The sequence below is a fragment of the Streptomyces sp. NPDC002868 genome (genome assembly GCF_055563295.1).
The window spans coordinates 275,747-332,370 of record NZ_JBVHDR010000009.1 but is presented as its reverse complement, the minus strand read 5'-3'; the positions used below and the strand labels follow the sequence as shown (position 1 = coordinate 332,370).

Annotated in this window: 49 protein-coding genes (2 of these 49 running past the window's edge); 18 read left to right on the top strand and 31 right to left on the bottom strand. The window is 69.8% G+C overall.

From position 1 onward, the window contains the following. The 6 genes from ACZ3H8_RS26800 to ACZ3H8_RS26775 all read right to left on the bottom strand — a co-directional run. Positions 1-409 carry the 5' portion of an ADP-ribosylglycohydrolase family protein gene (locus tag ACZ3H8_RS26800; RefSeq protein WP_467406029.1) on the bottom strand. It extends 707 nt beyond the left edge of the window, so 409 of the gene's 1,116 nt are visible here — the first part of the coding sequence; its start codon is at positions 407-409; the stop codon falls past the left edge of the window. A 317-nt stretch (positions 410-726) separates the two neighbouring features. Next, on the bottom strand, positions 727-4,287 hold the full coding sequence (locus tag ACZ3H8_RS26795) for a tetratricopeptide repeat protein (protein WP_467406027.1): 3,561 nt from the start codon (positions 4,285-4,287) through the stop codon (positions 727-729). A 4-nt stretch (positions 4,288-4,291) separates the two neighbouring features. Further along, complete coding sequence (locus ACZ3H8_RS26790) at positions 4,292-6,898, bottom strand: bifunctional FO biosynthesis protein CofGH (protein WP_467406026.1); 2,607 nt, start codon at positions 6,896-6,898, stop codon at positions 4,292-4,294. Between the two features lie 33 nt (positions 6,899-6,931). Next, positions 6,932-7,279 (bottom strand): hypothetical protein, encoded by a 348-nt coding sequence (locus ACZ3H8_RS26785; RefSeq protein ID WP_467406024.1) that lies wholly within the window; start codon positions 7,277-7,279, stop codon positions 6,932-6,934. A 78-nt stretch (positions 7,280-7,357) separates the two neighbouring features. After that, entirely contained in the window at positions 7,358-7,906 is a 549-nt protein-coding gene (locus tag ACZ3H8_RS26780; protein WP_467406022.1) for a Uma2 family endonuclease, read from the bottom strand. After that, complete coding sequence (locus ACZ3H8_RS26775) at positions 7,903-8,802, bottom strand: hypothetical protein (protein ID WP_467406020.1); 900 nt, start codon at positions 8,800-8,802, stop codon at positions 7,903-7,905. The genes ACZ3H8_RS26780 and ACZ3H8_RS26775 overlap by 4 nt, the downstream gene beginning before the upstream one ends. A gap of 572 nt (positions 8,803-9,374) precedes the next feature. On the opposite strand from ACZ3H8_RS26775, the gene ACZ3H8_RS26770 reads away from it, so the two are divergent. From ACZ3H8_RS26770 to ACZ3H8_RS26755, 4 genes are read left to right on the top strand one after another with little or no spacing between them, the layout of a single operon-like run. Continuing rightward, the gene (locus ACZ3H8_RS26770) at positions 9,375-9,890 is read left to right on the top strand and encodes an SseB family protein (RefSeq protein WP_467406017.1); all 516 of its coding nucleotides are present in this window, start codon (positions 9,375-9,377) and stop codon (positions 9,888-9,890) included. Next, positions 9,887-10,531: a hypothetical protein gene (locus tag ACZ3H8_RS26765; protein WP_467406014.1), complete on the top strand. Its 645-nt coding sequence runs from the start codon at positions 9,887-9,889 to the stop codon at positions 10,529-10,531. Before ACZ3H8_RS26770 ends, ACZ3H8_RS26765 begins: the two co-directional genes overlap by 4 nt. Then, the gene (locus tag ACZ3H8_RS26760) at positions 10,531-15,168 is read left to right on the top strand and encodes a putative T7SS-secreted protein (protein ID WP_467406012.1); all 4,638 of its coding nucleotides are present in this window, start codon (positions 10,531-10,533) and stop codon (positions 15,166-15,168) included. The genes ACZ3H8_RS26765 and ACZ3H8_RS26760 overlap by 1 nt, the downstream gene beginning before the upstream one ends. Then, complete coding sequence (locus ACZ3H8_RS26755) at positions 15,165-15,647, top strand: hypothetical protein (RefSeq protein WP_467406011.1); 483 nt, start codon at positions 15,165-15,167, stop codon at positions 15,645-15,647. Before ACZ3H8_RS26760 ends, ACZ3H8_RS26755 begins: the two co-directional genes overlap by 4 nt. A 980-nt stretch (positions 15,648-16,627) precedes the next feature. On the opposite strand, the gene ACZ3H8_RS26750 is transcribed toward ACZ3H8_RS26755, so the two are convergent. Further along, entirely contained in the window at positions 16,628-17,047 is a 420-nt protein-coding gene (locus ACZ3H8_RS26750) for an ATP-binding protein (protein ID WP_467406008.1), read from the bottom strand. Positions 17,048-17,170: 123 nt separating this feature from the next. Between ACZ3H8_RS26750 and ACZ3H8_RS26745 the strand changes: the two genes are divergently transcribed. Continuing rightward, the gene (locus ACZ3H8_RS26745; RefSeq protein ID WP_467406007.1) at positions 17,171-18,025 is read left to right on the top strand and encodes a helix-turn-helix domain-containing protein; all 855 of its coding nucleotides are present in this window, start codon (positions 17,171-17,173) and stop codon (positions 18,023-18,025) included. Beyond that, entirely contained in the window at positions 18,022-18,276 is a 255-nt protein-coding gene (locus ACZ3H8_RS26740) for a DUF397 domain-containing protein (RefSeq protein ID WP_467406004.1), read from the top strand. Before ACZ3H8_RS26745 ends, ACZ3H8_RS26740 begins: the two co-directional genes overlap by 4 nt. 184 nt (positions 18,277-18,460) lie before the next feature. On the opposite strand, the gene ACZ3H8_RS26735 is transcribed toward ACZ3H8_RS26740, so the two are convergent. Beyond that, complete coding sequence (locus tag ACZ3H8_RS26735; RefSeq protein WP_467406002.1) at positions 18,461-19,288, bottom strand: LLM class F420-dependent oxidoreductase; 828 nt, start codon at positions 19,286-19,288, stop codon at positions 18,461-18,463. Between the two features lie 247 nt (positions 19,289-19,535). Here ACZ3H8_RS26735 and ACZ3H8_RS26730 point away from each other — a divergent pair, with 247 nt between their 5' ends. Then, positions 19,536-21,068: a CehA/McbA family metallohydrolase gene (locus ACZ3H8_RS26730; protein WP_467405999.1), complete on the top strand. Its 1,533-nt coding sequence runs from the start codon at positions 19,536-19,538 to the stop codon at positions 21,066-21,068. Between the two features lie 55 nt (positions 21,069-21,123). Here ACZ3H8_RS26730 and ACZ3H8_RS26725 read toward each other — a convergent pair whose 3' ends face one another. Beyond that, positions 21,124-21,627 carry a DUF1203 domain-containing protein gene (locus ACZ3H8_RS26725; protein ID WP_467405998.1) on the bottom strand — a complete coding sequence of 168 codons (504 nt, stop codon included), beginning with the start codon at positions 21,625-21,627 and terminating at the stop codon, positions 21,124-21,126. Positions 21,628-21,888: 261 nt separating this feature from the next. On the opposite strand from ACZ3H8_RS26725, the gene ACZ3H8_RS26720 reads away from it, so the two are divergent. Further along, positions 21,889-23,178, top strand: coding sequence for a hypothetical protein (locus ACZ3H8_RS26720; RefSeq protein ID WP_467405995.1), 1,290 nt, complete (start codon positions 21,889-21,891; stop codon positions 23,176-23,178). A 158-nt stretch (positions 23,179-23,336) separates the two neighbouring features. Here the strand turns inward: ACZ3H8_RS26720 and ACZ3H8_RS26715 are convergent, their stop codons facing one another. From ACZ3H8_RS26715 to ACZ3H8_RS26670, 10 genes are all read right to left on the bottom strand, one after another. Next, positions 23,337-24,890: an APC family permease gene (locus tag ACZ3H8_RS26715; protein WP_467405994.1), complete on the bottom strand. Its 1,554-nt coding sequence runs from the start codon at positions 24,888-24,890 to the stop codon at positions 23,337-23,339. A gap of 226 nt (positions 24,891-25,116) precedes the next feature. Next, positions 25,117-26,577, bottom strand: a complete 1,461-nt coding sequence (locus ACZ3H8_RS26710; RefSeq protein ID WP_467405992.1) for an aldehyde dehydrogenase family protein — start codon at positions 26,575-26,577, stop codon at positions 25,117-25,119. Further along, positions 26,574-28,313 (bottom strand): N-acyl-D-amino-acid deacylase family protein, encoded by a 1,740-nt coding sequence (locus tag ACZ3H8_RS26705; protein ID WP_467405991.1) that lies wholly within the window; start codon positions 28,311-28,313, stop codon positions 26,574-26,576. Before ACZ3H8_RS26705 ends, ACZ3H8_RS26710 begins: the two co-directional genes overlap by 4 nt. Positions 28,314-28,836: 523 nt before the next feature. Beyond that, positions 28,837-29,958, bottom strand: a complete 1,122-nt coding sequence (locus ACZ3H8_RS26700; protein WP_467405988.1) for an LLM class flavin-dependent oxidoreductase — start codon at positions 29,956-29,958, stop codon at positions 28,837-28,839. A gap of 103 nt (positions 29,959-30,061) precedes the next feature. Further along, positions 30,062-30,823: an SDR family NAD(P)-dependent oxidoreductase gene (locus ACZ3H8_RS26695; RefSeq protein ID WP_467405986.1), complete on the bottom strand. Its 762-nt coding sequence runs from the start codon at positions 30,821-30,823 to the stop codon at positions 30,062-30,064. 10 nt (positions 30,824-30,833) lie between these two features. Beyond that, on the bottom strand, positions 30,834-31,739 hold the full coding sequence (locus tag ACZ3H8_RS26690; protein ID WP_467406150.1) for an LLM class F420-dependent oxidoreductase: 906 nt from the start codon (positions 31,737-31,739) through the stop codon (positions 30,834-30,836). A gap of 164 nt (positions 31,740-31,903) precedes the next feature. Then, positions 31,904-32,545: a pentapeptide repeat-containing protein gene (locus tag ACZ3H8_RS26685; protein ID WP_467405985.1), complete on the bottom strand. Its 642-nt coding sequence runs from the start codon at positions 32,543-32,545 to the stop codon at positions 31,904-31,906. Between the two features lie 150 nt (positions 32,546-32,695). After that, positions 32,696-33,109: a PaaI family thioesterase gene (locus ACZ3H8_RS26680; protein ID WP_467405983.1), complete on the bottom strand. Its 414-nt coding sequence runs from the start codon at positions 33,107-33,109 to the stop codon at positions 32,696-32,698. Positions 33,110-33,173: 64 nt separating this feature from the next. After that, positions 33,174-34,400: an amidohydrolase family protein gene (locus ACZ3H8_RS26675; RefSeq protein ID WP_467405981.1), complete on the bottom strand. Its 1,227-nt coding sequence runs from the start codon at positions 34,398-34,400 to the stop codon at positions 33,174-33,176. 14 nt (positions 34,401-34,414) lie between these two features. Then, a complete protein-coding gene (locus ACZ3H8_RS26670; RefSeq protein ID WP_467395851.1) occupies positions 34,415-34,600 on the bottom strand; it encodes a hypothetical protein in 186 nt (61 codons plus the stop codon). Between the two features lie 181 nt (positions 34,601-34,781). On the opposite strand from ACZ3H8_RS26670, the gene ACZ3H8_RS26665 reads away from it, so the two are divergent. The 3 genes from ACZ3H8_RS26665 to ACZ3H8_RS26655 all read left to right on the top strand — a co-directional run bounded on the left by ACZ3H8_RS26665 (position 34,782) and on the right by ACZ3H8_RS26655 (position 39,134). Then, positions 34,782-35,558, top strand: a complete 777-nt coding sequence (locus tag ACZ3H8_RS26665) for a polysaccharide deacetylase family protein (protein WP_467405979.1) — start codon at positions 34,782-34,784, stop codon at positions 35,556-35,558. Between the two features lie 165 nt (positions 35,559-35,723). Next, positions 35,724-38,675 (top strand): SARP-family global regulator AfsR, encoded by a 2,952-nt coding sequence (gene afsR, locus ACZ3H8_RS26660; RefSeq protein WP_467405977.1) that lies wholly within the window; start codon positions 35,724-35,726, stop codon positions 38,673-38,675. 210 nt (positions 38,676-38,885) lie between these two features. After that, positions 38,886-39,134, top strand: a complete 249-nt coding sequence (locus ACZ3H8_RS26655; protein ID WP_467405974.1) for a sigma-like protein — start codon at positions 38,886-38,888, stop codon at positions 39,132-39,134. Positions 39,135-39,266: 132 nt separating this feature from the next. Here the strand turns inward: ACZ3H8_RS26655 and ACZ3H8_RS26650 are convergent, their stop codons facing one another. After that, positions 39,267-40,829 carry a FadD3 family acyl-CoA ligase gene (locus ACZ3H8_RS26650; protein WP_467405973.1) on the bottom strand — a complete coding sequence of 521 codons (1,563 nt, stop codon included), beginning with the start codon at positions 40,827-40,829 and terminating at the stop codon, positions 39,267-39,269. A 59-nt stretch (positions 40,830-40,888) separates the two neighbouring features. Between ACZ3H8_RS26650 and ACZ3H8_RS26645 the strand changes: the two genes are divergently transcribed. The 3 genes from ACZ3H8_RS26645 to ACZ3H8_RS26635 are packed head-to-tail and all read left to right on the top strand — an operon-like array spanning position 40,889 to position 43,237. Then, a complete protein-coding gene (locus ACZ3H8_RS26645; protein ID WP_467405970.1) occupies positions 40,889-42,037 on the top strand; it encodes a lipid-transfer protein in 1,149 nt (382 codons plus the stop codon). Between the two features lies 1 nt (position 42,038). Then, positions 42,039-42,464 (top strand): Zn-ribbon domain-containing OB-fold protein, encoded by a 426-nt coding sequence (locus ACZ3H8_RS26640; protein ID WP_467405968.1) that lies wholly within the window; start codon positions 42,039-42,041, stop codon positions 42,462-42,464. Continuing rightward, positions 42,461-43,237, top strand: a complete 777-nt coding sequence (locus ACZ3H8_RS26635) for an enoyl-CoA hydratase/isomerase family protein (protein ID WP_467405965.1) — start codon at positions 42,461-42,463, stop codon at positions 43,235-43,237. The genes ACZ3H8_RS26640 and ACZ3H8_RS26635 overlap by 4 nt, the downstream gene beginning before the upstream one ends. Before the next feature lie 215 nt (positions 43,238-43,452). Here ACZ3H8_RS26635 and ACZ3H8_RS26630 read toward each other — a convergent pair whose 3' ends face one another. The 6 genes from ACZ3H8_RS26630 to kbpA all read right to left on the bottom strand — a co-directional run bounded on the left by ACZ3H8_RS26630 (position 43,453) and on the right by kbpA (position 49,098). Then, positions 43,453-43,953: a hypothetical protein gene (locus ACZ3H8_RS26630; protein ID WP_467405964.1), complete on the bottom strand. Its 501-nt coding sequence runs from the start codon at positions 43,951-43,953 to the stop codon at positions 43,453-43,455. An 89-nt stretch (positions 43,954-44,042) separates the two neighbouring features. Further along, positions 44,043-44,294 carry a hypothetical protein gene (locus ACZ3H8_RS26625; RefSeq protein WP_467405961.1) on the bottom strand — a complete coding sequence of 84 codons (252 nt, stop codon included), beginning with the start codon at positions 44,292-44,294 and terminating at the stop codon, positions 44,043-44,045. A 359-nt stretch (positions 44,295-44,653) separates the two neighbouring features. After that, on the bottom strand, positions 44,654-45,160 hold the full coding sequence (locus tag ACZ3H8_RS26620) for a hypothetical protein (protein ID WP_467405960.1): 507 nt from the start codon (positions 45,158-45,160) through the stop codon (positions 44,654-44,656). A gap of 93 nt (positions 45,161-45,253) precedes the next feature. Continuing rightward, on the bottom strand, positions 45,254-47,695 hold the full coding sequence (afsK, locus tag ACZ3H8_RS26615; protein ID WP_467405957.1) for a protein serine/threonine kinase AfsK: 2,442 nt from the start codon (positions 47,693-47,695) through the stop codon (positions 45,254-45,256). A 192-nt stretch (positions 47,696-47,887) separates the two neighbouring features. Next, positions 47,888-48,016 carry a hypothetical protein gene (locus ACZ3H8_RS26610; protein WP_467405956.1) on the bottom strand — a complete coding sequence of 43 codons (129 nt, stop codon included), beginning with the start codon at positions 48,014-48,016 and terminating at the stop codon, positions 47,888-47,890. Between the two features lie 308 nt (positions 48,017-48,324). Further along, positions 48,325-49,098, bottom strand: a complete 774-nt coding sequence (gene kbpA, locus ACZ3H8_RS26605; RefSeq protein ID WP_467405954.1) for an AfsK-binding protein KbpA — start codon at positions 49,096-49,098, stop codon at positions 48,325-48,327. A 299-nt stretch (positions 49,099-49,397) separates the two neighbouring features. On the opposite strand from kbpA, the gene ACZ3H8_RS26600 reads away from it, so the two are divergent. Beyond that, positions 49,398-50,045: a TetR family transcriptional regulator gene (locus ACZ3H8_RS26600; protein WP_467405951.1), complete on the top strand. Its 648-nt coding sequence runs from the start codon at positions 49,398-49,400 to the stop codon at positions 50,043-50,045. A gap of 234 nt (positions 50,046-50,279) precedes the next feature. Here the strand turns inward: ACZ3H8_RS26600 and ACZ3H8_RS26595 are convergent, their stop codons facing one another. Then, a complete protein-coding gene (locus tag ACZ3H8_RS26595; RefSeq protein ID WP_467405949.1) occupies positions 50,280-50,750 on the bottom strand; it encodes a nitroreductase family deazaflavin-dependent oxidoreductase in 471 nt (156 codons plus the stop codon). Continuing rightward, on the bottom strand, positions 50,750-51,934 hold the full coding sequence (locus ACZ3H8_RS26590; protein ID WP_467405947.1) for an acyl-CoA dehydrogenase family protein: 1,185 nt from the start codon (positions 51,932-51,934) through the stop codon (positions 50,750-50,752). The genes ACZ3H8_RS26595 and ACZ3H8_RS26590 overlap by 1 nt, the downstream gene beginning before the upstream one ends. A 142-nt stretch (positions 51,935-52,076) precedes the next feature. Between ACZ3H8_RS26590 and ACZ3H8_RS26585 the strand changes: the two genes are divergently transcribed. Together ACZ3H8_RS26585 and ACZ3H8_RS26580 are read left to right on the top strand one after the other, a co-directional pair. Beyond that, complete coding sequence (locus tag ACZ3H8_RS26585; RefSeq protein ID WP_467405945.1) at positions 52,077-53,246, top strand: thiolase C-terminal domain-containing protein; 1,170 nt, start codon at positions 52,077-52,079, stop codon at positions 53,244-53,246. Between the two features lie 147 nt (positions 53,247-53,393). Continuing rightward, positions 53,394-54,653, top strand: coding sequence for an FAD-dependent monooxygenase (locus ACZ3H8_RS26580; protein ID WP_467405942.1), 1,260 nt, complete (start codon positions 53,394-53,396; stop codon positions 54,651-54,653). Between the two features lie 97 nt (positions 54,654-54,750). Here the strand turns inward: ACZ3H8_RS26580 and ACZ3H8_RS26575 are convergent, their stop codons facing one another. Next, positions 54,751-55,323, bottom strand: a complete 573-nt coding sequence (locus ACZ3H8_RS26575; protein ID WP_467405941.1) for a TetR/AcrR family transcriptional regulator — start codon at positions 55,321-55,323, stop codon at positions 54,751-54,753. A gap of 52 nt (positions 55,324-55,375) precedes the next feature. On the opposite strand from ACZ3H8_RS26575, the gene ACZ3H8_RS26570 reads away from it, so the two are divergent. Beyond that, positions 55,376-56,044 carry a pyridoxine/pyridoxamine 5'-phosphate oxidase gene (locus ACZ3H8_RS26570; protein WP_467405939.1) on the top strand — a complete coding sequence of 223 codons (669 nt, stop codon included), beginning with the start codon at positions 55,376-55,378 and terminating at the stop codon, positions 56,042-56,044. Here the strand turns inward: ACZ3H8_RS26570 and ACZ3H8_RS26565 are convergent, their stop codons facing one another. Together ACZ3H8_RS26565 and ACZ3H8_RS26560 are read right to left on the bottom strand one after the other, a co-directional pair. Then, on the bottom strand, positions 56,045-56,455 hold the full coding sequence (locus ACZ3H8_RS26565) for a Zn-ribbon domain-containing OB-fold protein (RefSeq protein ID WP_467405936.1): 411 nt from the start codon (positions 56,453-56,455) through the stop codon (positions 56,045-56,047). After that, positions 56,455-56,624 carry the final stretch of a DoxX family protein gene (locus ACZ3H8_RS26560; RefSeq protein ID WP_467405934.1) on the bottom strand. The gene runs 280 nt beyond the window's last position, so only the last 170 of its 450 coding nucleotides appear in the window; the start codon falls outside the window, past its right edge; it ends in the stop codon at positions 56,455-56,457. Before ACZ3H8_RS26560 ends, ACZ3H8_RS26565 begins: the two co-directional genes overlap by 1 nt.

Sequence of the window (56,624 nt, the reverse complement as noted above, 5' to 3'; positions counted from 1 at the left end):
CGCGGCGAGTGTAGAGCCATTCCTCGCGGGCGAGCCAGCCATTGTCCTTGCGGCGCTCGTCGGGGCCCCAGTCGCGCTGGGTGGCGGCCCATCTCAGATAGGCGCGGTGCACATCGGTGGGCGGGTGCCAGGCGCCGGTGTCCCGGCGGACCTGCGCGCGGATCAGCCCGTCGACGGTGAAGAGGGTCAGCTGGGTGGCGGCGGTGACGGCCCCGCGGCGGCCATGGGCGGGCACGAGGTCGCCGAGGCCGTCCGGGCCGTGGACGGCGCGGATCTCCTCCACGGTGAGGGCGGCGACCCCGGCGCCGAGCGCGTCGCCGATGGCGCCGCCGAGCAGGGCGCCGCGCACCCGGGCGCGGAAGTCCTGCTGCTCGGCCCGGCCCCAGACGGCTGTGGCTGCTGCGCTCACCGCGCGTCCCTCCCTGGACGTCGAACGTATGCCTGGCGCAGCACTGTAATCGAACGGGAATGGGGGGTTCGGGGGCGCGAGGGGTGACCGGGGCCGCCGGTGGCCCGGTTTGTCCTCAAACGCCGGACGGGCTGGAATTCGCGTCCCGGGCCGCGGTCGGGCGGCGCGCACCCCGGCACGAAAGGTGACCCGGGACCGCCCGACGCCGGTTTGTCCTCAAACGCCGGACGGGCTGGAAAGGGCGTCCCGGGCCGCGGTCGGGCGGCGCGCACCCCGGCACGAAGGGTGACCCGGGACCGCCCGACGCCGGTTTGTCCTCAAACGCCGGACGGGCTGGAAAGGGCGTCCCGGGCCCTGGTCAGGCGGTGCAGCCTCGGCTCCAGTTCTGTCGGGTCCGCGCCCGGGCATGCGAGCAGCTCGGTCAGGTCGTCCGCCGCGTCCGCCACCGTCGTCCAGGTGGGCGTCTCGGCGAGGAGGGCGGCCAGCAGAGCGTCGGCGCGAGGCCAGTCCCCCTGCGCACAGGCGACGACCAGCAGCTCAGCATCGGCGGCACGCCACAGCTCAGCAGCCTCCGCCAGCCCCTCCGTACGACTCACAGTGAGCGCCGGCTGGAGCGAGGCGGGGTCGACAGTCCGCAGCCTCTCGGCCGCCTCCCTCGCCGGGGCGAAGCGGCCGGCCCTGCGGTGAGCGCGGGTGAGCAGGGCGAGGTGGTTCACTTCGTCCTGGTCGTCCCCGGCGGCCTCCGCCAGGGCTGTCAGCGCCTCCTCCGGGCGGTCGAGGTACAGGTAGACCCTCGCCCGTGCGCGGTGCACCGCCGGGTCGTCGTCGCCGAGCTCCAGCCAGCGCTCGAGGTCCGTGAGCGCAGGCAGCAGACGGCCGGTCACCATGCGCCCCGCCGCCCGGCGTGCGTGCGCCCAGAGGTAATTCGGGTCGAGCGCGATCGCCCGGTCCAGCTCGGCCAGCGCCTCCTCGTACCGCTCCAGGTCCTGGAGGGCCGCACCACGCTCGGCGGCGATCCAGGCCTTGTCCGGCTGGAGCTCCGCCGCGCGCGCCAAGGCCGCCAGCGCCTCGTCGAGCCGGCCGAGGCTGCGCAGCGCCTGGCCGCGGCTGCCGATGGTCCAGCCGTCGTCGGGACGGAGCCCGTCCGCCCGGTCGTAGTCCGCGAGCGCCTGCTCGTGCCGCCCGGCTCGGCGGTGGGCCTCGCCCCGCAGGGTGAGCTGGTCCGCGTTGTCCGGGTCGAGGGCCACCGCCTCGTCGAGGTCGGCGAGTGCGCCGTCGGAGTCCCCGAGCGCCCGCCGCACCGCGGCCCGTACCACCAGCGCCGCGGGCGCGCGCGGGTCCAGATCCAGGGCGCGGTCCAGATCCGCCAGCGCCTCCTCGTACCGGTGCAGCTGCTCGTACACCCGGCCGCGGGCGACATACGCGTAGACATACTCCGGGTCGTGCGCGAGCGCCCGGCCGTAGTCGGCGACGGCGTCCTCGTGCCGTCCGGCCTGCTGGTGCGCGTACCCCCGTTCCGCCAGCGCCCACGCCTTCGTATCCGCCACCTCCACGATCCGGTCGAGATCGGCGAACTCCCTTACCGAATCACCCCGTTGGCGATGGATCTCGGCCCGCCGCAGCAGCGCCCACAGATAGTCCGGCTTCAGTTCCAGTGCTTCGTCCAGGTCCGCCAGCGCCTCCTCGCCGCGCCCCAGCGCGTGCTTCGCCATGGCCCTGCTGCCCAGTGCCCACGTGTACGCCGGGTCGAGCGCGAACGCCCGGTCGAACTCGGCGATCGCCTCCTCGTACCGCCCTTCGTGCCGCAGGACCTCCCCGTGTTCGCCAACGATCCACGGGTTGACCGGGTCGAGCTCCCGGGCCCGGCCGACATCCGCCAGGGCGCCGTCACTGTCACCGAGCGCGCGCCGGATCTGGGACCTGCGCACCAGCGACCAGACATGGCCGGGCCTGGCATCCAGCACCCGGCCCAGATCCGCCAGCGCCTCTTCGCTGCGTCCCAGCAGGTGCTTGGTCTGGGCTCGGCCGGAGAGCGACCAGGTGTCGACGGGGTCGAGTTCGAGGGCCCGCTCGAACTCGGCGAGGGATTCCTCGTACCGTCCCGTCAGGCGGTACGTCTCCCCCAGCCCGTAGTACGCCCGTTGGCAGCCCGCGTCCCGGCTGATCGCCTGCCGGTAGTCGAGCAGCGCCTGTGGGTACCGACCGGCATTACGGTGGTCCCTGCCGCGGACCACCAGCGCCGCCACCCGCGTCTCGTCGTCCGGCTCCGGCCGGGCGAGGATCAGGTCCAGCACCCCGGCGCCCCGGCGCTGTTCGTCCTCCAGGGCCGCCAGGCAGTCCCTGCCCAGCGCGCGCAGCAGCCCGCTGTCGCCGTCGGCGCCCGCGTCCGCGACGGTCCGCGCCCAGCGCCTGGCCACCACCGCGCCCGCGTCGCAGGCGTCGATCCCGTCCCGCAGCACCGCGGGCAGCGCCGTCCGCGGCCGCGCGCACAGCAGGTGGTAGGTCTCCTCAAGACGTAACTCACGCCAGGCGTCCTGCCCCCACAGCTCGTTCGCGCCCAGGCCGTCGCCGGCCTCCGCCCGCCAGCGGGCGAACGCCTCCGCCAGCCCGGTGTGCCCGGCCCGCCAGCGCTCCGGCGAGGTGTTGCGCCGCAGCCGCAGCATCGGCTCCCGTACGACATCGTGGTACTGGGCCCGGCCGCCCCGGTCGCTGACGAACGGCAGCCCGCGCAGCCACCCGAACAGCCCGGCCGCGTCGTCCCCTTCGACGGCCGCCCGGAAGACGTCCTCGTTCAGCCGGCGCGGCAGTGCGCCGTCGAGGGCGGCGGCGCGGCGGACCGGGTCCTGCTCCCACTTCAGGAAGCGCTCGACGGCGGTGGCGCTGGGGTCGTCCACAGCGCCCGGGTTCTCGGCGAGGGTGGAGACGAGTACGGGCAGCCGGCCGGAGAGCCTGAGCACGTCCCGTACCACCTCCTCGTCCACCACGCCCTTGGCGGCGAGGAGCTGGCGGGCCTCCGGCTCGGTGAAGGGTGCGAGCGGGAGGTCGGTGACGAAGTCGACGTAGTCGGCCCAGCAGTTGGGGTCGAGCGGCCGCTGTCCGGAGAGGGTGACGACGACATGGGCGGGCAGTGAGCCGTACTGCCTGGTGGTAATCAGATCGCGCAGCCAGGGGTCGAGGAAGGGCCCGGTGCGTTCGTACGTGTCGAAGAAGAGCGTGATCCAGGGGACGCTCGCCCCGACCCGGTTCAGCTCGGCGACCAGGACCGGAGTGAGGGCCCGGACGGGGTTGAGGACCAGCTGTACGTCCTCCTGCTTGCCGAAACGGGTGGTGAGGACGGCCCTTACGTGATCGGCGCCGCGGGCGACCTGCGCCGGGTCCACCGCTCCGGCGAGCGCGCCGACGCCCGGCACCATGCCAAGTCCGATCAGAGAAGCCTGGGCCGCGGCCATGCTGCCCGCGGAGGGCTGCTGCGGCTGCGGCTGTCCGTCCGCCGCCGCGTTCGTCAGGACCTCCGCCTCGTACCGGCGCTGGCGGTAGGTCGCCAGCTGCCGGTCGAGGGCCTTGAGCGCCTGCCCCTGCTCGGCGAACTGGGCGCTGATCGCCTCCATCGCCTCCGGCACGCTGTTCACGGACTCGTCGAGGACTGCGGTGAGCGCCTGGCGCCGGCGCGCGGTCTGCACCAGCTCACGCACGAGGGAGGTCTTGCCGACACCCGCGTTGCCGTGGATATGGAAGATGAAACGGTGCCGCGGGTCCTCGGGGGGCACGTCGAAGTTCTCGCGGAAGGCGGCGAGTTCATTGCGCCGTCCCACGAATCCCGCGCGCCTGCGGATGTTGATCAGTTCCTGCATCGACAGTCTCGCGGCACCGGCACTCATGGGGTCAGTCTGGCAGCAGCGGCAGCAGCTCGGGCAGATGTCCGTCGGACGCGGCGGCGGCGCGCACGCGCTCCTGGGGGACCTCGCCGTACAGAGTCGTACGCGGTCTGGCCGGCCGGCCTGCCGCCTCCGCGATGGCGATCAGGTCCTGTACGGAGCGGTACGAGCCGTAACTGGACCCCGCCATCCGGGAGATGGTCTCCTCCATCAGCGTGCCACCGAGATCGTTGGCCCCGGAGCGGAGCATCTCGGCCGCGCCCTCCGCCCCCAGCTTCACCCAGCTGGTCTGGATGTTGGTGATGTGGGGGTGGAGGAGGACGCGGGCCATGGCGGTGACGGCGCGGTTGTCCCGCTTGGTCGGCCCCGGCCGCGCGATCCCGGCCAGATACACAGGCGCGTTCGTATGAATGAAGGGCAGCGTCACGAACTCCGTGAAGCCTTGCCGCCCAGAATCCAGTGCAGCCTGCTGGATCCCGGCGAGCGTGCGGAGGTGGCCGAGCCAGTGCCGGGGCTGGTCCACATGCCCGTACATCATCGTCGAGGACGACCGGAGGCCCAGCTCGTGCGCGGTCTTGACGACCTCGATCCAGGTGGCGGTGGGCAGCTTGCCCTTGGTGAGGATCCAGCGGACCTCGTCGTCGAGGATCTCGGCGGCGGTCCCGGGGATGGAATCGAGTCCGGCCTCCTTTGCGGCAGTCAGCCACTCACGGATCGAAAGGCCGGTCCGCGACGCGCCGTTGACGACCTCCATCGGCGAGAACGCGTGCACATGCATGCCCGGCACGCGCTCCTTCACTGCGCGGGCGATGTCGAAGTACGCCGTGCCCGGCAGGTCGGGATGGATGCCGCCCTGCATGCACACCTCGACCGCGCCGACGTCCCACGCCTGCGCGGCCCGGTCGGCGACCTGGTCGAGGGAGAGGGTGTAGGCGTCGGCGTCCGTACGCCGCTGCGCGAAGGCGCAGAAACGGCAGCCGGTGTAGCAGACGTTGGTGAAGTTGATGTTGCGCGTGACGATGTACGTGACGTCGTCGCCGACCGTGTCGCGGCGCAGCTCGTCCGCGATCCGCGTGAGCGCGTCGAGAGCGGGGCCGTCCGCGTGCAGCAGGGCCAGGGCCTCGTCGTCCGTCAGCTTGGTCGGATCGTCGGCGGCCTGCTTGAGCGCCGCTTTCACATCGGTGTCGATACGGGAGGGCACCATGCCGGGCACGGCGGCCTCGCGCAGCGCGTCCCAGTCGCCGTACACGTCGTCGAAGTCGTCGCGGCGGTCGGAGGTACGGCCTTCGGTGTCGATGGTCCGGTGAAGGTCCGTCCTGCCCGAGGCGGTGAAACCTTCGTCCGGCTCCTGCCAGGGATGACCCTCGACGACGGCGTCCTCGCGGGCCAGCCCGGTCTCTTCGTCGACGAGTGCGCGGACGTGGGGAAGCAGCCGGGGATCGAGCCAGGGCTCGCCGCGCTGCACGAACTCCGGGTACACGCAAAGCCGTTCGCTGAGCTCAAAGCCGGCCTTTGCCGACTCCTCGGCGAGCTGCTCGATCTGCGGCCAGGGCCGCTCGGGATTGACATGGTCGATGGTGACGGGCGAAACCCCGCCCCAGTCGTCGATGCCGGCGCCGATGAGCCGCGCGTACTCGCCCGCCACCAGGTTCGGCGGCGCCTGCAGACAGGCGGACGGCCCCATGATGTGCCGCGCGACGGCGACGGTGGCGACCAGCTCGTCCAGCTCGGCGTCCGGCATACCGCGCATCGCCGTGTCCGGCTTGGCGCGGAAGTTCTGCATGATGAGTTCCTGGATGCCGTGGTAGGCACGGGAGATGCGGCGCAGCGCGAACAGCGAATCCGCCCGCTCCTCGTACGTCTCGCCGATCCCGATCAGCAGCCCGCTGGTGAACGGCACGGAACTGCGCCCGGCGTCCTCCAGCACGCGCAGCCGCACGGCCGGCTCCTTGTCCACAGACCCGTAGTGCGGCCCGCCGGGCTCGCTCCACAGCCGGGTCGCCGTGGTCTCCAGCATCATGCCCATGGACGGCGCGACCGGCTTGAGCCGCTGGAAGTCGGTCCAGGTCATGACGCCCGGGTTGAGGTGCGGGAGCAGCCCGGTCTCCTCCAGGATGCGGATCGCCATGGCCCGTACGTACGCGATGGTGTCGTCGTAGCCCTCGGCCTCGAGCCACTCACGCGCCTCGGGCCAGCGGTCCTCAGGCTTGTCGCCGAGGGTGATCAGCGCTTCCTTGCAGCCCAGTGCGGCGCCGCGCCGGGCGATGTCGAGGACCTCGTCCGGCGACATGAACATCCCGTGCCCGGCCCGGCGCAGCTTGCCGGGCACGGTGGCGAAGGTGCAGTAGTGGCACTTGTCCCGGCACAGCCGGGTGAGCGGAATGAACACGCTCTTCGAGTACGTGATGACGCCGGGGCGGCCTGCGGCCTCCAGCCCCGCATCCCGCACGCGCGCGGCGGACGCGGCGAGATCCTTGAGATCCTCCCCGCGCGCCTGCAGCAGCACGGCCGCCTCGGCGGTGTCGAGGGCGACGCCGTCCCTGGCCCGCTTGAGGGCGCGGCGCATGGCGTTCTCGGTGGGCCGTCCAGGTCGTCCGGGCTGGTGATCCGTCATGGATCGAGCATACGAGCGGAGGCTCCGGGCACATCACGCCTGGGCGACGATTGCAGTCGCAGCGGTGATCTGCAGCATGAGCTGGCTGAGGACGAGCGATTTCCGCAAGCGCCTCGCCCAGTCGGCCGTGGAGGTCACGACCATCGCCGCGACTCCGGCTGCGGCACTCCCCCAGAACGCGTACCACGCCACACTGGCCAGGATGTTGTAGCCGACGACGCACTCGTCGCGGTAGCTGATACAGCGCGCGAACCGTTCGGACATCAGGACGGGCAGCCACGCGACAACCGCGGTCGGGAAGAGCGTCAGCAGCCCGATTCGGGCCCGACGGCGCCATCGCCGATCAGTGTCCTGGTTGGGGAGGGGCGGAGCATCATTCATGCCCTCCAGTTCGCCACGGGCAGCCCTGCCTGAGATCCGTCGATCAACTCATTCACGTACTCAACTCGCTTCACAGCATCAGTCGGCGAAGTCCTTGAGCTTCTCGGTCTCCAGCGTGATCCCGACCGGGTCGGGGAGCTCGACGACGGCACCGAAGGGGCGGGTGGTGATGCTGCGGTACGAACCGCCCTCGGGCTCGGCATGGACGGTGACCGAGCAGGTGTCGCGGGGGATACCTGCCTCCGCGTAGCCGCCGGGCTTCTCCACGCGGTCGCGTTTGTCGGTGTCCGGGTCGTGCGAGGTGACCTCGACGGTCATCAGGACGCCGTCGGGCGCCGCCCACTCGCCCTGTGGCACGAAGTGGTCGATGGGCGCGAGAGCCCCGTCCGGACGGGCGCGCCCCCCGCGAGACTCCTCGACCTTCAGACCCTGCTCGGGGTAGAGGCGATGATCGGGGCGGTGCTTCATGCACCGTTCGAGGAGCCACATCATGATGGCTCCGTGGACACCGTCCGGCACCGACTTGACCTGGACCTTTCCCTGGACGAACTCCAGCCGCACCAACTCGGGCGAACGGCGGGCGAGTTCCTCGTACTCGTCGATGGACATCTGAGGCCGCACGCTCATGCGCGACTCCTCGGAGGCAGCCCGGCGGCGATGCGGGCGGCGTCGGCGTGCGCGGCAACCTGCGCCGGGCGGGGGCCGGGGAGGAAGGTGGCCGGGATGTCCTCCTCGTCCTCGCTGCGGCAGGCCTCGCACATGCCGTTGATCAACGGCTCGTCCTCCTCGGTCGTGTCGCAGAACATGCAGACCATGACACTGCGCAGTACGGTCTCGGGCTCGCGGGCGGGCTTGGGCGGCATCTTGTCCTCCAGTCGTCGTTTCGCGATCCCCGCCGGGTTGTGGACCAGGACGGGCAGTCCGTCGGTGAGCGCGTGGATCAGGTGCTTCACGCTCGCGCCGTACTCCAGCCAGGACGCGGCGAGGGGTTCCAGCCGCTCGCAGTCGGCGGCGGAGAGGGTCATCCGGGAGTCGGTACGGCCGAGGGCGGCGAGGGTTCGGTAAGCCGTGGTGCGCGCCGGTGCGGGCTCGGCGGTGGCCGGCTCGTCGTCCGGGGCGTCGAGCATCACGCCTCTTACGCTCTGGCAGAACTCCTGCCACCAGGCGGCACTGCGCGCAGTACGCGACCAGTACGTACGCGTCACCCAGCGCACCCCGTCGTCGCGGACCACCTGCTCCTTGATCCGGCGCAGATGGCCCGCGTTCGTAAGTGCCTTGAGCGCGCTGCGGATCGCAGCCTGCCCGTAGTCGGCGATGTGTTTGGCAAGGGTCTTGTGGTCCATCGCCGCGCCCTCGGCGAGGCGGTCGATGAAGGCGGCGACGGCCGCTTCCCGCTTGGGCAGATGTGCGAAGTCGCCGCTGTGGCGCGGGGACTGATCGGGCGCGGGGCGCTTGCCGTAGCCCGGGCTGGCCATGGGGTGTGCGGGCGTCGGCAGGGCACAGTTAGAGTTGCGGTAAGCCACGAGATCGGTCCTGTTCGATCTTGGAGGTCAGACCCCGGCTGGTGCTCCAACACCGGTCGGGGTTGTTTATTGCTGCGAACGCTAGAGGCATATGACAGCGCGTGGCAACTTGAACACTGAAAGTCAACCCTTGTGGGCATGGCGCGAGTTGGGTGGGTGGGTGGGATCAATCCACCAACCATTCCTTGCAAAGAGAGCTCGGGACTCGGGGCCCGGAGCTCGGAGCTCAACCCCCGAGACAACGCGCACATCATCACGCCCGCCTCGTTCACACACCTCGACGGCGCTCCCGGCCACCCCCGCGGGGTCCGCTCTCCTGAGTAGCGGGATGAGTAGCCGCGCGGATTCTCTCGAACGTCGGCCGTGAACTACTGGCGGCATGAACGAAACGTTCCTTCCTTCGCGCCCGACCACCGACGGCGGCGGCTACGTGCCCGGATCGAGCCGGCGAGTCTCCTGCCCTCCGTCGTCCGTGTCCTGGCGCTCAGTTCGCGGCTTGTGTGTTCGACGTGACCCGACTCCCCCCTTTGATTCCGTTGCTTTCGAAAAAACGGCCATGACAGCATGACTGCGTGACCAGTAACGGGGACGGCATAGACGGCATATCCCAGGCGGAACAGCCCTTGCGGCTGACGGATTTGGCTGATTCTTCGGCGGTTTCCGCTGCCGCGGGGACGGTGCCGGACGTGGTGTCGGCGGTAGCGCCGGAGGTCTCTCCGGAGGAGCAACTTGCTGCGGCACGGCGGGAGTTTGCGGTGTTGCTGGGGGAGTTCCGGCGTACGGCGGTGCTGGTGCCGATCGATGCGTACGGCAGCCTGTGGACCGCAGAACAGGGCGGGGTCCGCTGGATCTGTGCCTTCTCGGACGAGGAGGCGTTGGCGCGGTTTGCGCGGGCGCAGGGGGATGCCGGGCGGGAGTGGGCGTATCGGACGGTGCTGGGTGCGCGGCTGCTGGATGTGATGGTGCCGATGCTGCCCGGGCCGGGCGGGGTGGCGCTGGACGCGGGGAGCGAGGACGGGATGTTGTTCCCGCCGGTGGCGGGGATTGTGCCGGATGAGGCGGTTGTGGATCTCGGGGGAGCGGGATGAGCGGGGAGAAGCCGGATCTGGCTGCGCCGGCGGGCGCGCTGGAGCTGATCGCGAAGGGCATCAACGGGGCTCATGCCGAGCTGAAGGAGCTCGGCATGATCGGCGAGGCGACGACGGGCCGCGGGTTCACCGATCTCGCGCTGTCGGGTCTGGAGTTGGGGCACGGTGGGCTCACCGAGCAGTTCGAGACGTTCTGTGAGCGCTGGGAGTGGGGCGTGCGCTCGCTGATGCAGCGGGGGAACGGCTTCGCGATGGCGGTGGGGTTGTCGGCGGGTGGGTTCGCCGAACAGGAGCGGTACGTCAAGGACACCATGAAGATCGGCGTGAACTCCCTGAACGGGAACCCTCATTTGACCGAGGACGAGGTCAAGACCAAGAGCTGGGACGAGATCAGCACCCAGACGGTGTTCGACAATCCGGACTACAGCGCGGAGTCGTTCTCGAAGGCGCATGCCGAGGTGAAGCAGACGTGGCAGGACACCACGTATGACGTGGAGGACGCGATGCTGGACTCGATGGAGCGCTCGGGTGTGATCGACGAGCAGACGCGTCAGGGGGCGGACAGGGAGCTGCGGGAGATGCTCGATCCGTCCGATGAGGCGGTCAAGCAGGCTGAGCAGCCGACGTGGGGAGACCGCTGATGGGTGACTGGGGAGTCGTCGGTGACGTGGTCGGGGCCGGCTACGACAAGGCCCGCGAGGGTGTCGAGTGGGGCAAGGAGAAGGTCGGCGAGGGCGTCGACTATGTCACCGACAAGACCGGTGACCTGCTGGAGAGGGTGGGTGCGAAGGACTGGGCGGACGCGGTCGAGGACTGGGGCGACCGGACCGCATCCTCGCTCGGCGCGGAGGTCGGCGAGCAGCAGCTCGGCGAGAGTGAGGACGCCAACGAGCTGATCCACGGCAACACAGGCAAGATCACCGCGAGTGTGAAGAACCTTCGGGACTTCAAGACCGCGTTCGACAACGTCGGCCAGGGCATGAAGCAGCTGGACTCCAGCCACTGGAAGGGCGAGGCGGCCGAGGCGTTCCGCGACAAGTTCTCGACGCTGCCCACCGACTGGCTGCATGCGTCGGACGCCTTCGAGGATGCGGCGAAGGCGCTGGAGACGTACTCCAAGACGGTCACGTGGGCGCAGGGTCAGGCGAAGGAGGCGATCGCCCTCTACAAGAAGGGCAAGGAGTCCTCGGAGAACGCGGTCGACTCGTACAACAAGAAGGTCGACGCCTACAACGCGGCGCGCAACGGCCCCGATCCGCTGCCCAAGCCGGACACTTTCTCCGACCCGGGCAAGGGCGAGCGGGACCGCGCGCAGGAGATCCTGACCGAGGCCCGGCGGCAGCGCAACGAGGCGGCGGACACGGCGAAGAAGGCGGTAGCGGCGGCACTGGCGCACGCTCCGAAGGAGCCGACAGGGCTGGATCGGGCGAAGTTCGACCTGGCCGACTACGGCGTCGCGCAGAGTGTCGAGATGACGCACGTCGCGGCCGGCGTGGTCAAGGGCACGGCCGGACTCGTCAACTTCGTCCGCAGCGTGAACCCGATCGACGGCTACAACCTCACGCACCCGGCGGAGTACTACAAGGGCGTGAACACGACCCTGGCCGGGCTGGCCACGACGGTGGCCCACCCCGACCGGGCACTCAAGGGCGCGTGGGAGGCCCTCAAGAGTGACCCCGGCGAGTTCGGTGGCCGCTTGCTCCCCGAATTGCTCGGTACGAAGGGCGCGGGAGTCGTCCGCGGCGGCATCCGTGCCGGTGCGAAGGGTCTCGGCGACGCCCCGAAGGGCAAGGGCCGCGACGGCCACGACAAGGACCCTGACGGCAACGGCAAGAAGTGCAGCGAGACGAAGTGCGACGGAGACCCCGTCGATGTCGCGACCGGGCGGATGCTCCTGCCGCAGACGGACATCGCGCTGCCGGCGTCACTGCCCCTGGTGTTCCGGCGCACCTTCGACTCCTCGTACCGCGCCGGCGGCTGGTTCGGCCCCACGTGGTCGAGCACGGTGGACCAGCACCTGGAGATCGACTCCGAGGGCGTGGTGTTCAGCTGCGACGAGGGCAGCCTGCTGGCCTATCCGCATCCCGCGCCCGGCGTCCCCGTCATGCCCACGCACGGCCGCCGCTGGCCCCTGGACCGGGTGGACGACGGCTACACCGTCACGGACCCCGAGAGCGGCCAGGTCTGGCATTTCGTCGAGCACACCGCCGAACTGGCGCTCCTTGCCCAGATCGACGACCGTAACGGCCGCTGGATCACTTTCGAGTACGACGAAGCCGGCGCCCCGACCGCGATCGTGCACCACGGCGGCTATCACCTGAAGCTCACCACCAGTGAGGGCAGAGTCACCGCTCTGCACTTGGCTGGCGCGGCCCCGGACGGCACCGACCAGGAGATCCTGCGCTACGGCTACACCGACGGCCACCTCACCGAGGTCACCAACTCCAGCGGCCGACCCCTGCGGTTCGGATGCGACGAGCACGGCCGCATCACGTCATGGACGGACACCAACGGCAGCCGCTACGACTACGTCTACGACGACCTCGACCGCTGCGTGTACCAGACCGGCGCCAACGGTCACGTCGAGTCTCGCTTCACCTGGGACGACACCGACCCGGCCACGGGCCTGCGCCTGACGTCCATGACCGACGGCCTGGGCCACACCAAACGGTTCCTTATCAACGAACGTGCCCAGGTTGTCGCGGAGATCGACGCGACGGGGGCAGTGACGCGCTTCGAGCGCGACCGCCGCAACCGCCTGCTGTCGGTGACCGACCCGCTCGGGCACGTCAGCCGTTCCCTCTATGACGAGTCGGGCCGCCTGACCACGGTGGTGCGCCCGGACGGACGGGAGCTGCACGCCGATTACGACGAGCTTGGACTACCGGTACAAGTCAGGGGCGCGGACGGGACAGTCACGCGCCAGACGTACGACGAGCGCGGCAACCGCACGTCGATCACCGATGTGTCGGGCGCCACGACGCGGTTCTCGTACGACGAGGCGGGACACCTGACGTCGGTAACGGACGCACTCGGCCACAGCACTCTCGTACGTTGCGACAGGGCGGGGCTGCCAGTAGAGATCCGCGACCCTCTGGGGGCGACGACTCGGTACGAACGCGATGCCTTCGGCCGCCCCATCCACATCACAGACCCGCTCGGAGCGATCAGTCGCCTCGAGTGGACCGCCGAGAGTCTGATATCTAGGCACACTGAATCTGACGGCAGTCAGCAGAGCTGGACGTACGACGGAGAAGGCAACTGCCTCTCCCACACAGATGCCGTAGGCGGGGTCTCCACCTTCGAGTACACGGATTTCGACCTGCTAGTGGCGCGTACCGGGCCGGACCAGGTGCGACACGAGTTCAGCCACGATGCCAATCTTCAACTGACACAGGTCACCAACCCACAGGGTCTGACGTGGAACTACGAGCACGACCCCGTTGGTCGGCTCATATCCGAAACCGACTTCGACGGCCGCACCCTCACCTATCGATACGACCCCGCCGGACGCCTGAGCAGCCACACCAACGGCCTGGGGCAAACCATCCGCTACGAGCACAACGAACTCGGACAGATCACCCGCAAGGACAGCGAGGGAGCGGTCACCACCTTCGAGTACGACATCTTTGATCAGCTTGCTTCGGCAAGCGGCCCCGACTCGACGCTGACCCGCCTACGTGACCGCTTCGGCCGCCTCAAGTCCGAGACGGTGAACAACCGCATGCTGGCGTTCGACCACGATGTGCTCGGTCGCCGTATCAGCAGGACAACCCCGAGCGGAGCGGTCAGCTCATGGGCGTACGACGAAGCCGGCCAGCGTATCCAACTGATGGCAGCCGGCCGCATCGTCGCGTTCGAGCGTGATGCGGCGGGCCGCGAAGTCGTCCGCCACGTCGGTGAAACGGTCAGCCTCACCCACGAGTTCGACACGATGGGCCGCCTCATCGACCAGCGGGTCACCGGCCGCGGCCGCAGTCTCCAGCAGCGCACCTTCACCTACCGCGCAGACGGCCACCTCGTCGGAATCGACGACCAACTCTCCGGCGTTCGCCGATTCGACCTCGACCCGGTGGGTCGGGTTACCGCCGTCCATGCCCACGACTGGTCCGAGCGGTATGCCTACGACGCGGCAGGCAACCAGACAGCAGCATCCTGGCCCTCTTCCCACCCCGGCCAGGAAGTCACGGGCGACCGAACCATCACAGGTACGCGCATCAGTCGGGCAGGGAACGTGCGCTACCAGCACGACGCACAAGGGCGCATCGTCCTCCGTCAGAAACCCCGCCTGTCTCGCAAGCGGGACACGTGGCGCTACGAATGGGACACGGAAGATCGGCTCCGCTCCGTCGTCACTCCGGACGGCACGGTTTGGCGCTACCAGTACGACGGCCTCGGCCGCCGCATCGCCAAACAGCGCCTCGCAGACGACGGCCACAACGTGCTGGAAGAGGTCACCTTTACCTGGGACGGCACCACGCTGTGCGAACAGACCACCACATCGGCAGAGCTGCCGAACCCCCTCACGCTCACCTGGGACCACGAGGGGCTGCGCCCCATCGCCCAGACGGAGCGCATCCTCTCAGCGGACGCGCCGCAGGAGACGGTGGATGAGCGCTTCTTCGCCATCATCACCGACCTGGTCGGCGCCCCAAGCGAACTCGTAGACGAGTCAGGAAGCCTGGCTTGGCGCACCCGCAGCACAGTGTGGGGTACCACGGCGTGGGCAACCACCAGCACGGCATACACCCCGCTCCGTTTCCCCGGCCAGTACTTCGACCCGGAAACTGGACTCCACTACAACTTCAACCGCCACTACGACCCCGAAACAGCCCGCTACATCAGCGCCGACCCACTTGGGCTCGACCCCGCTCCGAACCCGGCGGCCTATGTGGACAATCCCCAGACCTGGTCCGATCCTCTGGGGCTCAAGCCTTGCAAGATCCGGGTGTCCCCTGTTGCATCCGACTGGGCGACGAAGGGCGCGCACATTCACATCCCGTTGAAGAAGGGGTTGGAGGATGAGGTCCATGTGTACGTGGACAAGAAGGGCAACCTTGTCGGAGAACCCATCAGGCTCGAGAATGGTTGGGCCTCGGAGAAGAGCGTCCAGGCTGCCGTCGACGCAGTGAATAATGATCCGAAACTTCGCGCGGATCTACTGGCCAAGGCCAAATCGGCTCACGAGCACATGACCACTGGCAACAACTGGGGCAATAAGCAGAACCGTGCCGAAGAAATGCAAGCACTCATCGACAAGCTGGAGAACTGGCCGTGACCGCCATTCAATTGATCGCCTCGTTCGTAGCGACGGGCCGACTGCACGGGGTCGGGATTGGCTCTACCCTCAGCGAGGTTAACCAGGCGATTCGCTCCGACTTCGTCGACGTGGTCGACGAGTCCGGCCTCTCGCTGCGGAGAGACTACGGCTTCGTCGAGTTCTACTTCAACCCTGGACCGGATTGGGTGATGAGCGGGGGGTCGATCGAGCTGCACAGGCTGGCGTCAGGCAACGAAAGGGCCGAGAAGTGGCGCCAGAATATGAACGTTGATTTCCCGCAGTATATGACCTGGGAAGAATTGCGGGAAGAGCTGTCACGGATCCCCAATTCACCTCCCTTGACGGTCATAGATCAAGGGGAATTCCTTGAATATCGCGCCGCCGAAACAAAGGTTTCCGTGATCGTAAACAACGACCACGAAGAGCGTGATTCTTGGGTAGGGCACGGCGATGTATGGAGCGTCAGTCTCGGCTAATTGGCTCATGGGCATCGTGACGCGAGACCTGGTGGCGGCGGCGATTTGGAGCGCCGCCACCGTGCTCACCGCAGCGCCAGTTCGGCCCACACCGTCTTGCCGATGACGGGGTCAGCGGCCCCATGCCGTGGCGAGCTCGACCAGAAGCAGGCCGTGGCCCGCCTCCGAGTGGGGGGTGTAGCCGCTCGCAGTCGACGGCGGAGAGTCATCCGGGGGTCGGTACGGCCGAGGGCGGCCTGATTCGTGAGGGCAAGAACGGAACATTCATGCAACCGACCGATGGCTACGATTACTTCATCAGGCAGCTGAAGGAGTAGAGCAGTGCACGAAAACGCGAGACCCCGGCGACGCCCGCCGGAGACTCCGGACACCGAGCTGGCATGGTCCTCCTTGGCACTATCGACCCTGGAGAGCATCGCACAGTACGACGCGAAGCGATTGGACGTCGAGCGCTCGAGAGTATGGCCAAGGATCCGCGAGAAGATCACGGAACCGGTCTACTCGGTGAAGAATATGTTCTCGTCCTGGGAGCGGCTTGTTCGGAGGATGGAATCCGAGTGGCAACTCGAAGGGCAGTACCCGATCAGCGCATACTCCAATGACCTGGACGCACGGGACCAACTACAGGTAGCAATGAGCCAACTATCCGACGCGGCACGGGCACAATTGTCGGGACTACTGGAAGCCCTCGATGAGCGCTTCTCGCGCCAGACGGTGCCTGATGTAGCGGGCGAACTCAGCCCTTGGCTAAGGCCGCCCTCAGGGGAAAAGGCACAGGGCTTCTGGCTACGCAAGCCGCGAACTCATCCGTGGTGAAGTCAGCTGGTGAAAGCGAGTGAGGCTCCTGCTGGACGACGCGCGCGCGGCGAATGACGAGGTTGTCGAGGTGTGCAGCAGTGCAGCATCGCGACACCGCCGCACCCGAGTTCCGATGCTCGGGATGCTCACGCGGGGGCCCAGGCAGCCAATCGGCTGACCGCCTAGGGCAGGGACAGTTCGGCCCAGACCGTCTTGCCGACGACCCGGGCGGCCGTGCCCCACTTCATGGCGAGTGCGTCGACGAGGCGGAGGCCCCGGCCTGTCTCGAACTCGTCGGCGGTCAGCGGACCCAGCAGTGGTTCGCTTTCGCCCCGGGCGTCAGAGACCTCGATGCGGAGGGCCGTCGGGCCGAGCGTGAGGCGCAGCTCGAAGTCTCGGCCGGGGACGCGGCCGTGCGTGACCGCGTTCGCCGCCAGCTCGGCGACGATCGCCGCGGTCGAGTCGGAGAGTTCGCTTCCGTACGGGATGCCCCACGCGTCGAGTTGGTGCAGGGCAAGGTGCCGAGCCAGGCGGGCCCCGCGGCGGGTGGCGCTGAAGCGCTGCGTGAACTCAGCGGTGGGGAGGGTGATTTCGGCCTTCATGTCACTGAGCGTGGCCGGTTCGCCGTACCCTGACCAGGAGTGAGATCGCGACGCTGGGTAACTGTACGGGTACGGACGGCGGGCTGTACGGGACGTCGGCCGTGACCGAGAAAGCGGTACGGCATGACGGAAGAGCGGCCGGAGCGGCCGGCTGAAGCGGACGGGACGGCGCACCTCTTCAGCGCTCTCGGCAAGCAGATCAAGGTGCTGCGCGAGAACGCCGCGATGAGCCAGCGGGAGCTGGGCGTTGCTGCGCACTGCGGGGAGGACCTGATCTCCTCGATGGAGCGGGGTGTACGGACTCCGCAGCCCGATTTCCTGGAGCGGGCCGATGAGTTGCTGGCGGCCGGGGGCGTGCTGAAGGCGGCGATCGAGGACGTGCGGGAGGCGCAGAAGAAAGCACGGACGCGGCATCCGGACTGGTACCGGGACTACGCCAAACTGGAGGCGGAGGCCGTACAGCTCTACGTCTACACCAACCAGTCTGTGCCGGGCCTGCTCCAGACAGACGCGTACGCTCGCGCGGTATTCACGCAGTGGCGACCGCTTCTGGGCGACGAGACCATCGAGAAGCGCGTGGCCGACCGGCTCGCGCGCCAGCAGATTTTCGAGCCCTGGCCCTCGCCGACGTTCAGCTTCATCCTGGACGAGAGCGTGCTGCTGCGGCCGATCGGCGGAAGGGACGTCCATGAGGAGCAGCTGCGGAAGCTCCTGCACATCGGTCGTCTACGGACTGTCCAGCTGCAAGTGATGCCGTTGGATCGCGAGGAACAACCCAGCCTCGACGGTCCGTTCACTCTGCTGACGCCCAAGGGGCGGCAACAGGTGGCCTACGTGGAGACACATACGTACCCGCGACTGATCATCGATACAGAAGAGGTCCGCGTGCTCGCCGTCCGCTATGGGATTATCCAGTCGCAGGCTCTCAGGCCCGGAGAATCCCTGGCCCTGATCGAGAAGATGCTGGGAGAACGATGAACGCCGAGGAACTCGACTGGTTCAAGAGCACTTACAGCAGCGGCGGGGGCGGCGAGTGCCTTGAAGTCGCCATCGAATGGCGCAAGTCCAGCTACAGCGGCGGCGAAGGCGGCGCCTGCGTCGAGGTCGCCACCTGCCCCGCCGCCATCCACGTCCGCGACTCCAAGGTCACCCAGGGCCCCCAGCTCGCCCTCACCCCCGCCACCTGGTCCGCCTTCGTCTCCTACGCCCGGCGGCACCCGACCGGCTGAGGCCCGTGCGTGTCTTCGGCACCCCGTCGGGCCTGGTCGGCAGGCTCGGGTGCATGAAGACATCACGCCTCATCGCCGTCGCCACGCTGGCCGCCGCCGCGCTCCCCGCTGCCGTCCTGCTCGCCGCCAACAGCGCCGCCGCGTCCCGGGCGCCCACCGTGCAGGCGCCCGGGCCGGCCGGGGGTCACACGTACTGCGCGTACTCGTCCAGCACCCCCAGCACCTCCGCCTCCCCCGCCGGCGGCAGCTGCAGCACGACCTCCTCCACGCCCAGTTCCGCGTAGTGCGCCAGCTTCCCGGGGCTCGGCAGGACCGCGTACGGGACGACCTGCAAGGCGCCCGGGTCGCGCCCCGCCTTCTCCCACACCTCGCGCAGCACCGGCACCGACTCCGTCAGGCCACGCCCGCCGATCGGGAGCCAGCCGTCCGCGTACTCCGCGATGTGCGAGAAGAGCTTCGGACCGGCCGCCCCACCGATCAGCGTGCGCGGCGCGCCGCCCGCGGGCTTCGGGTACGCGTACGACGCCCGCACCGCCCCGAACTCGCCCCTGTACGCGGTCGGTTCGGCCGCCCACAGCGCCCGCATCAGCGCCATCCGCTCCCGCCCCAGCTCGCGCCGCGTCGCCCACTCCACGCCGTGGTCCGCGGCCTCCTCCTTGTTCCAGCCAAAGCCGACGCCGAGCGTGAACCGCCCACCCGACAGATGGTCGAGGGTCGCGATCTGCTTGGCCAGGTCGATCGGGTCGTGCTGGGCGACCAGCGTGATGCCGGTGCCCAGGCCGAGGCTCGACGTGACCGCCGCGGCCTGGCCCAGGGCGACAAAGGGGTCCAGCGTGCGGCCGTACTCGGGCGGCAGGTCGCCGCCCGCGGGGTACGGGGTCGCGCGCTCCACCGGGATGTGGGTGTGCTCCGGTAGGTAGAGCCCGCCGAAGCCGCGCTCCTCCAGCTCTCTCGCCAGCCGTACGGGCGTGATCGTCTCGTCCGTGAGGAAGATCGTCGTCGAGATCCTCATGAGGCTCCTCCGTCGTCGTCGGCGCTGGTGGCGGGCCTAAGGTACGCCGTCCCGCGCCAGATGCCGAGTACACGCCGAGTGCAGGCCAAAAGCGGCCGCCGAGCCCAGGCCGAGTCCAGGCCAAGCACTGTCCGGCCATCGCCCCGCCCCCTGCCACCCCCCTTCCCTTGCACGGCAGTTCACGGCTCAATACGAGGGTTTGAGTACACCACTTCTGTCCCTCTCACCAGCCTGGGGAGCCGACGGCATGTGCAACGACGAACACACAGAACACGCCATGGACAGACGCGGCCTGCTCGTGACGGGAGCGGCCGCGGCGCTTACGTTGGGCACTGTGAGCTTCGCTAACGCGGCACCGAACAGCGACGGACAAGCCGGCCAGAGCGACGGGCAGACCGAGGTCGTACGCGGCACGCTGCCGCCCGGCTCCCCCGACTTCGTGTATTTGCCGGTCGAGGTCCCGCGAGGTGTACGCGAGATCCACGTCGCGTACACCTACGAGCGCCCCGTCGTCCCGGCCGGCACCCAGGGCAACGCCCTCGACATCGGCATCTTCGACGAGCGCGGCACGGAACTCGGCGGGGACGGCTTCCGCGGCTGGTCGGGCGGGGCGCGCAGCGAGTTCTTCATCCGTGCGGACGAGGCGACGCCGGGCTACATCCCGGGCCCGGTACGGGCCGGCACCTGGTACATCGCGCTCGGCCCGTACACGGTCTCGCCGCAGGGTCTCGCGTACGAAGTCACCATCACGCTCCGGTACGGCGCCCCCGGCAAGACCCCCAAGCCGGTCTACCCGCCGGAGCGGGCCAAGGGGCGTGGCCGTGCCTGGTACCGCGGCGACTGCCATCTGCATTCCTGGTACTCGGACGGCAAGCGCACCCCGGCCGAGATCGCCGAGCTCGCCCGCGGCGCCGGGCTCGACTTCATCAACACGTCCGAGCACAACACCCATGCGGCGCACCGGGCGTGGCAGGGACAGTGGGGCGACGACCTGCTGATCCTCACCGGCGAGGAGGTGACGACGCGCAACGGCCACGTCGTCGCGCTCGGCACCGACCCCGGGACCTTCGTCGACTGGCGCTACCGGGCCCGCGACAACCGTTTCGGCCGCTACGCCCGCGAGATCAGGCGCTCCGGCGGCCTGGTCGTCCCGGCCCACCCGCACGCCACCTGCATCGGCTGCAACTGGAAGTTCGGCTTCGGCGAGGCGGACGCGGTGGAGGTGTGGAACGGCGCGTACACCCCCGACGACGAGGTCTCGCTGCAGGCCTGGGACAACACGCTGGTCGCCTCCGTACGCTCCGGAAAGCCCTGGACCCCGGCGATGGGCAACAGCGACGCGCACCGCCACCCGGACCCGGTCGGCACGCCGCAGACCGTGGTCCTGGCCGATGAGCTGTCCCGCGAGGCGATCCTGGACGGCATCCGGGCGGGACGCTCGTACGTCGCCGAGTCCTCCGCGGTGTCGCTGTCCTTCTCGGCGGCGGCGGGACACGGCCAGCACGCGGGCATCGGCGAACGGCTGCGCGTCGACGCCGACGACCCGGTGACGGTACGCCTGGAGGTCAGCGGCGCGCCGAACTGCTCGGCCCGCATCGTGACCGACCAGGGCGTGCTGCACACGGTGGCGCTGCCGGCGTCCGGGACGGGCACGGTGGAGTGGGGCACGACGGCGTCGTACGCGGCGTATGTACGGGCGGAGGTGCGGCACGCGCCTGTGGTGCCGGGACTGCCGGGACCGCCGGCGGCGTTCACGAACCCGGTCTTCCTCGGAAGCTGAGGGAGTAAGGGAGTAGCTGAGGGAGTATCGGGAAACCCTGCGGAACGAAACACCCTCAAAGGCGGCGCACCTCGAAGTGGAAGCAGCCGTACTCCACAGCCCTGACATGTACGAGGACCACCTCGGGATCGGCAAAGGCTTCCGCGAACGCCGCGTCGAACCCTTCGGTGGCCGCCTCCGGTATCTCCAGGAGGCGGCCGCCCGCGATGTGGCCTTCTGCGTCGTAGCGCCGCAGCGTCCGCAGGGCCCCGGGGCGGGCGAAGGGGTAACCGTCCCGCTCCCCCGTCCCCCCGCACTCCTCGGCATGGATGAAGACGGGCCCCTGCTCGTCGTACGCCCCGGGCTTGGCCCACGTCTCGGCGGCCCACCGCCGCAGCGGCGCATACGAGACGAGCGCGATCCGCTCCCCGATCCCGCTCGGCCGCAGACAGCAGCGCAGGGGTGCGCCGCCCTCGGTGTCGGTGTACGGGACGCAGGGCCGGCCCGCGTCGTCGGTGTCGCGGAGCTGCTTGAGAGCGGCGGGCTCGATGGGGCGGGCGGTCCAGAGAGTCGATGTCATGCCATCAGCGTGGCGCGCGAGGCGTCGCTCTTCCGGCGGGAAACGGACATGGTGTTCAGCGGGCGCTGCCGGACTGCGCGTCGAGGGTTCGGTGCGATGTGCCGGCCATGCGCCGGTAGGCAGGTGCAGCGAGGACTGCGCCAAGCGACTGCCCATGCCGCGGCCTTGATCCGTACAACCATGTGATCAACCGGCATGTCTCCTCTGTGCATGGGCCCGGCGGTCGGCCGCCGGGCCGGGGGGGAAGAGCAGAGGAGACATATGCGTACGCAGCGACACTCCGGGCGCGTCCGGCGGCGGTTCGCCGTCGTCGCGACTACGGCCACGGCGCTTCTGGCGACCGGCGGATTCGCGTACGGCGCGCCGACGGCGGACCCGCAACTGCCCACGATCAAGCTCGAGACGCCGGACGTCGCCGCCGGGGGCTCGGTCAACCACACCATCAAGGTGAGCGTCTCGGAGAAGGGCCGGGTCGAGCTGCACATGGAGCCGGCCGAGGGCTTCCGCTGGTGGCACCTCCAGTCGGAGGCCTCCGACCTGCACAGAGGCCCGGTCACCGGCGCGAACGCCTCGTGTCGCGAGGAGCCGTACCCGAACGGGGAACTCCTGGCGGTCTGCGACATCGCCCCGGGCGAGACCACCCTCACGTACTCCGTGGCAGCCGACGCGGACATGGAGGCGTGGACGATCGAGGCGCGCGCCAGCTTCCAGGCGACGGGCGACCCTGTGAAGTACAAGGAGAAGAGCGAGTTCTCGGTGCTCAGCGACGACCCGGTGGAGATGTCGTACCGCGTCTTCGGCCGGGACACGGCCGCCCGGCTCTGGTCGCACGAGACCTACCCGGTGGAGGTTCCGCCGCTCCAGCTGGGCTGGCGCCGGGACCACGGCTCGGGCTGGAACGCCTTCGACGCGCTGACCAAGCTGTCCCCGATCAGCATCGTCAACCGGGGCGGTGGCGTCGTCGCCCGGGAGCCTTCGGGTCTCCTGTGGTACTACCCGGTCTCGGGCGCGAAATATGCCCCCGTGTTCAAGCCGCGCGTGCGGGTGGGCACCGGCTGGAGCATCTACAACTCGGTGCGCGGCACCGGCGATGTCACGCGCGACGGTCACGCGGACCTCATCGGCCGTGACAAGGCCGGGGTGTTGTGGCTCTACAAGGGCACGGGTGTCGAGTCGAAGCCGTTCGCGGCGCGCACCAAGGTCGGCTCGGGCTGGAACGTCTACAACGCGATGACCGGCGGCGTCGACGTCACCAAGGACGGCATCGCGGACCTGTACGCCCGCGACACGTCCGGCGTGCTGTGGCTCTACCGGGGCACCGGCAACGCGGCGAAGCCCTACGCCGCCCGCATCAAGGTGGCCACCGGCTGGAACGCGTACACCGCGATCATCGCGCCGGGCGACGGCTCGGACATCGGCAAGGGCGCGCTGCTCGTGCGCGACAAGGCCGGCGCGATGTGGTGGTTCCGGGGCACGGGCGTCGCGACGAGCCCGCTGGCACCGCGGTCGTCCGCCGTGGCGGAAACGTACCCGTACACCGCCTGGATGTAGTCCACAACTCGCCTGTGCGGTACGCAGCATCGAAGGGTCCGCACAGCGCACTGTGCGGACCCTTCCCGATCTGCTGCCTCAGGCACGTCAGCCGGCGGGGGGCCGGGCACCCTGCGGACAACGAACCGGCCCAGGGCCCTGGCAGGCCCTTCGCGCTGCTAGTCGTTGACGACCAGCGCCGGGGTCTCCTGCGTAAGCACCTCGCCCCGGAAGAACGCCGGGCTCCGGCGCTGCATCGCCACCATCAGCACGACCCCGAGCAGCAGCAGCCCGACCCCGATCACGAACACCGAGCCGACGCCGAAGACCGCCGAGCCGCTGCCGTACGCCGGGTCCCACATGTCGTACAGCGTCTTGCCGAAGACCGCGGTGAGCATCAGCCCGCCGACACCCGGATAGACACCCTTGACCAGCAGGTCGCGCGTCGAGCGGCGCAGTTCACCGCGGAAGTACCAGACGCAGGCGAAGGCGGTGATCGCGTAGTAGAAGCAGATCATCAGGCCCAGCGCGTAGATGGTGTCGATGAGGACGTTCTCGCTGAGCAGGGTCATCACCGCGTAGAAGACGCCGGTGGCGATGCCCGCCACGACGGTGGCGCGGCCGGGCGTCTTGAAGCGCGGGTGGACCTTGGCGAAGGAGGCCGGCATGGCCTGGTAGCTGCTCATCGCGAGGGCGGTGCGGGCCACCGGGATGAAGGTGGTCTGCAGGCTCGCCGCGGCGGAGGCGAGGACCGCGAGGAAGAGCAGGATGCCCAGACCGGAGCCCATGACCGGCTCGGCCAGGACGGCGAAGACATTGTCCGCGGTGTCCGGGTTGCCGAGGCCGGTGCCTTTCTCGCCGACACCGGCGTACATCTGGGCGGCGACGGCGACCATCAGGTACGAGGCGACGATCACGACGATGGCCAGGAGCGCGGCTCGGCCGGGGGTCTTGGCGCTGCCGGTGCTCTCCTCGTTGACCGAAAGGCAGGCGTCCCAGCCCCAGTAGATGAAGATCGACAGGGAGAGGCCCGCGGTGAAGGCGGCGAAGGAGTCGACGCCGAAGGGGTTCATCCAGGACCAGGAGAAGTCCAGTGCTCCCGCGACCTCGTCGGACTTGGTGACCGCCATGACGGTGAACATCGCGAGCACCGTGAGCTGCAGGCCGACCAGGGCGTACTGGACCCACTTGGTGGCGGTGATGCCGCGGTAGCTGATCGCGGTGGCGATGGCGATGAAGACGAGGGTGGTGAGGATGTGGGCGGCCTTGTTGCCGTCCAGGGCGGCGACCGCTTCGCTGCCGGTTACCTCACCGAGGAACAGATAGAAGAAGGAGGTGGCGACGCCGGCGAGGTTGGAGAGCACCACGACGGTGGCCACCAGCAGGCCCCAGCCGCACATCCAGCCGATGCGCGGGCCGAACGCCTTCACCGACCAGGTGAAGGAGGTGCCACAGTCGGGCAGTGCCTTGTTCAGTTCGCGGTACGCGAAGGCCACGAGCAGCATCGGCAGGAACCCGGCGAGGAAGATCGCGGGCATCTGCAGGCCGACCTCACCCACCGTGGGGCCGAGGGTGGCCGTCAGGCAGTAGACGGGGGCAACAGTGGACACACCGATGACCGCGCCACCCATGAGCCCTACCGAATTGCCGCCGAGGCCCTTGTCGGGGACGCCCGCTTCCTGGACGCCCCGTACCGTGTCTCCGGCCTGGGGCCGTGCTTCCACCTGAGTCATGAGAAGGACGGTAGGTGCTGCGGTTTCCACATCCGGAGGATGCGAGTCCGCCTACGATCCATTGAATTTCAAGGCACCCGGCGGGAAAAGGTCAATGAATGGAAGATCTCGTGACCCACTCAGCCGCCCATTCGAAGGACTCAGCCCGATCCTTCCGGGATGCGAAAACCGCAGCACTGTCCGTTTTGCCTGATTTCAAAATTTCCCGTACGGATTCCTCGAGGCTTCAGCCGGGCCAGACGATCGACTGCAGCTCGCTGTACGCATGCAGCGCGTACGAGCCCACATCCCGCCCCACTCCGCTCTTCTTGAACCCGCCGAACGGCGCCTCCATATTGCGGCCTATGGTGTTGACGCCGACCCCGCCCGCCCGCAATTCCCCCGCCACCCGGAACGCCCGGGCCACATCCCCCGACCAGACGTAGTCGATCAGGCCGTAGTCGCTGTCGTTCGCCAGCGCGACGCCCTCCTCCTCGTCGTCGAAGGGCACCACGACCGCCACCGGGCCGAAGATCTCCTCCCTGACCACCCGCATGTCGTTCGTGCAGTCGGCGAAGAGCGTCGGCGCGACATAGAAGCCCCGGTCCAGTGACGCCGGGCGCTCGCCGCCCGCGACCAGCCGCGCGCCCTCCTTCTTCCCCAGTTCGATGTACGACTCGACCCGGTCACGGTGGGCCGCGGAGATCACCGGGCCGACCACCGTGCCCTGCTCCGCCGGGTCGCCCACCTTCATATGGGTGAGGTAGCCCGACAGCTTCTCGATCAGCAGGTCGTAGATGCCGCGCTGCGCGATCACCCGCGTCGGCGCCGTACAGATCTGGCCGCTGTAGAAGGAGAACGTGGTGCCGATGCCCATCACCGCGGAATCCACATCCGCGTCGTCGAAGACCAGCGCCGCGCCCTTGCCGCCCAGCTCCATCAGCTGGCGTTTCATCCCGCGGCCGCAGACCTCCGCGATGCGCTGTCCGACCGCCGTCGAGCCGGTGAAACTGACCATGTCGACCTCCGGGGAGTCGACGGCGGCCTCGCCTACGGCCGGCGCGGAGCCGGTCACGACATTCACGACGCCGGGCGGCGCGCCCGCCTCCGCGAGGGCCTCGGCCATCCGGTAGACGGAGAGGGGGTCCTGCGGAGCGGGCTTCACGACGACCGTGTTGCCCATGGCGAGCGCGGGCGCGACCTTGCCCGCCGGGTTGGCCCAGGGGTTGTTGTACGAGGTGATGCAGGTGACGACGCCGACCGGGCGGCGTACGGCGAGCGCCCCGAACACACCCGCCCTGCCCATCGGGCCCGCGGCATTGATCTGCGGCGGCAGCCCCTGCTCCACGGGTTCCAGCGCGCCCTTCGCATACCGCCGGAAGCGGGCCGCGCCCACCGCGACCTGCATACCGCGCGCGGTCGCTGTGGTCGCGCCGGACTCGGCGCGGGCCAGGAGGGCGTACGGCTCGGCCTCGCGCTGGATGACGTCGGCGGCCGCGTCGAGGATCCGGGCGCGCTCCTCGGGGGCGGTACGGGACCACGTGCGGAAGGCCTCGCGGGCGGCGTCCGCTGCCGCGTACACCTGGTCGCGGCTCGCCTCGGGCGCGAGGCCGACGGCCTCCTCGGTGGCCGGGTTGAGTACTTCGTAGTGCCCGCCGACGGGCTCGACCCACTCGCCACCGATGAACAGCCGCTGCGGGTCCCTCACTTGGTACTCACCGTCTTCGTGTCGCGGCCGGACCTGAGGACCGTGCCCGGCACGGCTCCGGTGACCTGGTCGTCCCGTATCGTCTCCACGCCGTTGACCCGCACCGACACGATCCCGATCGCCTTCGCGTCCAGCCGCGGGCTGTCGCCCGGCAGATCGTGTACGAGGGTCGCCGGGCCCGCCTCGATCCGCCGCGGGTCGAAGAGGACGAGGTCGGCGTGGAAGCCCTCCTGGACGCGGCCGCGTTCGCGCAGGCCGAAGAGGCGCGCCGGATCGTCGGTCAGCATCTTCACCGCCTCCTCCAGGCCGACGAGCTTGCGGCCGCGCAGACAGTCGCCGATGAAGCGCGTGGTGTACGGCGCACCGCACATCCGGTCCAGGTGCGCGCCCGCGTCGGAACCGCCGAGCATGACGTCCTCGTGCTGCCAGGTCTGCTGACGCAACTCCCAGCTCGCCGGGTCGTTGTCGGTGGGCATCGGCCACAGGACCGTACGCAGCTGATCGTTGGCGCAGATGTCGACGAGGCACTGGAAGGCGTCCTGACCGCGCTCGGCCGCGATGTCCTTCACCACCCGCCCGCTGAGACCCTCGTTCTCCTTGGAGTACGTGTCGCCGATGACGTAGCGGCCGAAGTTCGCGAGGCGGCGGAAGACTCCGGCCTCCTTGGAGTCGGCACGGCGCAGCATCTCGGCCCGTACGTCCGCGTCGCGGAGCTTCTCGATCCGCTCGGGGACGGGGAGGGAGAGGATCTCGCCCCAGCCGGGGATGAGATTGAGCGCGCAGAAGGTCCCCAGCGACATGTTCATCGGGGTGAGGATCGGCATGGTCAGGGCGACGATGCGGCCGCCGGCCCTGCGGGCGCGCCCGCTCGCCATCAGCTGGCGCGGTACGCGCTCGGGCACGGACGCGTCGATGGTGAGAACGTTCCAGTTCAGCGGCCGTCCGGCCGCCGCCGTCATCTCGACGAAAAGATCGATCTCCTCGTCGGCGAACTGGTCCAGGCAGCCCGCGACGATCGCTTCGAGCTGCGTGCCCTCGTGCTCGGCGACGGCCCTGGACAGTGCGAGGAGTTCATCCGGCTTGGCGTGCCGGGACGCGACCGGTTTTCCGTCGCCGTCGGAGTGGGTGGATGACTGTGTGGTGGAAAGCCCCCACGCGCCCGCGTCCATCGCGTCGTGGAAGAGCCTGAGCATCTCGTCCAGTTGCCCGGGCGTGGGCTGCCCGCCGACCGCGTCGGGCCCCATGACATGCCGCCGCAGGGCGCAATGGCCCACCATGAAGCCCGCGTTGACGGCGATCCGGCCCTCCAGGGCGTCCAGATACTCACCGAAGGTGTGCCAGTTCCAGGGCGCGCCGTCCTCCAGGGCGACCAGCGACATGCCCTCGACCTTGGACATCATGCGGCGCGTGTAGTCGGCGTCCTCGGGACGGTCGGGGTTGAGCGGGGCGAGGGTGAAGCCGCAGTTGCCGCCGGCGACGGTGGTCACGCCGTGGTTCATGGAGGGCGTGGCGTACGGGTCCCAGAACAGCTGCGCGTCGTAATGCGTGTGCGGGTCGACGAAGCCCGGGGTGAGGACGAGCCCGGAGGCGTCCTCGGTCGTCCTGGCCTCCTCGGCGACGGTGCCGGGGGCGGCGATGAGGGCGATGCGGCCGTCGCGTATCCCGACGTCGGCGACGTAGGCGGGGGCGCCGGTCCCGTCCACGACGGTCGCGGAGCGAATGAGGTGGTCGAGCATGACGGGTCCCTTCACTGCGTCGGTGATTCATGGCTCCGGCCGGGGCGCGGGCGGCAGGCCGCTGCCGCGGACGCGCTCCGGCCGGGGCCGGGACGGCGGTCCGGGAGGCCGCCGCCGTTCTGTGGGTGGAGGGCGTTTTCCCCTACCCGCCCCTTCCCGTAACCGGGGCTCCGCCCCGGACCCCGGTACGCCCTTCGGGCGTTGTCCTCAATGGCCGGACGGGCTTGATTTGCGCCGGTCGGCCTGAAGATTCAGGCCGACCGGCGGAACTTCAAGGCCGCCCGGGCGAAAATCCAGCCTCGCCGGCGATTGAGGCGCGGGGTCTGGGGCGGAGCCAGCCCCGCCGGCGATTGAGGCGCAGGGCCCGGGGCAGAGCCCCGAACTCAGCCCCGCCGGCGATTGAAGCGCAGGGCCCGGGACAGAGCCCCGAACTCAGCCCCGCCGGCGTTTGAGGCGCGGGGTCTGGGGCGGAGCCCCAGTTCGGGAAGGGGCGGGTAGGGGAAAGCCCCCCGCAGGGGCATCCTCAGCCCGCCGCCCGGCGGAAACGCGTCGTCCGGTGGACCGGATCCGTGTCGATCTTCGGGATCACATGCTCCCCGATCAGCCGTATCGACTGCAGCGTGTCCTCACGCGAGATCCCGATCGGAAGCCCGAACGAGAGCTGGTCCGCCCCCGCCTGCTCCCAGCGCTTGCACTGCGTGAGCACCTCGTCCGGATCACCGCAGATCAGCAGCTCCTCGGCGATGAGCAGCTCGATGATCTCCTCGTTGAACTCGGGCAGAGTCTCCGGCCACACCGGGAAACCCTCCGGCCGCGGGAAGGTGTCGTGGTAGCGGAAGACCAGCGACTGGAGGTAGTGCAGCCCGCCGCCCGCGGCTATGCGCACCGCCTCCTCGTGCGTCGGCGCGCAGATCGCTGTCGACGTCACCATCACGTTGTCGTTGACGAAGTCCCCGACCGGCTCCGCCTCGATGATCGCCGTCTTGTACTGCTCCAGCACCCACTCCATGTCGGAGACCTTCTGCACACTGAAGCCCAGTACCCCCAGCCCCTTCTTCGCGGCCATGGCGTACGACGGCGGCGATCCGGCCGCGTACCACATCGCCGGGTGGGACTTTCCGTACGGCTTCGGCAGCACCTTGCGCGGCGGCAGCGACCAGTGCTTGCCCTGGAAGCCGACGTACTCCTCCTGGAGCCACATCTTGGGGAACTCCGCGATGGTCTCTTCCCAGAGTTCCTTGGTGTGGTTCATGTCGGTGATGCCCGGCAGGAAGCCGAGGATCTCGTGGCTTCCTGCGCCGCGGCCCGAACCGAACTCGAAGCGGCCTTCGGAGAGATGGTCGAGCATGGCGACCTTCTCCGCGACCTTCACGGGGTGATTCACGGGCGCCAACGGGTTGAAGATGCCCGAGCCCAGATGGATCCGGTCCGTCGCGTGCGCGAGATAGCCGAGGAACACGTCACTCGCCGAGAGGTGCGAGTACTCCTCCAGGAAGTGGTGCTCGGAGGCCCAGGCGTACTTGAACCCGGACTTGTCCGCCTGGATGACGTACTCGGTCTCCTCCATCAGCGCCTTGTGCTCTGCGAGCGGGTCGGTCTCGGCGCGCTTGCCGACGTATCCCTGTACAAAGAGCCCGAATTCCAAGGTGGTTCACCGCCGTCCTATGTTTCTGACGAACCGTCAGATCTGGTGGGCTCGACTGTTCCACCGCGCGGGTGAGGCGTCAATAGATGTCCCTGACGCTCAGTCAGAAAAGACTCACTCCGGCCAGCCAGCCGCCGTCGATAACGAACGGCTGGCCGGTGATGTACGAGGAGTCCTCGCTGCTCAGGAAGAGCGCCAGCTTGGCCACCTCCTCCGGCAGCCCGACGCGGCCGAGCGGCACGAGCTTGCTGTAGAGCTCGGCAACGGCCTCCCGGTCCACGCCGTCCGGATTGCTCATCGGGGTGTCCACCGCGCCCGGGCAGACCGCGTTGACACGGATCTTCTTCGTGGCCAGTTCCAACGCGGCGACCCGGGTCAGGCCGAGGATCGCGTGCTTGGTCGCGGCGTACGCGCCCACACCCGCCATGCCCGTCAGGGCCGTGTACGAGGCGGTGTTGACGATCGTCCCGCCGCCGGCCGCCTCGATCTCGGGCGCGACATTGCGGATACCGAGGAAGCAGCCGACCTGATTGACCTGGATGATCTGCTGGAACTCCTCCAGCGGCGTGGACACCAGCTCGTTGAAGCGCAGAATGCCCGCGTTGTTGACCAGCCCGTCGATCTTCCCGAACGCGTCCTTCGCCGCGGCAACGGCAGCGATCCAGTCGCCTTCCTGGCCGACGTCGAGGTGGCTGTACACAGCAATGCCCTCGCCCAGCTCCTTGGCGAGGGCCTCGCCCTGGTCGTCCAGCACATCGGCGAGCACCACCCTGGCGCCCTCCGCCGCGAAGAGCCGCGCCTCCTGCTCGCCCTGCCCGCGCGCGGCGCCCGTGATCAGGACGACGCGTCCGTCGAGCTTTCCCATGCCACTCTCCTCAGTTCAGGTGCGGAGCCACGTCGGCGCCGAACGCCGCGATCTGGTCGGTGAGCTCGGTACGGCTCCGGCTGCGGAACCGCACCTGGATCTGGTGCACGCCCATCGCGGCGTACGCGCGCAGCGACTCGGCGATGGCGTCGGGCTTGCCGGTCAGGGTGCGGCGTCCGACCTCCCAGTCCGACTCCCCCACATACAGGGGCTCGGTGATCGCCCCGATCTCGATGGGTTCGGTGATGCCTGCCTCTTGGCGCAGGGCCTTCAGCTTGGCGATCCGGTCGGGGAGTTCCGTACGCGGGTCACCCTGGGGCAGCCAGCCGTCGCCCCGTACGGCGGCCCTGCGCACGGCGGCGGGCGAGGAGCCGCCGACCCAGAGGGGGATCCGCGGCTGGGCGGGCCTGGGGCGCTGCCCGAGCCCGCTGAAGGAGAACCGCTCCCCGGCGAACTCGGGGTACTCGTCCTCGCCGAGCGCGGCCCTGAGCGCGTCGATCGTTTCGTCGAGCACGGCCCCGCGCGCGGCGAAGTCGACGCCCAGCGCCTCGAACTCCTCCGCCACATGCCCGGCCCCGACCCCGAGGATCAGCCGCCCGCCGGAGAGATGGTCCAGGGTGGCGTACTGCTTGGCGGTCACAAGGGGGTGCCGCAGCCCGACGACGGCGACATGGCTGAGCAGCAGGACGCGCTCGGTGATCCCGGCGAGGAAGGAGAGGGTGGCGACGGGGTCGTACCAGACGGTGGACATGGCACCGGCGAGCCGCCGCGGGATCGCGACATGGTCGCAGCTCGCGAGATAGGCGAATCCGGCGCGGTCGGCGGCCCTGGCGATCTCGGCGAGGTCCTCGGCGCCGGCGTCGGCCTCCCACGGCTCGGCGAAGATGGTGCTCTGCGACTGGACGGGGAGCTGCATCCCGTACGACAGCCGTTCTTTGGGCAGTACCTGCACGTGCACCGTGCCGCCTCCTCCGCCTTGACCTGACGCTCCGTCAACTAGTCGGGCGGGGCTATCGTCTTACCTGGCGGCCCATCAGACAAGGGGTGCGCGGGCCGCAAGTGCACGGGCGGCAACCGGTCTCAGCTCACGTCGAACCCCAGCGTGGTGGCGATGACGGCGGCCTGCTCCAGATCGATCTTCGCGCCCGCGAGTTCGACGGTGAGAGGATCGAGGGCGGACAAGTCGCTGCCGCGCAGATCCGCACCGGTGAGCTTCGAGCCGTGCAGCATGGCCCCGGACAGATCCACGCCCGCGAGGGTCGCCCCTTCCAGCCGGGCGGCGGTGAGGTCGGCCTCCCGCATCCGCACACCTTCGAAGACCGCCTTGCGCAGATCGGCACCGGGCAGCCCGACGAAGGACCAGTCACCGCCGGTGACGGAGAAGAGGTTGAAGGTGGACTGCTGGAAGAAGCTGCCGACGGCCTTGCACTGCTCGAACCGGGTGTCGAAGAAGGTGCAGCTCTTGAAAGTGCAGTTGGTGAAGGCGGCGTTGGTGTGCCGGGAGGCGTTGAACCGTACGCCCGAGAAGGTGCACTCGTCGAAGATGCCGCCGTCGTTGACGACCTCGGTCCAGTCGGTGTCGTAGAAGGTGTGGCGGGTGAATCTCTGCCCGGACAGATCCCGTCCGTACCAGTCCTCGCCCCTGATGACGAGCCCTTCGTCGGGGACGGGGGGCCGGTGCGAGAAGGGGTCGGCATTGGCACGCTCGCGTCTGCTGGACATGCCTCCGATTGAACACCCCGCCACTGACATCGGCGCTCGCCGGTCGCCCGTCGCCGGTCGCCGGTCGCCGGTCGCCTGCCGCCCGTCGCCCGTCGCCCGTCGCCCGTCGCCCGTCGCCCGTCGCCCGTCGCCCGTCGCCCGTCGGCAGCCTCAGCCGAGCAGGGCGTACACGGTGGAGGCACGGGCGGCGACGTCCTCGGAGCCGTCGGCCGTCATCGTGACGTCCGCGAAGGCCATGCGGCGCCCGAGCTTGGTGATGCGGGCGTCGAGCAGGACGTCGGCGCCGAGAATCGCGCGCTGGAAGGTGGTGGACTGCTGGACGGTGGTCATCGGCCCGTACGCACCGCGAGCCGACGCGACGGCGATCACGGTGGCGGTGTCCGCGGCGGCCATGAGCGCCTGCCCGGACAGCGCGCCGCCTTCGCGGGCGAGCCGTTCGGACCAGGGCAGCCGCAGCACGGCGTGGCGCCGGCCAGTCTCGACGACGGCGAGCCCGAGATCGAGCACCCAGGGTGCGAAGTTGTCGGCGAGGATCTTCTCGGCTTCGGCGAGCGTCAGCGTCATGCCCTGATGGTGCCCCGGAAATCCGCTTCCGGGTACCGCGCTGCGGTTCGGTGTTGCCCAGGCGTCAGGCCCCGGGCCCCGCCCAGAGGCCCTCGTCCGTCAGCCCCAGCAGTTCGATCGCATTACCCCGCACGATCCGCTCCACCACATCCCCCGCCAGGTGGCCCATCTGGCTCTCCCCGACCTCCTTCGACTTCGGCCACGTCGAGTCCGAGTGCGGGTAGTCCGTCTCGTACAGCACATTCCCCACCCCGATCGCGTCCAGGTTCTTCAGTCCGAACGCGTCGTCGAAGAAGCAGCCGTACACATGCTCCGTGAAGAGCTCGGACGGCGGCCGGTGGACCTTGTCCGCCACTCCGCCCCAGCCACGGTTCTCCTCCCAGACCACGTCCGCGCGCTCCAGGATGTACGGGATCCACCCGATCTGACCCTCCGCGTACATGATCTTCAGGCCGGGGAAGCGCTCGAACTTGCCGCTCATCAGCCAGTCGACCATCGAGAAGCAGCAGTTGGCGAAGGTGATCGTCGAGCCGACGGCCGGCGGGGCGTCCGCCGACGTCGAGGGCATCTTCGAGGACGAGCCGATGTGCATCGCGATCACCGTGCCCGTCTCGTCGCAGGCCCGCAGGAAGGGGTCCCACTCGTCCGTGTGGATGGACGGGAGGCCGAGGTGCGGTGGTATCTCCGAGAAGGCCACCGCCCGTACGCCCCGCGCCGCGTTGCGGCGGACCTCCGCCGCCGCCAACTCCGCCTCCCACAGCGGGATGAGGGTGAGCGGGATGAGGCGGCCGTGCGCCTGCGGGCCGCACCACTCGTCCACCATCCAGTCGTTGTACGCGCGCACCCCCAGCAGCCCCAGCTCGCGGTTCTTCGCCTCGGTGAAGGTCTGGCCGCAGAAGCGCGGGAACGTCGGGAAGCACAGGGCCGACTGGACGTGGTTGACGTCCATGTCGGCCAGGCGCTCCGGGACGCTGTACGACCCCGCCCGCATCTGCTCGTACGTGATGACCTCGAGCTTGATCTCGTCGCGGTCGAAGCCGACCGCGGTGTCCAGCCGGGTCAGCGGCCGGTGCAGATCCTCGTACACCCACCAGTCGCCTATCGGCCCGTCGTCCCCCGGCGCGCCCATCACGGGGGCGAACTTGCCGCCCATGAAGGTCATTTCCTTCAGCGGGGCCCGGACGATCCGCGGGCCGGTGTCCTGGTACTTCGACGGGAGCCGGTCCCGCCAGACGTTGGGGGGCTCCACCGTGTGGTCGTCCACCGAGATGATCTCCGGGAAGGTCTCCATGCGAATCTCCTATGTCAAGCCGCGGCGGCGAAGTAAGCGTCCGCCGTGTGGGCTTGGGGTTGCTGGTCTTGGAGCAGGCGGCGGTAGACGACGTCGGAGAGATGCCGCTTGAGGACGCGCAACGCCTCGGACTTGGTCTTGCCGGCCGCGCGCAGCCGACCATGCACCGCCCAAGACGGTGAGGCGAGAGCCAGCTTCACACTGAGGCCCACGGTAGCGCCGATCTGACGATCCGTCAGCTAGTGCGACAGGGGCCGGGTCCGACTCCGGGCAACTATGAACCCCGTCTATACATGGTGTGTATAGTGCGATGGGCGCGGTCGACCAGCGGCAGATCGCCGCATTCCGTGCGCCTGCCATCCACCGAGGGGGATATTCGCCATGCCCAAAAAGGCCATGCCCAAAAGGACCGTCGCTGCGGCCATCGTCGCCGCCCTCGCGCTCACGCTCACCGGCTGCTCCATGGACACCACCTCACCCGGCGCCGCCCGGGACCAGGCCGGCAAGGCCGGATCCGACGCCAAACCGCTGACGGCGCACGGCGGCGTCGACTGCGAAAAGGCCAAGTGCATAGCCCTCACCTTCGACGCCGGGCCCGGCAAGGACACCCCGCAACTGCTCGACACCTTGAAGGCGAAGAAGGTTCACGCAACCTTCTTCCTGCTCGGCAAGAACCATGTCCTCAAGCACCCCGACCTCGTACGCCGTATCGCCGACGAGGGACACGAGGTCGCCAATCACACCTGGTCGCACCGCCGTCTCGACGAGCTGAGCACCGACGAGATACGCGACGAGCTCTCCCGTACCCAGGACGCCATAGCGAAGATCACCGGCCGCAAGCCCACCCTGATGCGCCCGCCGCAGGGCCGGATCAACGACGATGTCACCGACGTCAGCAGGGAGCTCGGCCTCGCCCAGATCCTGTGGAGCGCCACCGCCAAGGACTACTCCACCACCGACTCCGAACTCATCAAGAGCCGGATACTCGACCAGGCCGGACGCGACGGCATCATCCTGCTGCACGACATATACGACGGGACCGTCCCCGCCGTCCCCGGGATCATCGACGAGCTGAAGAAGCGCGGCTACGCCTTCGTCACCGTGCCCGAGCTGCTCGCGCCCGGAAAGGCCAACCCGGGTGAGGTGTACCGCCCCTGACCACCGCCCTCTCACAAAGATCACACACCACCGTTACCTGCGCGGGTTAGCGCGCAGCCGGGCAGGGGCAGGGGCGAGGAGGAAGTGCCCCGCTGCTGACGGGGCCACCATGCACAGGGCAGACTGTCGAGGGCGATTCCGGCAGTACGGGGGCAGGGGGCAGCTATGGACCGTGACAGCGGGCCACGCGTACCGGAGCAACGTGCTCCGGCGCAGAGCGGCGTCAGCGAACTGCGCTTCAGCGTGCTCGGCCCGGTACGCGCGTGGCGCTGCGGGGAGAGCCTGCCGTCCGGATCACCGCAGCAACGCGCCCTGCTGGCCGCGCTGCTGCTGCGCGACGGCCGTACCGCGACCGCCTCCGAGCTGATCGACGCGATCTGGGGCGAGGACCCGCCCTCGCAGGCGCTCGCCGCGGTCCGCACGTACGCGTCCCGGCTCCGCAAGGTGCTCTCCGTGAACGCCCTGGTCAGTGAGTCGGGCGGCTATGCCATACGGGTCAGGCGCGATGCCCTCGACCTCGCGGTGGCACAGGAGTTGGCCGCCGAGGCGGAGAAGTCCCGTGCCGCCGGGGACCGCGGCCAGGCCCGCCTGCTCATCAACAAGTCACTCGGCCTGTGGGACGGCGAGCCGCTGGCCAATGTGCCCGGGCCGTACGCCGAGAACCACCGGGCCCGCCTCGAGGAGTGGCGGCTCCAGCTCCTGGAGACCCGGCTCGACCTCGACCTGGAGGTCGGCAGCCATGCGGAGGCGGTCTCGGAGCTGACCGCGCTCACCGCCGCGCACCCGCTGCGTGAGCGGCTGCGCGAGCTGCTGATGCTGGCCCTGTACCGCAGCGGGCGGCAGGCCGAGGCGCTCGCCGTGTACGCGGACACCCGTCGGCTGCTCGCCGAGGAACTGGGCGTCGACCCGCGGCCCGAACTCGCCCGGCTGCAGCAGCGCATTCTGCAGGCCGACGCGGAGCTGGCCCGCCCCAGCGAAGAGCCCGCCCCGGCCCCGCAGGTCACCAGGCCCGCCCAACTTCCGGCCACCGTCCCGGACTTCACCGGACGCGCCTCCTTCGTACGCGAACTGGGCGGCCAGCTCGCCACCGCCGAGCGCTCGGTGATGGCCGTCTCGGCGCTCGCGGGCATCGGCGGCGTCGGCAAGACGACCCTCGCGGTCCATGTGGCGCACGAGGCGCGCCCGCACTTCCCGGACGGCCAGCTCTACGTCGACCTCCAGGGCGCGGGCAACCGCGCCGCCGAGGCGGAGACGGTACTCGGGGCCTTCCTGCGCGCGCTCGGCACCCCGGACTCCGCGATTCCGGAGACCCTGGACGAACGGGCCGCGCTCTACCGCTCGACGCTGGACGGCCGCCGCATCCTGGTCCTCCTCGACAACGCGCGCGACGCAGCGCAGATCCGCCCCCTGCTGCCCGGTACGGCGGGCTGCGCGGCCCTGGTCACCAGCCGCGTCCGGATGGTCGACCTGGCAGGCGCGCACCTCGTCGACATCGATGTGATGTCGCCGGAGGAGGCTCTGCAGCTGTTCACCCGGATCGTCGGCGAGGAGCGGGTCACCTCCGAGCGCAAAGATGCCCTGGATGTGGTCGCGGCCTGCGGTTTCCTTCCCCTCGCGATCCGTATCGCGGCATCCCGGCTGGCCGCCCGCCGCACCTGGACGGTCTCCGTCCTGGCCGCGAAGCTCGCGGACGAGCGCCGCCGCCTGGACGAACTCCAGGCCGGAGACCTCGCGGTGAAGGCCACCTTCGAACTGGGCTACGGCCAGCTGGAGCCGGCACAGGCCCGCGCCTTCCGCCTCCTCGGCCTCGCCGACGGCCCGGACATCTCGCTCGCCGCGGCCGCCGCGATGCTCGACCTGCCGGTCCAGGAGACGGAGGACCTGCTGGAGGCGCTGGTCGACACGTCCCTGCTGGAGTCCGCGGCGCCGGGGCGGTACCGGTACCACGACCTCGTACGGCTCTACGCGCGTGCGTGCGCCGAAAGGGACGAACAGCCGTCACAAAAGACGGGGTTGGCGCTGTCGCGACTGCTCGACTTCTATCTGGCGACGACCGCGAAGGTGTACGCGATCGAGCGCCCGGGCGACCGGCTGGTCGCCCATCTGGAGCCGACCGGCCACGCGGGGCTCGAGTTCACCGACCGGCAGGACGCGCAGGACTGGTTCTACGCGGAGGCGCACTGCCTCCTGGCCTGCGCCCGGCAGGCTGCCGGTGGGGCGGCTCGGCTCCGGCCCGCCGTCGATCTGCTGTGGGCGGCACAGGATCTGGCGGAGTCCGGCGCCAACTCCAAGGTGTACGAGGCCGTCGCCTTCGCGGCACTCGAAGCGGCACGCGCCGTCGGCGACGCCCGCGCCGAGGGTCGCGCACGGACTTCGCTGACCAATGTCCATCTGGTGGCGGGCCGTTACGAGGAGGCGGACGAGGAGGCCAAGCAGGCGGCCGTGCTCGCGCGAGGCGCGCAGGACCCGGCGCCCGTCTACTGGTCCGACAACGACCGCGGCATCATCGCCTTCATACAGGGGCGCAACGAGGAGGCCGAGGCACACCTGGGCCGGGCGAGGGAAGGGTCACGGGCCGACGGGAACCTGCCCGGAGAGGCCAGCGCCCTGTGCAACCTCTCCCGCATCCACGTCGCCATGGGCCGCACCGCGCAGGGCATCACACTGGCCGAGCAGGGCATCGCGATGTACGACCGGATCGGACACCCGCTCCGGCTGGCCAACGCGCGCTACGCCCTGGGGGTCGCGCTGACCCAGGCCGGGCGTCACACCGAGGCGCTGGAGCAACTGGCCGAGGCGCTGGACCGGTTCGAGGCGAACCGGCAGCGCCTGTGGGAGGGGACCACGCATTTCCGCATCGCGCAGGCCCACCTCTCGGCCCGCCGCGCCGCGCGGGCGGCCCAGCATGCCGAGCAGGCGCTCGCCATCGGATGCATCGGCGGTGACCGGATCCGGGCGAATGTGCTGGTCACCCTGGGCAAGGCGCTGGACAGCCTCGGCCAGGCGGACCGGGCGCGTGCCTGCTGGCGAGAGGCGCTGCTGCTGCACGAGCAGTCGGGCGCCCCTGAGGCTGAGGAAGTACGGGAGTTGCTCGCTCCCCTCAGCGGCGCGGCCTGAGAACTCCGGGCCAGGGCGTTCATCGATTGTTTATGCTCTTCCGACATGCTCTAGAGCATTCGATCCGTCGCGTCGGGGGGCAGGCGGATCACGGGACCGTCACCTCAGCGGGGGCGACAGGTCCACTGGCCTTCTGTCCGGCGACCCTCGGGGGAGTCTCCGGGCAGAAGGCCACATTCGGTCATGTCGAGCAATCCCATGGGGGACAGCATGAGCAGCAACGAGAAGAAGCCAGAAGAGATCACCACACTGGGCGACCACCACGCGCCCGTGCCGCCGCAGCTCCTGGGCGACGGTGAGGTCACGACGCTGGGCGACCACCACGCGCCCGCGCCGCCGGCCGACGGCACCATCACCACGCTGGGCGACCACCACGCTCCGGCGCCGCCGCAGCTTCTGGGCGACGGTGGGGCCACCACCCAGGGTGACCACCACGCGCCGGTCCCGCCCAAGGGCTGATCAGGACTCCTCACTACGGGGTGCGGCCGCGGCGGCGCGGAGGGGAGCCGCCGCGGCCGCGGCATGTCCGGGACCGGCACGGCCGCGGACGCCCGCCCCGCGCCGGGGCCGGTAGTCCACCGCCCGTGCCCGTCAGGCTCGTTGCCGCGACCGCAGCTCCGTCTTCAGGACCTTCCCGCTCGCGTTCCGCGGCAGTTCCCTCACGAACTCGACCTCCCTCGGGACCTTGTAGTTCGCCATCTCCCGCCGCGACCAGGCGATCAGATCGTCCGCCGTGAGCGTCGAGCCCCTGTGCCGTACCGCATACGCCTTGCCCACCTCGCCGAGCCGCGCGTCGGGGACCCCGATGACCGCCACATCCGCCACATCCGGGTGCAGGCCCAGCAGTTGCTCGATCTCCGCCGGGTAGGCGTTGAAGCCGCCGACGATGAACATGTCCTTGATCCGGTCGGTGATACGGAGATTGCCCCCCTTGTCCAGAACGCCGACGTCGCCCGTGCGCAGCCAGCCGTCCTCGGTGATCGCCTTCGCCGTCTCCTCCGGGTCCTCGAAGTAGCCCTGCATGACGTGGTGTCCACGTACCAGAACCTCGCCCGGTTCACCGGCGGCGGCCGACACACGGACCTCGGTGCCGGGGATCGCACGGCCCGAGGTGGTCGCGATCGTCTCCGGGGCGTCGCCACGGCGGCACATGGTGACGATGCCGCTCGCCTCGGAGAGGCCGTACGCGGTCAGCACCGTGGCGATGCCCAGCTCACTGCGCAGCCGCTCCACCAGCTGGAGCGGTACGACCGCCGCGCCGGTGACCACAAGGCGCAGCGCGGACAGGTCGTGCTGGTCGCGGGCCGGGTGGTCGAGCAGCGACTGGTGCAGGGTCGGCGGTCCTGGCAGCACCGAGATGCGTTCGGACGCGATGTTCGCCAGGACCGTGTCCACATTGAAGACCGGCTGTGGCACCATCGTCGCGCCCCGCGTCAGACAGGCGATGATGCCCGCCTTGTAGCCGAAGGTGTGGAAGAAGGGGTTCACGATCAGATAGCGGTCGCCCTCGCGCAGTCCCGCGAGGTCGCTCCACACGTCGTAGCAGCGCAGCGTCTGCGCATGGGTGATGACGGCACCCTTGGGGCGGCCGGTGGTGCCCGAGGTGAAGATGATGTCGGAGGGGGCCGAGGAGTCGATCGAGTCGGCCCGGGTGCGGACTTGTGCCGATGTGACGCCGTCGCCGCCCGCCAGGAAGTCCTTCCAGGTACGGAAGTCCTCAGGCGCGCTGTCGGCGAGCACCACGACCTGCTCCAGGTGCGGCAGGTCCACCTCCGCGCGGCGCAGGGACGCGACGTACGAGGTGCCGAGGAAGGTGCCGGTGACGAAGAGCAGTCTGGCCCGGCTGCGCTGGAGTACGTACGCGGCCTCCGTGCCCTTGAAGCGGGTGTTCAGCGGCACCAGCACCGCACCGGCCGTGACCGCGCCGAGCGCGGAGACGATCCAGTCGAGGGCGTTCGGGGCCCAGATGGCGACCCGGTCGCCCGGTTCGATGCCCGAAGCCATACAGGCGGCGGCCCCCCGTTCGACCCGCTCGCCCAGTTCGGCGTACGAGACACGGGTGCGGCCATCGACGACGGCCTCCCGCTGCCCGTACCGTCCGGCAGCGCTCCGCACCAGCTTCGGGATGGTGCCCCACTCCAGGTCGCCGCGCATCGCAAGCCCTCCCACCGCAGTAGCTGACTGTCCGTCAGATTAGCTGTACTCTCCCCCTCATGGCGAGCCTCAAGGACGCAACCGCGATAGCCGGGATAGGGCAGACGGCCTTCGCGAAACATCTCCCCGAATCCGAGAAGACCCTGGCCTGCCGGGCCATCGTCGCCGCGCTCGACGACGCCGGCGTCGACCCTTCCGAGGTCGACGGCTTCGCCTCGTACACGATGGAGGAGACGGACGAGGTCGAGATCGCGAAGTCCATCGGCGCCGGAGACGTGACCTTCTTCTCCAAGGTCGGCTACGGCGGCGGCGGTTCCTGCGCCACCGTCGCCCATCTCGCCGCGGCGATCGCGACGGGCCAGGCGAGCGTGGGGGTCGCCTGGCGCTCACGCAAACGCGGATCGGGCCCAAGGCCCTGGAAAAACACGGCCGTTCAGCTGCCGACCCCCGGCCAGTGGACCCGGCCCTTCGGACTGCTGCGGCCCGCCGACGAGATCGGCATGCTGACGCGGCGCTATATGCACGAGTACGGCGCCACCCGCGACCATCTCTTCAACGTCGCCCTCGCCTGCCGCAACCGCGCCAACCAGAACCCCGCCGCGGTGATGTACGAACGGCCGCTGACCCGCGACATGTATATGACCGCGCGCTGGATCAGCGAGCCGCTCTGCCTCTTCGACAACTGCCTGGAGACGGATGGCGCGCTGGCCTGCGTGATCGTGAGCGCCGAGCGCGCCCGCGACTGCCGCCACCAGCCGGTCTACGTCCACTCCGCAGCCCAGGGCCTGCCCGCCCAGCACCACGGAATGGTCAACTACTGGAACGACGACCCGCTCACCGGACCCGCCTGGACGGCGGCCCGCCAGCTGTGGAAGACCTCCGACTTCGGGCCGCAGGACGTCGATGTGGCGCAGATCTACGACGCGTTCACCCCGCTCGTACCGCTCTCCCTGGAGGGCTACGGCTTCTGCGGGAGGGGCGAGGGCGCGGCGTTCACCGAGGGCGGCGCGCTGGAGATCGGCGGCCGGCTGCCCCTCAACACGGGGGGCGGCGGGCTGAGCGAGGCGTACGTACACGGCTTCAACCTCATCAACGAGGGCGTGAAGCAGCTGCGTGGCATCTCCACCGCGCAGGTCCCGGACGCCGCGACATGCCTGGTCACCGCGGGCGAGGGCGTGCCCACTTCGGCCTTACTGCTGAGGAGTTGAGATGCTCACACCGGTTGTCGACGAGGACGGCGCACCCTTCTGGGAGTACGCCGCCGAGGGCGAACTCCGCGTTCAGGCCTGCGCGCCCTGCGGCGAGCTGCGCTTTCCGCCCCGGCCCTGCTGCCCGCACTGCCAGTCCTTCGACAGCGAGTGGCGCAGGATGAGCGGGCGCGGCCGCATCTGGTCGTACGTCATTCCCCATCCGCCGCTGCTGCCCGCGTACGCCGCACTGGCCCCGTACAACGCGGTCGTCGTCGAGCTACTGGACGCCCCCCGCATCCGGCTGGCCGGCAATGTGGTCGCAGCGCCGGACGCCCCCCTGAACTCCGTCGACCCGGCGCGGCTGCGCATCGGCGCGGGGGTAAGGGTGGCGTTCACCCGGCTCGGTGACATCACTGTGCCGCGCTGGCTGCTGGAGCGCTCATGAGTGTGCGTATCGACAGCGACAAGGAGACGGGCGTCGCGCTGGTCACGCTCGACCGGCCAGAGAAGCACAACGCGATCGATCTGGAGACAGCGGCCGAACTGACCGCAGTCTGGCAGGAGTTCCGCCGCGACGATGCCGTACGAGCCGTGGTGGTGACCGGCGCGGGCAGCAAGGCGTTCTGCACCGGCATCGACCGCTCGGTCCAGGTGCCGCAGCCCTCGTCCCCGTATTCGATCGACGATCCGCTGATCGCGATCGGGCCGAAGGCGAACGACCTCTGGAAGCCGGTGATCGCGGCCGTGGAGGGGATGGCCTGCGGCGGGGCGTTCTACCTGCTCGGCGAGAGCGAGTTCGTGGTGGCTTCGCGTGAGGCAACGTTCTTCGACCCGCATACGACGTACGGCATGGTCAGCGCGTACGAGACGATCTACCTGGCGCAGCGGATGCCGTTCGGCGAGGTGGCGCGGATGGCGCTGATGGGGACGGCGGAACGGATCTCGGCCCAGCGGGCCTACGAGACGGGCCTGGTCTCGGAGTTGACCGAACCGGGCGAGGCGGCGGCGGCCGCGCTGCGGGCCGCGGCGGTGGTGGCGTCGTACCCGACGGAGGCGGTGCAGGGGACGGTACGGGCGGTGTGGGCGTCGCGGGAGGCGGCGAGGACGCAGGCGCTTGGGCATGCGCCGCACTTGATTGCGCTCGGGAACGTGGCGCGGGAGCGGCAGGCGGAGCGGTTTGCGGGGCGCCGGGGCGGGGGCGGGTACCGGTTGCGGTGACTTTCCCCTACCCGCCCCTTCCCGTAACCGGGGCTCCGCCCCGGACCCCGCTCCTCAATCGCCGGAGGGGCTGAATTTTCAGCCCGTTGGGGGTCCCCCCGGACGAAGTCTGGGGGAGATTGAGGACTGGGGGTCTGGGGGCGAAGCCCCCAGTTCGGGAAGGGGCGGGGTGGGGAACAGCCTCCGCCAGGGCCTAGGGCGCGGAGCCCCGGCAACTAGCCGGCAGTGCGGCTCGCGCTGATTACTTCGCACTTCTTGTACTCGGAGCCGTCGCCCGACCCCGTGTACGGCGTCGTCGCCACGCTCGTCCCCGACGCACCCGCCGCGACCTTGAGGTCGTTCACCTTCGCGATCGCCGTGTTCACGCTCTCGCCGAGGTCGCCCTTGAACTGCAGGCTCACGTCGTAGTCGTACGTCAGCGAGTCATCGTTCGTGACAGTGATCTTCGCGGTGAGGTTCTTGCCCGAGGCGTCCAGCTTGCACTCGTCGATCCTGACGTCCCGCTCGGCCTTGTCGGCGCTGGAGCCACCCGTCACCGAGCCGGTGGAACCGCCGGACGTGGTGGTGTCGTTGTCGTGGCTGCCACCGCTGCTGCTACTGCTGCTTCCATTGCTGCTGCTCCCGCCGCAGCTGCCGCCGTGGGAGCCGCGGGCTCCGGTCAGGGCGACGAGCGCGATACCGAAAACGGCGATGGCGCGGACATGACGAATCTTCACGTTTCAACCCCCGTTGAACGTATGAGTGAGCGGCTCGCTTTGACGAGCGCACGTCACACTAGCAGCGCCTGATCACTGCCACCGCCGACTCAGTCGTCGAGCAGGGCGTCGGCTTCGCACTTCTTCACGCGCGACACCTTCTTGGGGCTCTGCATCCTGACCGTGACGGTCTCTGTCTCCCCGCCGTCCAGCGTGACCTTGGTGTAACCGCGGTCGACGACATCGCCCACGGCGTCCAGGAACACCACGTCGACCTCGTACCGATGCGCCACCGAGGAGTCCGAGACGACCTTCACCGTGGCCGACGTATCCGCCTTGCGCTTGCCGCGGCCCTTCTTCACGCAGTCGACGACATACGCCCGGGCGGCGCCGCTCTCCGTCGCGGTGGGGGTGGGGTCGTCGGTGTATGTGTCCGAACCGGAGGAGGAGCCGGAGGAGCTGTAGTCGTCATCGTCGTAGTCGCGGTAGCCGCTGTTCGACTTCTTGGAGCTGGAGCAGCCGCCTCCGCCACTGCTGCCCTTCGACCCGCTCTTTCCGCCCCTACCCTTGCCACCCGATCACGAGCTCGAGAAACCGGTCAGCGCGAGCACCACAACGACAAGTACGGCCGCGAGCTTGAGACGTCGGCGCACCATGGCCACTCTCCCCCTGGAGGTACTTGATGTACCTGACAACCGCGCGAAACCGTAGCAGTCGCGAATCAGGCGCGGCCGGGCGGGGATTGGTCCCCGGGGTGCGTCGGGGGTCCGTCCAGTCTGGGGGCGGTGTGAGGCTCGGTCTCCGGCGGCTCTCTGCGGATCCGGCCGCTCATCACGACCGCGGCAACGAGCAACAGCAAACCGCCGCCGACTGCGTATGCGACTCCGTCACCGAGGCCACCGCCGTCGCCGCCGACGGTCAGGGTGCCTGCCTCCTGGCCCAGGCGGACCATCCACAGCACGGTGAAGCCGAGCACGATCACCCCGGAGAGCGCGACCAGCAGCCGCGAGCGCAGGACAAGGCCGATCAGGGTCACCAGGGCCGCGAAGGCGAACGGCAGGAGAATCGAGACGATCAGTCCGGGCCTGGTCTCGGTGATGCCGGTGAACAGGTCCTGGACGCGGTAGTCGCGCCCGTGACGGCCGTCGTACCAGGCACGGAAGGGGCTCCATACGGCGGCCGCCGCTCCGATGAGAGCGAGGATCGAGCCGATGATGTTGCGCGTCATCGTCGGCCTCCCTGGGTACGCCGCGCTCTCGATCACGACGCTACGCCCGGGGGGTACGCCCCGCCATCGGGCGCCGGAAGGGCCCGGGAACGACTACCGAGCCCCGCCCCGCCCGGTCGCCGTCCCCTTGACCGCGTCCAGCGCGTACACACACCGGTCCTTGCTGCACGCGTACACCACACCGCCCTGCGCCACCGGCGACCCGGTGATCTCGCCGCCGGTCGCGAGCTTCCAGCGCAGCTGGCCGCCGCTCGCGTCCAGCGTGTAGAGCACGTGGTCCGCGGAGCCGAAGTGCACCCGGCCGTCCGCGACGACCGGCGCGCCGATGACCTCGCCGCCCGCGGCGAACCGCCACATCGGGGTGCCCGTCACCGCGTCCAGCGTGTACAGCGCGCTGCCGCTGCCGACATGGATGTTGCCGCCGGCCACGAGGACCGGCTCGACGGACTGGCGCGACTCGGTGGCGATACGCCAGCGGTCCTTGCCGGTCGTGGCGTCCAGGGCGTACACCGTGCCGAGGTAGTCGGCGAGATAGACGCCGCCGCCCGTCACCGCCGGGCCCGGTGCGAAGACCGGCGGCGAGAGGAACACCGCGGGGGCCTCGAAGTGCCAGCGGACCAGGCCGTTCGAGATGTCAATGGCGAGGACGCGGGTGCCGGCCGCGACGTACACATAGCCATCGGGCGCGGGATGCACCCGGACGGGCACACTGCCGCAGGACGCCGCGTCACCGACGGGATAGGACCAGCGCTCGACGCCCGTACGGGCCTCCAGCGCGCGCAGCCTCGCGTCCTGCCATACGTACACCGTGTCGCCGAAGATCGCGGGACCGGCCTCGGGGGTCTCGAAGTCCGTCTGCGCCCCGGTCGTCTCCCACAACTTCTCGCCGTTGGACGCCTCCCAGGCCTGTACGCCGCCGCCGCGGGTCCCGGTGAGGACGGTGCCGCGGTCGACCTTGAGGGAGTACACCCAGGCGTCGGCCTGGAGCCGCCACCGCTCCTGGCCGCTGGTCGCGTCGAGTGCGTACAGCGAAGGCCCGTCGGAGGCGTGGATACGGCCGCCCGCGACGGCCATCGCCCAGGCCACGTCCCGGGTCTTGAACTGGCGGCGGCCGCTGCCCACGTCCAGCGCGTGCACCTCGAAGGAGGTGACGTAGAGGAGATCCCCGGCGACCACGGGAGTGCCCCAGACGTCGTTCGACATCCGGAAACGCCACGGGCGCCAGTGTCCGGAAGCCGCGTCCGGGGGCGAGGCGGGCGGCGGCACGGGTGCCTGGACGGGGGCCGGTCCGGGTGACGGGAGGGCGCTGGTCGCGGCCTCGGCGCCGTTCAGCCCGCCGGGCGGGCGGATCCAGCCGGTCGCGGGGCCGGTCTCGACGACCCCGCCGCGGCCGGCGTCGGCGACGCGCGGGCCGGGGCCGATCGGCACCTTGGCGCCGGGCAGCCGCACGGGTCCCGCGGCGGCGGGAGAGGTCACCGCAACGGGTGACGGCGAGGCCTGTCCCGTACGCGGATCGCTGCCGCCGCGCCAGGCGGAGTCCCAGTCGGTGCCCTGCCGGGGCGGCTGCGGCGGTGCCTGGGGAACGGGCGGGGCGGGCTCGGCGGGGCGCGGCGCGGCGACCGGGGCCGGGACGGCGGGCCTGCCGCCGCGGCGCTGCTCGATCATCGCGGTGGCCCGCGACGGCAGCCATGCGGACGCGGTCCCGCTGTCGTCGCTGCCGGAGGAGAACAGATGCGGCGCGAGCTGCGCCTGCAGATCCTCGGGCGTGGGCCGCAGTCCGGCCTCCATCTGCATACAGGACTCGATCAGCGGCCGGAGCTCGTCCGGCAGCCCCTGAAGGTCCGGGCCCTCGCGCAGCAGCATGAAGACGGTCTCGACCGGGTTGGCGCCGTGGAAGGGGGCGTGGCCGGTCGCCGCGAAGACGAGCGTGGAGCCGAGCGAGAACACATCGCTCGCGCCGGTCACGCTGCGGGAGTCGCGCGCCTGCTCCGGTGACATGTACGCGGGCGTGCCCACGGCGACATTGGTCATGGTCAGCCGGGTGTTGGAGACGCCGGACGCAATACCGAAGTCGATGACGCGCGGCCCGTCCTCCACGACCAGGACGTTCGACGGCTTGAGGTCGCGGTGGACGAGGCCGGCGCCATGGATGGACTGCAGCGCCTCGGCGACGCCGGCTGCCAGCCAGCGCACCGCCTGGGCGGGCATCGGCCCGCACTCATTCACTATCTCTTCGAGGGAGGGTGCGGGGACGTACGCGGTGGCAAGCCACGGCACGGCCGCCCGCGGGTCGGCGTCGACCACGGCCGCCGTGTAGAAACCGCTGACAGCCCGGGCGGCTTCCACCTCACGGGTGAAGCGGACGCGGAAGAGCTGGTCTTCGGCGAGCTCGGTACGCACCGTCTTGATCGCCACCCGGCGGCCGGACGCCGACCGGGCGAGATAGACCAGCCCCATGCCGCCGGCACCGAGCCGGCCCAGTACCTCGAACGGACCGATCCGTCTCGGGTCATGCTGCGTCAGCTGCTCGATCACTTGCCTGCCACCTCCCCGTACGGGCCCCAGAAGATACGGAGCCCGTCAATTCCAGCCCCGTGCAGCGTCCCACCACCGAGACCCTCAGCGGTGCGCACCCTGATTCTTCCTGTCGGAGGCGGCGGTTGCGAACCCGGGGGCGGATCGGGGTGTCTCACCCGGTTTCGGACACGGATCGGGAGGCGTAATGGTTCAGCCGCGCGCCTCCAGGCGTCCGGTGGCGCGCAGAGACCCACCACAGGAGATCGAGTCGCTGCCGTCCCCGGTGTGCCAGGCCCCGTAAACAGTCTTGACGCGGACCGGCCACTTCGGGTTGCTCACGTCGTCGCAGTCGACGACGAGCCGCCAGGTGTGGAAGGAGCCGCTGTAGCAATTGGCGGACGCGGTGTCACCGCTGCCGGCGAGGTTGCAGGGGAGGCGGGCGGCGGAGGCGGGGGTCGCAGTGAGGAGTCCGGCGGCGACGGCGGCGACGGCCGCGAGTCCCAGGGCGGTAGGGCACGGAGCACGGGAGGTCCTTTCGTGGAGGGGAAGGCCCCCACTATGGATCAGAAACCCGCCCTAGGTCTAGACCATTCCCTCCTTCAACTCCCTTTCATCTCACGTTCGTTGAGGCCGCCGCCGGGCTCCCCTCAAGCCGCCTTCGGTTCGGCGAGCACGGCGAACGAAGCGCCCTGATTGTCGGCGAGCACGGCGATGCGCCCGTACGGAATATCGAAGGGCAACGCCTGGATGCGGCCACCGAGACGGGTCGCGGCCGCGGCCGTCTCGTCGCAGTCGTCGACGCAGAAGTAGATGAGGAAGTGGCCGGGCATCTCGGCCGGGAAGGCGTCGGTGATTACGCTGCGGCCGCCGATGGCGGTGTCCTCCCCCGGTTCCGTACCGGCCGGGGACCACATCCGGAAGTCGATGGAGTCGTCGGGCAGATCCGTGCCCTGGAAGCCGAAAACCCGTTCGTAGAAGGCGTCCGCCCGCTCCTTGTCCCGCGTGTACACCTCGGTCCAGCAGAAGGAGCCCGGCTCGCCCTGCTTCTCGAAGCCGGCCCTGTCGCCCGCCTGCCAGAGCCCGAAGACCGCGCCGCCGGGATCCGTGGCGAGCGCCATCGTCCCGGCCGTGCCGACTTGCACCGGGGCCGTGATCACCTGGCCGTCGGCGTCCCTGATCTCCCTGCTCAGCGCGGCAGCGTCGGAGGTGGCGAAGTAGACGCCCCAGACGGTGGGCATCCGGCCGTCGCGCTTGGGCACGAGGGCGGCGACCAGCTTTTCGTCGCTGAAGGCGTCGACGTACGCCCCTTCGCCCCCGCCGAATGTCCAGCCGAACAGCTCACCGTAGAAGCGCTTGCCCGCCTCGACATCGGGGAGCGCCGCGTCCACCCAGCACGGCGCGCCCTGTGGGAATACGGCCATGGACCTGGTTCCTTCCCTGGTGCGGGATGCGGCGGGTGTGGTGCCCGTCACACTCAAGCTAGCGGCGTGACCCGCGTGGCGCAGGGGATCGAATCGAACGTTTGGTCAATTATCAGGACATGGGAGCCACGGCGAGGCCGAGGATTGTTGAGTTGTCCACGGAAGTTGTCCACAGGCTGTTGATAACACTATTGGCGTATACCGGCCGCACCCCTGCCGCACCCTGCCCGCCAGGGTTGCCGCACCCCATTTGCACTCGGCCGAATCGCGCGCCGATCACCCCTCGGTAAGCTGACGGCATGACAGGACAAGTACGCACCGTCGACGGCCGAGTGGCCGGACGACGCGGACAGGCGACGCGGCAGAAGCTGCTCGACTGCCTCAGCGAGATGCTCAGCTCCTCGCCGTACCGGGACGTCAAAGTCATCGACGTGGCCCGGAAGGCGGGCACTTCACCCGCGACCTTCTACCAGTACTTCCCGGACGTCGAGGGCGCGGTCCTCGAGATCGCGGAGGAAATGGCCAAGGAGGGCGCGGGATTGACCGAACTGGTCTCCGGCCGCTCCTGGGTCGGCAAGGGCGGCTGGCAGACGTCGGAGGCGCTGGTCGAGGGCTTCCTCGATTTCTGGCGGCGCCACGACGCGATTCTGCGAGTGGTGGATCTTGGGGCCGCGGAGGGGGACAAACGGTTCTACAAGATCCGCATGAAGATCCTGAACTCGGTCACCAACTCCCTTACGGACGCGGTGAAGGACTTGCAGTCCAAGGGCAAGGTCGACAAGGACGTCAGCCCGGCGGCGATGGCAGGCTCGCTGGTGGCGATGCTGGCGGCGGTGGCGTCGCATCAGAAGGGGTTCACGACCTGGGGTGTGAAACAGGCGGAACTGAAGCCGAATCTGGCGCTGTTGGTGCACTTGGGCATCACGGGCAAGAAGCCGACGAAGTAGGCGGCTGCGGCTCACCTTTTCAAGTCCTGTCAGGCCGACGGCGGTCCCTTTCCGGGTGACCGCCGTCGGCTTTGGTCATCCTGGTCCGTGGTCGGCGTGGGCCAGGGGGAGTTGGTGGTTGGTGTCCGGTGGTGCCTTCGCGGGCGAACCCCCGAAGGCACCGCAAGCCGCGTGGTGGGTTTCGCGGGCGAACCCCCGAAGGGCACCGCAATCCGCATCGCTGAATCCGCATCCCTACCGGCGGGACAGGCGGAACAGGCGGATCTGACGGTCCACCCTTGACTGGTACGTCGCGTACGGCGGCCAGAACTTCAGGGCCGCCCGCCAGGCCTCTTCCCTTTCCTCGCCCTCCAGCAGGCGGGCGTGGACCTGAATGTCCTCGCCCTTCCAGCTGACCTCCGCGTCCGGGTTCTTCAGCAGGTTCGCCGTCCAGGACGGGTGGCCCGGGCGGCCGAAGTTGGAGCCGATCAGGAGCCAGCCGCCCGAGTCCTCCGGCATACAGGCAAGCGGGGTGACCCTCGGCAGGCCGCTCTTCGCGCCACGGGCCGTGAGAATGACGCCCGGCAGCATCTGTGCGCTGAGCAGCACCCTGCCGCGCGTCAGGCGGTGCACCGTGCGGTCCATCGCCGGGATGAAGTGGGGCGCGATCTTCGCGAAGGCGCGGGTCGACGAGACCTTCTGGATCAGTCGCACACCAGGAGGCATCAGACCGCCACCGCCGGCCGCGCAGCGAAGAGTCCCGCCCGTTCGGCCGCATGCGCGCGCAGCCGGTGGACCGGGCCGAACAGCAGCTCGTCCGCCGTCGCCCGTTTGAAGTAAAGGTGCGCCTCGTGTTCCCAGGTGAAGCCGATCCCGCCGTGCAGCTGGACGGCCTCCCCGGTGACCACCCGCAGCGCCTCCAGGCACTGGGCCAGGGCCAGACCGCCCTCCGCCGGGTCCCACGCCGCGTAGTACGCCGCCGAGCGGGCCGCCTGGACCCGTACGTACAGATCCGCCAGCCTGTGCTTCACCGCTTGGAAGGAGCCGATCGCCCGGCCGAACTGCTCGCGGGCGCGGACGTACTCCACCGTCCGGTCCAGCGCGCTCGCGGCCGCGCCGACCGCCTCCGCCGCCAGCAGGGCCGCCGCCCGCGCCCCCGCACCCGCCAGCGCCCCCGGCACATCCGCAGCGTCGTCCGCGCCCAGCAATTCCGCCGCGCAGTCCCGTAGTTCGATACGGGCCTGCGGCCGCGTCTGGTCCAGTGACGTCTGCCGGACCCGGGTAAGACCCGCCGCATCCGCCCGTACCAGGAACAGGAGCGTCCGGCTGCGGGCGAAGCCGCCCGTGTGCGCCGCGACCAGCAGCAGTCCCGCGCTGTGTCCGTCGAGGACCTGCCCGGCCTCCCCATAGAGCAGCCACTCCCCGCCGTCGCCGGGCCGCGCCTGTACGCCGCCGGCCCGGCCGCCGCCCGCCCACTCCCCCGACGCGTTGTCAGCGGTCAGCCCGAGAGCCGACGCCAGAGCGCCGCCCGGCACTGCGAGTGCGCAGGTCAGCGAGCCGTCCGCGATACGCGGCAGCAGTTCGTCGCGCTGCCCGGGCGTCCCGAGCGCGGTGATCAGCGGCGCCGCGAGCCCCGCAGTGGCCAGCAGCGGCGAGGGCAGCAGCGCCCGCCCGGTCTCCTCGCAGGCGAGCGCGAGCTCCGCGAGGCCGCACCCCACGCCGCCGTACGACTGGGGCAGCGCGAGACCCGGCAGGCCCAGCTGCTCGGACAGCTGCGCCCACAGCTGCGGGTCGTACCCGGCGGCGGTGCGGACGGCGGCCCTGACCTCTTCCGGGCCGGACCGTTTGGTCAGCAGTTCGCGCAGGGTGCGGCGGATCTCGTCCTGCTCCGCGGTGAAGGCGGTGTCCATGGGATCCCTCCGTATCTGACGGGCCGTCATGCTAGAGGCGGCGGACCCAGATTCACAGAGGTGTGCGTGCGAGATGGGCACCGACGTCTTCGGTACTGCTTCCAGCCGTACGCTCCAAGCTATCTGATGTACCGTCAGATTCATGGCCTCCCCACAGCGCAGAGTCGCCATCGTCGGCATATCCCTCTCGGACTGCGGCCGCGTCGATGGCCCCACGCCCTACGCCCTCCACGCCCAGGCCGCCCGCCGCGCACTCGCCGACAGCGGCCTCGACCGGTCCGTCATCGACGGATTCGGCTCGGCCGGCCTCGGCACGCTCGCCCCGGCCGAGGTCGCCGAGTATCTGGGCCTGAGGCCGCGCTGGGTGGACTCGACCGCCGTCGGCGGCGCCACCTGGGAGGTCATGGCGGCGCATGCGGCAGACGCGATCGCCGCCGGTCACGCCAATGCCGTACTACTCGTCTACGGATCGACCGCCCGCGCCGACATCAAGGCGCGGCGGCGCACCTCCAACCTCTCCTTCGGCGGCCGCGGACCGCTCCAGTTCGAGGTCCCGTACGGCCACACCCTCATCGCCAAGTACGCGATGGCCGCCCGCCGCCATATGCACGAGTACGGCACGACGCTGGAGCAGCTCGCCTCGGTGGCGGTCCAGGCGCGGGCGAACGCCGCCGCCAACCCGGACGCGATGTTCCGCGACCCGATCACCGTCGACGAGGTGCTGGAAGGGCCGGTGATCGCGGACCCGTTCACCAAGCTGCACTGCTGTATCCGCAGCGACGGCGGCTGCGCGGTGCTGATCGCCGCGGAGGAGTACGTACGCGACTGCGCGAAGGACCCGGTGTGGATTCTGGGCACCGGCGAGTACGTCTCCCACACCACGATGTCCGAGTGGGAGGACTTCACCGTCTCCCCGGCGGCGGTGAGCGGCCGACTCGCCTTCGAGCGCGCGGGCGTCACCCCCGCTGACATCGACATCGCCGAGATCTATGACGCCTTCACCTACATGACGCTGGTGACGCTGGAGGACCTGGGCTTCTGCACCAAGGGCGAGGGCGGGCCCTTCGTCGAGAAGGGGCGGCTGAAGCTCGACGGCGAGCTGCCGGTGAACACCGACGGCGGCGGCCTTTCCGCCTGCCATCCCGGGATGCGCGGGCTGTTTCTGCTGGTCGAGGCCGTACGGCAGCTCCGCGGCGAGGCGGACGGCCACCAGGTGCGCAAGGCCGACGGCGGGCCACCGCGGCTGGCGGTGGCATCCGGTACGGGCGGATGGTTCTGCTCGTCCGGGACGGTGGTGCTGGGCCGGGACTGAGAAGCCGGGAGGGACTCCAGGGAAGGAAGCTCTACCGAAAGGGATCTATACAACCGTCATAGACAAACGTATGGGACATCCGTATAGTTCGATCACCGGCAGGCGCGCAGGCGCAGGCGCCGCCCATCACTCGACCCGGGAGTCCCGATGACGAAGCACGCCGGCACCAGCCACAGGCTCGCCAACAAGACCGTTCTGATCTCCGGTGCCTCGATCGCGGGCCCTGCCCTCGCTCTCTGGCTGCACCGCTACGGCTTCACCCCGACCCTCGTCGAGCGCGCCCCTCAGCTGCGGCCCGGCGGCTACAAGGTCGACCTGCGCGGCGTCTCCATCGACGTCTGCGAGCGGATGGGGATCCTGGACGACGTGCGCCGCGCCTCCACGGACATGCAGGGCGGTTCATACGTCGACGACGCCGGCGGCACCATCGCCGAGATGCCCGCCGACTTCTTCGGCGGACGGGTGGACGGCGACGACGAGATCATGCGCGGCGACCTGGCCCGCATCATGTACGAGCACACGCGCGACGGCGTCGAGTACATCTTCGGCGACTCGATCGCGGCCCTGAACGAAGATGCGGACGGCATCACCGTCACCTTCGAGAACGGTGAGCCACGCCGCTTCGACCTGGTCGTGGGCGCGGACGGGCTGCACTCCAACACGCGTCGGCTGGTGTTCGGCGACGAGAGGCAGTTCAAGCGGCACCTGGGCGCGTACATCTCCATCTTCACCGCGCCCAACCATCTGGGCCTGGACCGCTGGGAGACGTACCACGCGCTGCCCAACAAGCTGGTGTGCGCCTACAGTTCGGGCGGCGAGAGCACCGCCAAGAACCTGTTCATCTTCGGCTCGTCCGAGCTGTCGTACGACTACCGGGACATGGACCGGCAGAAGAAGATCCTCGCCGACGCCTTCGCGGGCGACGGGTGGGAGATCCCGACGATGCTGGAGAACGCCGCGGCCGCCCGCGACTTCTACTTCGACTCCATCACCCTGATCGAGATGGACCGCTGGTCGAAGGGGCGGGTCCTGCTGCTGGGCGACGCGGCCCACTGCGCATCACCGGCCTCCGGCCAGGGCACCGGCCTCGCGCTGATCGGCGCGTACATCCTGGCGGGCGAGCTGGCGGCGGCGAACGGCGATCACACGGTGGCGTACGAGCGCTACGAGAGCGGGATGCGGTCGGGCGTGGAGCTCAACCAGAGGTTCGCCGAGCGCTTCGCGAAGGAGATGACGGTCCCTTCAAAGGGCAAGATCCGTCTGCGGATGGCGATGTTGCGGATGCTGCCGTACATGCCCTGGAAGAACCTGATCGCGAGGAAGATCACCGAGAGTGTGCAGGAGGCGGCGCATGCCATCGGGATCAAGGACTACGCGAGCCGCGAGGCACTGGCCGCGACGCGTTGAGGCACGGGGCAGTGAGGCCCGGCCCGGTGACGGCGCAGGGCAGTGAGGCCCGGCCCGGTGACGGCGCAGGGCAGCCCGCGGCTCGGCTCGGACCGGGCTACTCCGGGAGCAGCCGCTCGACCAGCGCCGCGATGAGGTCGCCGGCCTCCTCCCTGGGGAAGACGTCGGGAAGTGTGAGGCGTTCCACCACCAGCCAATTGGCGGCGAGGTAAATCATCCTGACCGCGTCGGCGTCGCCGGGCAGACCGGCGGCCAGGTGGCTGGTGACATTGTTCTCGACGTCCTCCCTGACGCGCTCGGTGAGCACCGCGCGCAGGGCGGGGCGGCGGGTGGCCTCCAGACGCAGCTCCAGAAGCGCGAGATAGCCGGTGCGGAACGCGGTGACGCGCTCCACCACTTCGCGCACCAGTTCGGCGGTCCGCGCGCGAGTGGCCGGCCCTTCGAGCATGGCCTCCATGGTCGGCTCGTCCGGTTGCATCCGCTCGTAGATCCGGCCGCCGGCCTGGGTGAGCAGATCGTCGCGGTTGGCGAAGTAGTTGGACGCGGTGCCCTTGGGCACCTCCGCCTCGGCGTCGACGGCCCGGAATGTCAGGCCGCGCGCACCCTCGCGGGCGAGCACCTCGATGGCCGCGTCGATCAGCGCGGCGCGCCGGGCCAGGTTCTGCCTCATGCGTGTTCCTCTCACTGCCCCCTGACACCACTGCGAGTGTAGTAATAACCGCATGGACAACGATCAGCAGGAAACGTTCCGCAGGCTCCTGCGCGCACAGCGGGTCTGGGACACCACGCTCCCCGGCTTCGACCCTGCCGCGGCGCCCAGCACGCCACTGCCGCTGTTCCACCGGTGGTTCGCGGAGGCCGTGGCAGCCGGTCAGCGAGAGCCGCACACCATGACCCTGGCCACCGTGGACGAGCAGGGGCGTCCTGACGTACGAACGCTGATGCTGCACGACGCGGACGAGCGGGGCTGGCACTTCGCCTCGCACGCCACCAGCGCGAAGGGCCGCCAGCTGGCCGCCCGCCCCGATGCCGCGCTGGGCTTCTACTGGGCCGCGCAGGGCCGCCAGATCCGGATCCGGGGCAAGGTGGGCGCGAGCGGCTCCACCGAGAGCCAGGCCGATCTGCACGCCCGCTCGACGGGCGCGCTGGCCGCGGCGCTCACCGGCCGCCAGAGTGAAGTCCTGGGCTCCCGGAGTGAGTTGGCGGACGCCTCGCAGGCGGCGTGGGAGCGGGCACAGGCCGAGCCCGACGCGCCCGTGCCGACCTGGACGCGCTATGTGCTCGATCCGTACGAGGTGGAGTTCTTCCAGGGCGACGAGCAGCGGCGGCACGTGCGGCTGCGCTACCGCCGCGAGGACGGCGGCTGGATGAAGGAGCTGCTCTGGCCGTGATCACGCCGGCCGGAAGACGGGGACTGCTTGCTCGCCGTCCTCCTGGCGGAAGGTGACCTCCAGCGCCATGCCGATGCTCAGTCCGCCCTCCGGGCACTGAACGATCTCGGTCATCATGCGCGGGCCCTCGACGAGATCGACGACCCCGGCGGTGTACGGGGCGCGGGCGCCGAAGGGCGGCAGGTCGTTGCGGTGCACGACGGACCAGGTGTAGAGCGTCGCGCGGCCGCTCGCCCGCTCCCAGTCGACGTCCTCGCTCCAGCAGTACGGGCAGAACTCGCGCGGATAGTGGTGAGCTCGCGCGCACACGCGGCAACGGCGGATCAGCAGCCGCCCGTCGGTGGCGGCGCCCCAGAAGGGGCGGGTGAAGTCGTCGCTTTCGGGCAGATCGAACCGCGGCGCCGTCGCCATCAGAAGAGTCCGATCGCACTGTCGAGGGACCAGGTCTGCCAGGACATGGCGAAGAGCGCGACAAGCGATATGAGCGCCATCATGGCGTTCTGCCCCTGTTCCGCCCAGTCATGGATCATCAGGACGAGATAGAGCAGATTGAGGAGCAGGCCGCCGACGAGGGCGATCG

Excerpts from the sequence above, each read along its gene's own strand:
- ACZ3H8_RS26795 (WP_467406027.1), bottom strand. The coding sequence starts at position 4,287 with ATGAGTGCCGGTGCCGCGAGACTGTCGATGCAGGAACTGATCAACATC.
- ACZ3H8_RS26790 (WP_467406026.1), bottom strand. The coding sequence starts at position 6,898 with ATGACGGATCACCAGCCCGGACGACCTGGACGGCCCACCGAGAACGCC.
- ACZ3H8_RS26785 (WP_467406024.1), bottom strand. The coding sequence starts at position 7,279 with ATGAATGATGCTCCGCCCCTCCCCAACCAGGACACTGATCGGCGATGG.
- ACZ3H8_RS26780 (WP_467406022.1), bottom strand. The coding sequence starts at position 7,906 with ATGAGCGTGCGGCCTCAGATGTCCATCGACGAGTACGAGGAACTCGCC.
- ACZ3H8_RS26765 (WP_467406014.1), top strand. The coding sequence starts at position 9,887 with ATGAGCGGGGAGAAGCCGGATCTGGCTGCGCCGGCGGGCGCGCTGGAG.
- ACZ3H8_RS26760 (WP_467406012.1), top strand. The coding sequence starts at position 10,531 with ATGGGTGACTGGGGAGTCGTCGGTGACGTGGTCGGGGCCGGCTACGAC.
- ACZ3H8_RS26750 (WP_467406008.1), bottom strand. The coding sequence starts at position 17,047 with ATGAAGGCCGAAATCACCCTCCCCACCGCTGAGTTCACGCAGCGCTTC.
- ACZ3H8_RS26745 (WP_467406007.1), top strand. The coding sequence starts at position 17,171 with ATGACGGAAGAGCGGCCGGAGCGGCCGGCTGAAGCGGACGGGACGGCG.
- ACZ3H8_RS26740 (WP_467406004.1), top strand. The coding sequence starts at position 18,022 with ATGAACGCCGAGGAACTCGACTGGTTCAAGAGCACTTACAGCAGCGGC.
- ACZ3H8_RS26735 (WP_467406002.1), bottom strand. The coding sequence starts at position 19,288 with ATGAGGATCTCGACGACGATCTTCCTCACGGACGAGACGATCACGCCC.
- ACZ3H8_RS26730 (WP_467405999.1), top strand. The coding sequence starts at position 19,536 with ATGTGCAACGACGAACACACAGAACACGCCATGGACAGACGCGGCCTG.
- ACZ3H8_RS26725 (WP_467405998.1), bottom strand. The coding sequence starts at position 21,627 with ATGACATCGACTCTCTGGACCGCCCGCCCCATCGAGCCCGCCGCTCTC.
- ACZ3H8_RS26720 (WP_467405995.1), top strand. The coding sequence starts at position 21,889 with ATGCGTACGCAGCGACACTCCGGGCGCGTCCGGCGGCGGTTCGCCGTC.
- ACZ3H8_RS26715 (WP_467405994.1), bottom strand. The coding sequence starts at position 24,890 with ATGACTCAGGTGGAAGCACGGCCCCAGGCCGGAGACACGGTACGGGGC.
- ACZ3H8_RS26705 (WP_467405991.1), bottom strand. The coding sequence starts at position 28,313 with ATGCTCGACCACCTCATTCGCTCCGCGACCGTCGTGGACGGGACCGGC.
- ACZ3H8_RS26695 (WP_467405986.1), bottom strand. The coding sequence starts at position 30,823 with ATGGGAAAGCTCGACGGACGCGTCGTCCTGATCACGGGCGCCGCGCGC.
- ACZ3H8_RS26690 (WP_467406150.1), bottom strand. The coding sequence starts at position 31,739 with ATGCAGCTCCCCGTCCAGTCGCAGAGCACCATCTTCGCCGAGCCGTGG.
- ACZ3H8_RS26685 (WP_467405985.1), bottom strand. The coding sequence starts at position 32,545 with ATGTCCAGCAGACGCGAGCGTGCCAATGCCGACCCCTTCTCGCACCGG.
- ACZ3H8_RS26680 (WP_467405983.1), bottom strand. The coding sequence starts at position 33,109 with ATGACGCTGACGCTCGCCGAAGCCGAGAAGATCCTCGCCGACAACTTC.
- ACZ3H8_RS26675 (WP_467405981.1), bottom strand. The coding sequence starts at position 34,400 with ATGGAGACCTTCCCGGAGATCATCTCGGTGGACGACCACACGGTGGAG.
- ACZ3H8_RS26665 (WP_467405979.1), top strand. The coding sequence starts at position 34,782 with ATGCCCAAAAAGGCCATGCCCAAAAGGACCGTCGCTGCGGCCATCGTC.
- afsR (WP_467405977.1), top strand. The coding sequence starts at position 35,724 with ATGGACCGTGACAGCGGGCCACGCGTACCGGAGCAACGTGCTCCGGCG.
- ACZ3H8_RS26655 (WP_467405974.1), top strand. The coding sequence starts at position 38,886 with ATGAGCAGCAACGAGAAGAAGCCAGAAGAGATCACCACACTGGGCGAC.
- ACZ3H8_RS26650 (WP_467405973.1), bottom strand. The coding sequence starts at position 40,829 with ATGCGCGGCGACCTGGAGTGGGGCACCATCCCGAAGCTGGTGCGGAGC.
- ACZ3H8_RS26645 (WP_467405970.1), top strand. The coding sequence starts at position 40,889 with ATGGCGAGCCTCAAGGACGCAACCGCGATAGCCGGGATAGGGCAGACG.
- ACZ3H8_RS26640 (WP_467405968.1), top strand. The coding sequence starts at position 42,039 with ATGCTCACACCGGTTGTCGACGAGGACGGCGCACCCTTCTGGGAGTAC.
- ACZ3H8_RS26635 (WP_467405965.1), top strand. The coding sequence starts at position 42,461 with ATGAGTGTGCGTATCGACAGCGACAAGGAGACGGGCGTCGCGCTGGTC.
- ACZ3H8_RS26620 (WP_467405960.1), bottom strand. The coding sequence starts at position 45,160 with ATGACGCGCAACATCATCGGCTCGATCCTCGCTCTCATCGGAGCGGCG.
- kbpA (WP_467405954.1), bottom strand. The coding sequence starts at position 49,098 with ATGGCCGTATTCCCACAGGGCGCGCCGTGCTGGGTGGACGCGGCGCTC.
- ACZ3H8_RS26600 (WP_467405951.1), top strand. The coding sequence starts at position 49,398 with ATGACAGGACAAGTACGCACCGTCGACGGCCGAGTGGCCGGACGACGC.
- ACZ3H8_RS26595 (WP_467405949.1), bottom strand. The coding sequence starts at position 50,750 with ATGCCTCCTGGTGTGCGACTGATCCAGAAGGTCTCGTCGACCCGCGCC.
- ACZ3H8_RS26590 (WP_467405947.1), bottom strand. The coding sequence starts at position 51,934 with ATGGACACCGCCTTCACCGCGGAGCAGGACGAGATCCGCCGCACCCTG.
- ACZ3H8_RS26585 (WP_467405945.1), top strand. The coding sequence starts at position 52,077 with ATGGCCTCCCCACAGCGCAGAGTCGCCATCGTCGGCATATCCCTCTCG.
- ACZ3H8_RS26580 (WP_467405942.1), top strand. The coding sequence starts at position 53,394 with ATGACGAAGCACGCCGGCACCAGCCACAGGCTCGCCAACAAGACCGTT.
- ACZ3H8_RS26575 (WP_467405941.1), bottom strand. The coding sequence starts at position 55,323 with ATGAGGCAGAACCTGGCCCGGCGCGCCGCGCTGATCGACGCGGCCATC.
- ACZ3H8_RS26570 (WP_467405939.1), top strand. The coding sequence starts at position 55,376 with ATGGACAACGATCAGCAGGAAACGTTCCGCAGGCTCCTGCGCGCACAG.
- ACZ3H8_RS26565 (WP_467405936.1), bottom strand. The coding sequence starts at position 56,455 with ATGGCGACGGCGCCGCGGTTCGATCTGCCCGAAAGCGACGACTTCACC.